Here is a 54,577-nt window from a genome sequence, read left to right on the forward strand (position 1 = left end):
ACGCCTTCACCTCCGAGGAATGTGCCAACTACCTCAAAAATTCAGGCTATCGAACTTAATGCCATCACGCTTTAGCTCGCCAGGTACCGCTCGTATTTGCCGCCGACGACCTCGTCGGCGGCGACAGCCGGATCCAGCGTGTAGAGATCCTGCGCATGGCCGATGCCGCGCAGCACGAAGCGGCCGGTGGAGACCAGATAGTTACGGCCGGCGGCGTCGAGCCCGGTGCGAAAGTCCGTCGAAGTCAGTAGTTCGCGGTCGACCGAGGCGCACATCGAGGCGATCCGGCTGACCTCGTTGACGGCGGGCCCGACCACCGTGAAATCCAGCCGGTCCTCACTGCCGATATTGCCGTAGAACACCTGGCCGACATGGAGCCCGACATAGGCCGTGGTGGTCGGCCGGCCCTCGTTCTCGCGGCGATCATTCAGCACGCGGATGTTATGCCGGAATCTGTGCTCGGCCCGCAGCGCCGCTCGCTTGGCGCCTGCCACGTTCTCGCCGGTGAACATCGCCAGCACGCCGTCGCCGATCAGCTTCAGCACCTCGCCGCCGGCGTCATGGATCGCGTCGATAGAGGCCTGCGCGTAGTCGTTGAGGAACGGAATGATCTCGTCCGGGCCGATCCGCTCGCTGATCGCGGTCGAGCCGCGCACGTCGGAGTACCACAGCACGGCCTTGATCTTCTCGGTGATGCCGCGCTGCATGCGCCCGCGCAGCACCTGTTCCGCGGTGTCGCGGCCGAGATAGACCCGGCCCAGCGTGCGGGCGATCTCGACCTGCGCGGCCGACTTGATCGCGAGCCCGAGCACCGGCACCAGGTCGCGCAGCGCCGCCATGTGGTTCTCGTCGAACCCGTCCGAATGGCGGGTGGTGTAGTAGGAGTAGAAGCAGTCCATCTCGCCGATCGTGCCGGCCTCGCCGAAGCGATGCACGAAGGCGGCGAAATGCTTGTGGCCCTTTTCGGCGAGCTCGCCGATCATCGAGAAATCGTGCGAGGTGTCGGCGAGATCGATCACTATCTCGTCATGGCCGTTTTCGAGCATGTGGTAGAAGGCCGACCGCCGCCAGGTCTGGCTGGCCTCGCCGGTGCTGGTCGAGCCGTATTCGAAGATGTCGGCCTCGTTGCTCTCGCCGTCATTCCAGCGGAAACCGCGTCCCTCGAAGATCGGATGCAGGGTATCGATGAAGACGATCGCCCGCGACAGCGGCATGCCCGCCGCCCGGCAGCGCTCGCAGAAGCCGCGCAGCAGGTCGTTTTCCGGCAGGCCCGTCAGACCCTGGCGGACCAGCCAATTCATCAGGCGCAAACGGGGCGTCAGTTCCATAAGTCGGATTATGCCGGGCAATTGGTGCGGGAGGAAGGCCTGGTGGTCGCGTGACAGATGCGGACGCCAATGCGGCATTGCAAGGCCGCCCGCCTCACCATTTCCCGCGGAACACGGCCGCCGAACGGCGCCGAATCCGCTTCCTTTTGTCCGGCCCTTCGCGCACAACGGCGCATGGACAACGACGCTGGCCCGCCAAACCCGATCCGACGCCTCATGCAATGGGCGATCACCCCGCCGCAATCCTATGGGGTCTACCTTGTCGGCCTCATCCTGGTGTTCGTCCTGTCGTTCTACGCCGGCACGCTGAAGCCGAAGCACCCGCCTGCCCCATCGGTGACCACGCCTGCCGCCCCGCGCGGCTGATCAGACGGATTTGGTTTCCGACGTCGCGATCCAGATGCCCGCGAAGACCGCGATCAGACCGACGACCAGGTTGGCCGTGATCGGCTCGCCGACCAATTGCTTCGCAAGCAGCCCGGCGGCGATCGGATTGACCGTCATGGTGTTGGCGACGCGGGTCGGTGAGGCCCGCTCGAGCGCCAGCACCCACAGGATGAAGGCCAGTGCACCGCCGGCTATGCCGAGATAGAGCCCCGCGATCCATTGCGACGTGCCGAACTCGCGCAACGTCGCCAGGCTGCCGGTGAACGACCCGACCGCCACCAGCGCCGCCGCGCCGGCGCCCATGCCGACGGCAAGGAAACCGAGCGCACTGGAGCGGCGGATGAACGGCCGCGACAACACGTTGTAGAAGGCCATGCAGAGCACCGCGGCGGCCATGATCAGTTCGCCGCGCCATGCCCCCGATGGCGCTGCTGCCAGCCCGGATGCCAACGCGGCCGCCACGCCGAGTACCGCGATCGAGACCCCGATCGTTTTGCGCATCGTCAGCGGCTCGATGCCGAGCAAGGCGCCGACCACCATGGTGGAGAGCGGCAAGGTCGCCAGCGCCAGGCTGGCGCGCGCCGCCGTCGTGTAGGACATCGCGAGATTATAAAGCACGAAGAACACGCCGAAGAACGCGACGCCGAGCGCCGCGACCGCCGGCAAATCCGCGCGCCGCGGCCACTTCGCCCCGAGCAGGACCGCGGCGGGCAGCACGCAGAGAAAGCCGATCGCCCAGCGCAGGATCGCAAGGGTGATCGGGTCGGCGTTGCCGGCCAGGTAACGCGTGATCGCCGCCGCCGTGCCGCCGAGGCAGCTCGAGACCAAGGCAATCGCAACGCCGATCCACTCGCCCATGCCGATCCCCATGCGTTTTGCATTCGCTTGTGGCATCTTGCCCGTCGAGATCATTCCGGCAACTACTTGGCAGGTATTTGGCAGGTACCCATGTCGCAGCAGCGCGATTTTGCAGCCAGCCTGCGCTGGTGGCGGCAGCGCAAGGGGCACTCGCAACTCGAGCTCGCCGGGCGCGCGGATATCTCGCAGCGCCATCTCAGCTTCCTCGAGCTCGGCCGCGCCGCACCGAGCCGCGACATGGTGATCCGGCTTGCCGCGGCGCTCGACGTGCCGTTGCGCCAGCAGAACGCGCTACTGGTCGCGGCCGGCTTCGCGCCGGTATGGCGGCAAACCGACCTTGCCGCGCCGGAGCTCGCCCAGATCCGTTACGCACTGGATTTCATATTGGCACAGCAGGAGCCCTTCCCGGCGGTCGTGGTCGACCGGCACTGGAATCTGCTGCTCGCCAATGCGGGCGCGGGGCAGCTGGTGGAATTCCTGGTCGGGCCGCTGGCCCCAGGCACGGCGGTCAACCTTGCCGATGCGCTGGTCGCGCCCGGTGTGTTGCGCCCCTATCTCACCAACTGGACCGAGGTGGCCGGCTACTTCGTCCGCAGCGTCGAGGCCGATGCCGCCGCCGACGGCACCACCGCGACGGCGGAATTGCTCAAGCGCCTGCTGGCTTATGACGGTGTCGAGGCCGCATTGGCCGCGCCGCCGGGGCCTACATCCGGGCCGGTGCTGCCGATGCTATTCCGCAAGGGCGGCGTCAGCCTGCAGCTGTTCACCACGATCGCGACGCTGGGGACGCCGCAGGACGTCACCTTGCAGGAGCTGCGCATCGAAAGCTTCTTTCCGATGGACGAGGAGACCGCGCAGATTTTTCGAAACTGGTCGATAGCGAACGCCGCCAAGGCCGCTCAATCGTAGAAGTCCGGCGACAGCTTCAGCCCGTCGCGCTGCGCCTTGTCGTGGTTGATCCAGAGCTGCGCCTTCTCTTTCGTCAGCGTGTCGGCGATCTTCTGCATCGAGGCCAGCGTCTGCTCCTTGCTGGCGTTCATGCTCGGCGCGCGGCGATTATCCCAATTATCCTTGAAGTGAACGGCATCGCCGGTCAGCACCACCGCGCCTGTCTTCGGCAGTTTCACCAGCAGAGACTGGTGGCCGGGCGTGTGGCCCGGCGTCGACAGGATGGTGACGCTGCCGTCGCCGAATACGTCGCGGTCGCCTTCGAGCTTCGTCACGGGATGCTCGGCCTTGAAGCGCGGCGCGTTGTTGGCGCCCGGCCATTCATACTCCGCCTTCTGCACATACAGCATCGCGGCCGGGAACAGCTCGACATTGCCGACGTGATCGGGATGGGTGTGCGAGACGGCGATCGCCTTGATGTCCGACGGCTTGACGCCGAGCTGGTCGAGCTGCGCGGCGAGTGTCTTCGGCCGCCGCCAGGTGACCGCCTTGGGGTCGGCCGGCGCAAGGCCGTTCGGCATCGCCGCCACCGCGTCAGGAATCCCGGTATCCCACAGGAACCAGCCCTGGGCATGCTTGATCAGGTAGCAATTGTCGACGAAGTCCATCGACCTGCCTTCATTGACGCCGGGCGACCAGCGTGAAATGTCGCCTGCAACGCCTTCGCCGCAGTTGAGGATGTAGAGCTTCTCGACGCCTGATTTCGCCGGCTCGGCGTCCGCATGCGGCAGCGCGCCCACGGCCCAGAACAACATCGCAAGACCGATTGCCTTCTTCACGTCGCCCTCCGTTGATCACGCCAGCCATTCGCGCGGCCGCAATGTGCCGTGTCGCCGCCGCCCGTGGAAGACGTGGACATGGGTCGAGCGATCAATTGAATGCGAGTGCGTGGCGGCTGCGTCGGCTAGACCATTTCCGCCGGCGCCAGCCGGCAGGTCTCGCTGCTGATCTCGACCTGCAGCGTCGCGTGGTGGATGCTGAAGCGCTCCGAGAGCTCGGCGCAGACATGATGCAGGAAGACATCGTCGTGTCCGCCGGGCCGCACCAGATGCGCGGTCAGCGCGGTCTCGCTGGTGCTCATCGCCCAGATGTGCAGGTCGTGAACTTCAGTCACCCCCTCGAGCGCAGCGAGGTAGTCCCTCACCTCTTTGAGATCGATCCCCTTCGGCACCGCGTCGAGCGCGAGGTTGACGCTGTCGCGGGCGAGCTCCCAGCCGCTCAGCAGCACCACCACGGCGATGACCAGGCTGATCGCCGGATCCAGCCACTGCCAGCCGGTCGCCATGATCAAGAGCGCGGCGATCACGACGCCGACCGAGACGCCGGCATCCGCCGCCATGTGCAGATAGGCGCCGCGGACATTGAGATCGCTGTCGCGGCCGCGCATGAACAGCAGCGCGGTGCCGCCATTGATCAGGACGCCGAGCGCCGCGACCCAGACCACGGTCCAGCTTGCGACCTCCGCCGGTTCACGCAAGCGGTTGATCGCCTCGACCGCGATGCCGCCGACCGCGATCAGGAGCAGCCCGGCATTGAACAGCGCCGCCAGGATCGAGGCGCGACGGTAGCCATAGGTGTGGGTATCGGTCGGCCGCCTGCCGGCGAGCCATGCCCCGCCCCAGGCGAGCAGCAGCGCGATGACGTCGGAGAGGTTGTGAACGGCGTCGGAGACCAGCGCCAGCGAGTTGGCGGAATAGCCGAAGATCAGTTCCGCGACGACAAAGGCGGTGTTCAGCGACGCGCCGATCGCAAAGGCGGTGCCGAAATTGTCGGGCGCGTGGCTGTGCCCGGCATGGGAATGCCCGGCGTGGGCATGTCCGTGAGAATGACCGCTGTGGTCGTGATCGTGATTGTGCGCCATGGCAACCGTCGCCCGATGTCGTCGGCGACGGTTATAGCGCGGTGGAATGTGGATACTATCACACCGCGCGGGTCGAAGGCGTAGTCCGGATGGAGCGCAGCGCAATCCGGGATCATTGCCCAATGCGACAGCGGCCCCGGATTTCGCTTGCGCTCCATCCGGGCTACCGTACGGCTATTCCACGCCGCGATTGAACTTGTTCGATTTCGGCAGGCCGTGGGCGAGCCGGCCGGCGTCGGCGCGGTTGCCGCGCCAGTCGGCCAGTTCCTTCATGGTCATGCTGTGCTCGCGGCCGGCGGAATCCTTCCATGTCAGGCCGGCCTTGGCGTCGAACACCGCAACGTCAGACAGCGACGCGCTGGTGTATTTCTGCAGGCGCACGCCGCGGCCGCGCGCCATCTCCGGCACCTGGTCGAGACCGAACAGCACCATCTTGTGGTTGGTGCCGATCACGGCGACGGTGTCACCGGTCACGGTCGTGATCGCGCGGGCCTCGTTCGGCATTTCGACGTTGAGCACCTGCTTGCCCTTGCGGGTGTTGCCGACGCAGTCCTCTTCCTTGACGACGAAGCCCTGTCCCTCGCTGCTCGCGATCAGGAATTTGCGCTCACCCTTGTTGACGAACAGCGAGATGATCGCAGCGTCCTGCTCGAGGTCGATGAACATGCGGATCGGCTCGCCATGGCCGCGGCCGCCCGGCAGTTTTGCCACGTCGAGCGAGTAGAACTTGCCGTTGGTGGCAAACAGCAGCAGCTTCGAGGTGGTCTCGGCGAAGAACGAATGCTCGAGCTTGTCGTCGGTCTTGAAGGCAAGGCCGGAGAGATCCTCGACATGGCCCTTCAGCGTCCGTACCCACCCCTTCTCGGAGATCACGACCGTGCACGGCTCGCGCTCGACCAGCGCTTCCTCGATCGCGGCGAGGTCATGCTCGGGCGCATCGGCGAAGGTGGTGCGGCGCTTGCCGAGCGGCGTCTTCGGTCCAAAAATATCGCGGACCTTGCGCACCTGATCGCTGACCTTGGCCCATTGCTCGGTCTCGGACGCGAGCAGGCCCTCGATGCCCTTCAGCTCCTTGCGAAGATCCTTGTCCTCGGTGCGGATCTCCATCTCCTCCAGCCGGCGCAAATTGCGCAGGCGCATGTTGAGGATGGCGTCAGCCTGGATCTCTGACAGCTTGAAGGTCTTTATCAAGACCGGCTTCGGCTCGTCCTCGGTGCGGATGATCTTGATCACCTTGTCGAGGTTCAGATAGGCGACGAGGTGGCCGCCCAGCACTTCCAGGCGGTGCTCGATCTGGGTCCTGCGGAAGTTGGACCGGCGGACCAGCACGTCGCGCAGATGGTCGAGCCATTCGCGCAGGCACTCGGCAAGGCCGACCACCTTCGGGATGCGGCCCTTGATCAGCACGTTGAGGTTCAGTGAGATCTTGCTTTCCAGCTCGGTCAGCCGGAACAGCGACTCCATCATCAGCGCAGGATCGACGGTGCGCGATTTCGGCTCGATCACGAGCCGGACGTCCTCGGCCGACTCGTCGCGGACGTCGGCAACCAGCGGCAGCTTCTTCTCGTTGATGAGTTCGGCGATCTTCTCCACGATCCGCGACTTCTGCACCAGCCACGGAATTTCGGTGACGACGACCACCCAGGTGCCGCGCGCGCCCTCCTCCTGGGTCCAGCGCGAACGGGTGCGGAACGAGCCGCGCCCCGTGGTGTAGGCCTCGACGATCGCTTCCTTGGAATCGACGACGATGCCGCCGGTCGGGAAGTCCGGGCCCTTGACCCATTTCAGCAGCGCCTTCGACTTGGCGTCGGGCTTCTCGATCAGATGCAGCGCGGCGTCGCAGAGTTCGGCGGCGTTGTGCGGCGGGATCGAGGTCGCCATGCCGACCGCGATGCCCTGCGCGCCGTTGGCGAGCAGGTTCGGGAAGCCGCCGGGCAGCACCACCGGCTCTTTCGACTGGCCGTCGTAGTTGAGGCGAAACTCGACGCCGTCCTCGTCGATGCCGTCGAGCAGCAGCCGCGCGACCTCGGTCATGCGCGCTTCGGTGTAGCGGTAGGCGGCCGGATTATCGCCGTCGATATTGCCAAAGTTGCCCTGGCCGTCGACCAGCGGGTAGCGCGAGGAGAAATCCTGCGCCAGGCGTACCATGGCGTCATAGATCGCCTGGTCGCCATGCGGATGGAACGAGCCCATCACGTCGCCGACGATCTTGGCCGACTTCTTGAATGCGGCGCGCGGGTCGAGCCCGAGCAGGTCCATGCCGTAGAGGATGCGCCGGTGCACCGGCTTCAGCCCGTCGCGGGCGTCCGGCAGGGCGCGATGCATGATGGTCGAGAGCGCATAGGCGAGATAGCGCTCCTCGAGCGCGTCACGCAGCGGCACCTCGTGAATTTCGGCCGGCTCTTCCGGCGGAATCTGTCGTTTTCCCATGGGGAGGCGTTAAACCTTGGCGGTGAATCGGGCAAGCCGCGAATCATGCCAACCGCCCATCGATGCACCTGATTCGCGCGATTATTGCGCCGACTGGCCGGCGGTCCGCACGGGCTTGACGGGAGTTTCCTTGAGGCAATGGCGGGCGATTTCGATCTCGGCGTCGGTCGCACCATGGGCTCTGGCCCAGCTTTCGGCGGCCGAGGCCGAGTACCTGGCGACGTAGTAGCGAACCACCGTGCAGGAGACGCGACGGAGCACGCCCCCCTGCTCGCCGGCCATTGCGTCCGGTGGCAGCGTCAGCAACGCCGCTGAAATAATAATTCCCCGCAGAAACATCGGTCGCCCATCGATGGAACCACGCCCCCGCAATGCTTCACGAGGCGATCTCGTTCCCGTCCCGCCGCGCATGACAGGGGCGCGGGAATGTCAGTGCTTCGCGCCATCGACCTGCAAGGCGAGCTCGATGACCTCAATCTCATCAAAACAGCAGGGCGCGGGATCACGTCCCCGCCAGCCGCCTCCGCCGCCGGGCCACGGCGTTGATAAATCCGTCGCGGGCGTCGGAATGGCCCTGGCCGCGGGGCTCCAGCACGTGGCGGAGGAGGAACAGGCCGGTAATCTGGAAACCGTCGAGCAGGTCCTGGTCCGACCAGCTGTTGGCGCCGCCCTCGCCTTCGCGCAGGAACGCCGGCAGCGGCAACAGCCGGTCGCGCCACTGCTCGCCGGCGGCGCGGGACACGGCGCCACCGGATTTCGGCGATACATAGATCAGGTCCGACGTCTCCCCGGTGGCCGCGCAGTTTCCCAAGTCGAGCCCGAAGCCGAGCTCGGTCAGCATGGCGAGCTCGAACCGGATCAGGTGCACGGCGGCAACGCCGGCGTCCTCGAAATCGTCGAGCGTCCCTTGCAGCATCCAGTAGATGTCCTCATGCGGATCGCGCTCCGGCAGCAGCCGGGCCAGCGCCGCCAGATGCGTGACGCCGTAGACCGCGTGCGATGAGCCGAGCAGCGTCGCCGCGCGCAGCCGCGTGCCTTCCAGCGCATACATGCCGAGATGCTCGTCGAGCCGCGCCCGCCACACCGCGGTAACGCTGTTGCCGGGCTGCAGCAGCGGCCGCATCCGCGAGCCGGCGCCGCCGCGCACCAGGCCGAGATGGCGGCCGTGCTCGCGCGTCAACAGCTCGACGATGGCGGAGGATTCGCCATGCCGCCGCACTCCCAGCACGATGCCTTCGTCGGTCCATTCCATGCGCGGAGTCTATCAGGATTCCGCGGATGAACGCAGCTTTCCTCACGCGTCATGCCTTACGCGTTGAACCAGCCCCGCGCGTCACCGGTGAAGGAATAATACAGCCCGGCCGTGGTCAGGATGCATGACACCACCTCGATCGCGCTGTCGATCTCCATGCCCCTTGCGCCGATGACCTGCACCAGGGACATCACCGACAGGACAAGCACTGCGAGCAGCGCCCAGCGCGGCCAGTTCTTGCGGTGCTGCGCGGCAAGCCGGACGAAATACATCAGCAGCAGGATCATGCAGCCGGCCGTCAGGGTCTCGCCCATGATCATCTGCTCGGTCTTCAGGACGGTCGGCGTGCGGTCCTGGAACGCCACCGACAGCGCATCCAGCGTCAGCGACAGATAGAGCAGAACCTCAAACCACAGCACATTTCTGGGCACGTTCATGCAAACGTCGACTCTTATTCCTTGGGGAATTCCAATCCCATTTCCTTGTAGCGATCGGGATCATCACCCCAGTTCTCACGCACCTTGACGAACAGGAACAGATGCACGGGGACGCCCATGATCTCGGCGATCTCGGCACGCGCCTGCGCGCCGATCGACTTGATGGTGGCGCCGCCCTTGCCGAGCACGATCTTGCGCTGGCTCTCGCGCTCGACAAAAATCGTCTGCTCGATGCGGATCGACTTGTCCTTGCGGTCGGTCCAGCTGTCGGTCTCGACCGTCGACTGGTACGGCAGTTCCTGATGCAGATGGCTGTAGATCTTCTCGCGCGTGATCTCGGCCGCCAGATGCCGCATCGGCGCATCCGACATCTGGTCCTCGGGATAGAGGAAGGGCCCTGCGGGCACCAGCTTGGCCAGCGTCTGGCGCAAATCGGCAACGCCGTCGCCGGACAGCGCCGAAATCATGAAGGTGTGCTCGAAGCGCATCCGCTCGTTGGCGGCCTGCGCCAGCGCCAGCAGCTTCTCGCGCTGCACGAGATCGACCTTGTTCAGCACCAGGATCTTCGGATGGGCGACGGTTTCGAGCTTGGCCAGGATCGCGTTGGCCTCTTCGTCGAGGCCCGACTTCGCATCGAGCAGCACGCAGACGAGATCGGCGTCGTGCGCGCCGCTCCAGGCGGTCGACACCATGGCGCGGTCAAGCCGGCGCCGCGGCGCGAAGATCCCGGGCGTGTCGACCAGGATGATCTGCGCGTTGCCCTCGATCACGATGCCGCGGATCAGCGCGCGCGTGGTCTGCACCTTGCGCGAGACGATCGTGACCTTGGAGCCCACCAACGCGTTGACCAGCGTCGACTTGCCGACATTGGGCGCACCGATCAGCGCGACGAAGCCACAGCGCGTCGCGTCCCCTTGCCCTTTGGCCTCGTCAGTCATTGGTGCCGACGCCTTCGCGCTCGATCATCGCGGATGCTGCCGCCTTTTCGGCCGCGCGCTTGTTGCCCCCGAGGCCCTCGGCGGAGGCCAGGCCCGGCAGGTCGACCGCAACGCGGAATTGTGGATCGTGATGGGGGCCGGTGCGTTCGACCTCGCGATAGACCGGCGTCGGCAGCCCCTTGCCCTGCGCCCATTCCTGCAACACGGTCTTGGGATCGCGCAGCGGCCGGCGCAGCTTGTGCATCCGTTCGGTCCAGTTGCGCTCGACGAACTGGCGCGCGGCCTCGTAGCCGCCGTCGAGAAAGATCGCCCCGATCACCGCTTCGCAGATATCGCCGAGCACGGACTTGCGCAGCCGGGCGCCCTCGACCGCCTTCACCATGCCGAGCTTGATGTCCTCGAGCAGCCCGAGCGCCTTGGCGACGTCGGCGCAACTCTCCTTGCGCACGAGGTCGGCGAGCCGCTTCGACAATTCGCCCTCGTCGGCCTTGGGGAACGACCGGAACAGCATGTCCGATACGATCAGCCCGAGCACGTGATCGCCGAGGAACTCCAGGCGCTGGTAGCTGTCGGCGCGGTTGCGGGTGGCGGGCTTCAGCGCGGACACGTGGGTGAACGCAGTGGTCAGCAGCGCGGGATCCTGGAAGGTGTACCCGATCCGCGCCTCGGTGCCCGCGATCGCGGCCTTCTCCTCAGCGGCCTTGGCCGCCTTGCTGCGCCGTTTCTTCGGCGCGGCTGTGCTGTCGGCGGCAGGCGTCTGGCTCGGCTCGCCGGTCGGCGCTTGATCGTTGATGGCTGCGGTATCGTCGTTCATCGCACGATAGAGAATAGGCGATTCCACCGCACGGCAAGCGGCCAGCGCCAGATCATCCAGGCCTGTTCGCCCTCGGCGATCGAGAAGAAGATCATCTGGGCTCGCCCGATGATGTTCTCGAACGGCACGTAGCCGACCTGCGACAGGAAGCGGCTGTCGGTGGAGTTGTCGCGGTTGTCGCCCATCATGAAGAAATGCCCGGGCGGAACGGTGTAGACGATGGTGTTGTCCATGTAGCTGTTGTCGGTGCAATCCAGCGTCTCATAGCTGACGCCGTTCGGCAGCGTCTCCTTCCAGCGCTTGACGCGGGCGGTCGCATCCGCCGAGCCGCAGGGATCCTCGCCGACGAAATCGCTCAGCCGCTCCCGCTTGATCGGCTCGTCGTTGATGTAGAGCAGCCCGCTCTTGACCTCGATGCGGTCGCCGGGCAGCCCGATGACGCGCTTGATGTAGTCGGTGGAGTCATCCCGCGGCAGGCGAAACACCACGATGTCGCCGCGGTTCGGCTCCGAGCCGAAGATGCGGCCCGAGAAAATGTTCGGCGAGAACGGGATCGAATAGTGGCTGTAGCCATAGGAATATTTCGAGACGAACAGGTAGTCGCCGACCAGGAGCGTCGCCTTCATCGACCCGGAGGGGATGTTGAACGGCTGGAACAGGAAGGTGCGGATAACGAGCGCGATCAGAAGAGCATGGATGACGACGCGGATGGTCTCGCCCAAGCCGCTTTCAGATTTGGTCCCGGTGGTCACGCTCATTGCTTTCCCAATTCCCGTGGACTGATGTCCACGCGGTGGCAGAACGTTCTCTTCGCGCGAAGCGTTCGGCCTTCGCGTGAGGAAAATGGCCTTGATTCTGATCTTGAGGGCAAATTCCGGCCTAAACCCGGAATCAGCGTCTCGCTCGATATAACCCTGCGGCGTTTTAGACGGTTGTTCGCAGGGGCGCAATCAATCGGCGCCTCAAAACTTCGCAATTCATTGAAATATCAATGATTTTTTAGTTTGCTGAAGTTTTCCGGCAGATTCCGGCGCCCCGCGTTCATCTGGCGGGGGCAACCGCCGAAATTATGACGAAGGCCTGGGCCAACGGCCAATCGTCGGTGATCGAAAGATCGATCTGCGCCTGCATGCCCTCGGGCGTCAGTTCCTGGAGCCGGGCCAGCGCCCCGCCGGTCAGCCGCATCGACGGCCGGCCGCCCGGCAGGTTCACGACACCCATGTCCTTCCACCACACCCCGCGCCGGATACCGGTGCCGAGCGCCTTGGAGCAGGCTTCCTTGGCGGCGAAGCGCTTGGCGTAGGTTGCGACCACCATCTTCTCGCTGTTGGCGCGGCGCATCGCCTTGGCGCGCTCGGCGTCGGTGAAGATGCGATCGAGGAATCGCTCGCCATGGCGCTCGATCACCTTGGCCACCCGGGTGATGTCGATCAGGTCCGAGCCGATGCCGATGATCATGCGCTGACGCCACCCTGCGCCCTGGCGCGGCCGCGGTCCATCGCCGCACGCATCTCACGCACCGTCGCGGCGATGCCGACGAACAGCGCCTCGCCCATCATGAAATAGCCGATGTTCAACTCCCGGATTTCGGGCAGCGCGGAAATCGTCTCAGCGGTGTCATAGTCGAGCCCGTGGCCGGCATGGACCTCGAGCCCGGCCGCCTGCGCGAGCCTGGCGCCGGCGACGATGCGCTTCCATTCGGCCTCCGCCTTGTCCTTGTGACCGTCGACCACGGCGTCGCACCAGCCACCGGTGTGGATCTCGATCACCGGCGCCTTCAGCTTCGCGGCCATCTCGATCTGCCTGGGATCGGCGGCAATGAACAGCGAGACCCGGATGCCGGCGTCATTGAGCCGCGCGATGAACGGCGCCAGCGCGTTGTGCTGGCCGACGACGTCGAGGCCGCCTTCGGTGGTAAGCTCCTGGCGTCGTTCCGGCACCAGGCAAACCGCGTGCGGCTTGGTGGCGAGCGAGATCCGCAGCATGTCGTCGGTCGCCGCCATCTCGAAGTTCAGCGGCTTGGAGATCTCGGCCTTGAGCCGCGCCATGTCCTCGTCGCGGATGTGGCGGCGATCCTCGCGCAAATGCGCGGTGATGCCGTCGGCGCCGGCCGCGATCGCGGCAAGCGCCAGCCGCACGGGATCGGGCCGGCCTCCGCCTCGCGCGTTGCGCAGGGTGGCGACGTGATCAACATTGATACCGAGACGCAGCGGCGGAGACGACATCAAATCACTCTCTGACAAACCAGTTGAACCATCCCCTCATCCTGAGGAGCGGCGCCTGCGCCGCGTCTCGAAGGATGAGGCCCCGTCTCGGGCCGCATGGTTCCCGAGCGATGCGGAGCATCGTCCGGAGACGGCGCTGACGCGCCTCCTCACCATGAGGGCCGATGACAGGCGGAACCCTAACCATTGACGCGCTCGACCCGGGCGACGACGGCCTTGGCGCGCAACTGGGCGATGATAGCGCTGAGATGCTTGAGGTCATAGACCTCAAGATCGATGGTCAGCTCCGTGAAGTCAGGCGATTGGCGCGACATGTGGATGTTGTCGATGTTGCCGTCGTGCTCGGCGATCACGGTCGCGATCTGGGCGAGGCTGCCGGGCTCGTTGACATTGTGGACCAGGATGCGCGCCGGAAAGCGCTGCGGCATGGTTTCGTCGATATCCCAGCGCACGTCGAGCCAGCGCTCCGGCTCCTCCTCGAAATCCTTCAGCGCCGGCGACTGGATCGGATAGATCGTGATCCCCTCGCCCGCCGTGACGATGCCGACGATCCGGTCGCCCGGCACCGCGCCGCCGTTCGGCGCGAACTTCACCGGCAAGTCGGAATTGATGCCGCGCACCGGGATCACCGAGGTGGCGCGCGCCGGATGCGGCGGGTTCTGCGTCTTCAGCTTGGCGGCGAGGCCCTTCTTGGCGCCGTAGCGCACCAGCCGCTCTTCCTTGTAGTCGGGATACATCGCGCGCGCGACGTCGGAAGCCTTGATCTCGCCGCGCCCGACCGAGGCCATCACGTCCTCGATCGAGGTGCGCGCGAGCCGCGGCAACGCACCCTTCAGCTTGTCGTCGGCATATTCGATCTTGGCGCGGGCAAACAGGCGGTCGACGATGCGGCGGCCGAGGCCGGCATACTGGTCGCGCACCGCGTCGCGGGTGGCGCGGCGGATCGCGGCCCGCGCCTTGCCGGTGCGGGCGAGCGCTTCCCAGGCCGACGGCGGCGCCGACTGCGCTTTCGAGGTCAGGACCTCGACCTCGTCGCCGTTCTGCAGCTCGGAAGACAGCGGCGCGAACTTGCCGTTGATCTTGCAGCCGACCGCGCTGTTGCCGACGCCGGTATGAACGGCATAGGCGAAATCGATCACGTTGGCGTTGCGCGGCAGCGCGATCAGCTTGCCCTTCGGCGTGAAGCAGAACACCTGGTCGTGGAACAGCTCGAGCTTGGTGTGTTCGAGGAATTCTTCCGGATTGGCGCTTTCCGAGAGGATGCCGATGGTGTGGCGCAGCCAGGCGAAGGCGTTGGACTCGTGCTTCATCCGCTCGTGCGGCGAACCCGCGCCCTCCTTGTAGAAGGCATGCGCGGCGATACCGAACTCCGCGATCTGGTTCATGTCCTCGGTGCGGATCTGCAGCTCGACGCGCTGCTTGCCCGGCCCGATCACCGTGGTGTGGATCGAGCGGTAGTCGTTCTGCTTCGGGGTCGAGATGTAGTCCTTGAAACGGCCCGGTACCACCGGCCAGGTGGTGTGGACGATGCCGAGCGCGCGGTAGCAGGCCCCGACATCGTCGAGGATGATGCGGAAGCCGTAGATATCGGATAGCTGCTCGAAGCCGACCGACTTGCGCTCCATCTTGGTCCAGATCGAAAACGGCTGCTTGCGGCGGCCGAACACCCGCGCGGTAATGCCGTTCTTCTGCAGGTTCTTGGAGAGCTGGGTTTCGATCTCGCCGATCAAATTGCGGTTGCGCTCGGCCAGTGAATCGAGCCGCTGCTTGACCACCGCATAGGCCTCGGGATCGAGCACGAAGAACGACAGGTCCTCGAGTTCCTCGCGCATCTCGTGCATACCCATGCGACCGGCCAGCGGCGCATAGATATCCAGCGTCTCTTCGGCGATGCGGCGGCGCGAGGCCGGTGGCACGAATTCCAGCGTGCGCATGTTGTGCAAGCGGTCGGCGAGCTTGATCAGCAGCACGCGGACATCGTCGGCGATCGCAAGCAGCAGCTTGCGCAAATTCTCGGCCTGCTTGGCCTCGCGCGACACCAGTTCCAGCCGCTTCAGCTTGGTCAGGCCCTCGACCAGCGCGCCGATCTCGTGGCCGAACACATTGTCGATCTCGGCCCGCGTCGCCTCGGTGTCCTCGATCGTGTCGTGCAGCAGCGCCGCCACGATCGTGGCGTCGTCGAGCTTGAGGTTGGTGAGGATCGCGGCGACCTCGAGCGGATGCGAGAAATAGGGATCGCCGGAGGCGCGGGTCTGCGTGCCGTGCGCCTTCATGGCGTAGACATAGGCGCGGTTGAGCAGGTCTTCGTTGGTATCGGGGTTATAGGAGCGGACGCGCTCGACGAGGTCATATTGTCGCATCATTCGCGTCCGCGGCTTGGCCGGCCTTTCCGCCGTGGACGACGTCGGCGCCACCGCGACCGTTTCGGTTGCAGCCTGCATCTGGATGGAACTGCGGCGTCGATACGCCATGAACTCGCTGCCTCTCGCGCGGGACCGGAATGTCCCACCTTTCTACAATCTAGTGCGCTTTCGAATGAAGCAGCACCCCGCGCGGGCCCTGGAACCATTCAATTTCGCGCGTCCGCATAGGACGCACCGTAACAGCAAAATTGTCAACAAAAGCAAAGGCCCGGAGCAATGTCCGGGCCTTCGGTAAATCGGTTCGAAACGACGGCGAGCTTACTCGTCTTCCTCGGGCTGCTCCTCCGGGGGCGCCAGACCCTCGAGGCCCTTCAGCAGCTCTTCCTCGGTCATCCGCTCGACCGCGACCTCGGTGTCGTCGGCGTCGACGCTGGCACCGGCGGAACCGATCAGCGGCACGGTGTCGGGCTCGGGCTCGTCGACCTCGACGAACTTCTGCAGGGAGTGCACGAGCTCCTCTTTCAGGTCTTCCGGCGAGATCGTCGAATCGGCGATCTCCCGCAGCGAGACGACCGGATTCTTGTCGTTGTCGCGATCAACCGTGAGTTGCGACCCCGACGAGATCATCCGGGCGCGATGCGCGGCCAACAGGACGAGGTCGAAACGATTGTCGACCTTGTCAATGCAATCTTCGACGGTGACGCGAGCCATCTCGAGGCGCTCCGTGGTAAAAGGGACCGAACATGTAGGTTATGAGGGTTAGTTATAGGCCTAGCCCCCGTTTCGCAAGGTAAAATTTGTGATTTGCCTTCCGAACAGGCTCTGATAACCCGGTCTGACGGGGGCCAGAAGGGCCGGAGCGTCTGACGACATGGCCAGGTTGCTGTCCCAGGCGAGTAAATCTCTTCATTGCAATGTCAAGGGTCTAGGCTTTTTGCCCTCGCCTCACCATAATTGCGGTGGTGACTGTCGTGGGGAAAGATTCACAGAACTTTAGGCAGCAACGCCGGAAATTGCGCGCGGTTGATCACCGCCGCGCTAAGAACACTAACAACCACGCGAGAACACTTTGATGTCGTCACCTGTTTCCAACAAGATCGCGCTCTTCATCGACGGAGCGAATCTTTACGCCACCGCTAAGACGCTGGGCTTCGACATCGACTACAAGCGCCTCCTCAAGGAGTTCCAGAGTCGCGGCACTCTGCTCCGTGCGTTCTACTACACGGCGATCATCGAGGATCAGGAGTATTCGTCGATCCGCCCGTTGATCGACTGGCTCGATTACAACGGCTACACCGTCGTCACCAAGGCGACCAAGGAATTCATCGACGCCAGCGGCCGTCGCAAGGTGAAGGGCAACATGGACATCGAGCTCGCCGTCGATGCCATGGAACTCGCCGAGCACATCGACCAGATGATTCTGTTTTCCGGCGATGGCGACTTCCGCTCGCTGGTCGAGGCCGTGCAGCGCCGCGGCGTTCGCGTCACGGTCATTTCCACCATCGCCAGCCAGCCGCCGATGATCGCCGACGAGCTACGCCGCCAGGCCGACGTCTTCACCGACCTCGTCGAGCTGCAATCCAAGCTCGGCCGCGATCCGTCGGAACGTCCGGCCCCGCGCGAACCGCGCCACCACTCCCCGCAATTCCTGCAGCGCGCGACCACCATGGCCCCACGGGGAGCCGATGACGATTTCGACGAGTAACCTCGTCACCGCTGCCACGCGCCCCGACAGCAACTGTCCGCTCTGTCCACGGCTGGCCGAGTTCCGCGCGCAGGCGCGCGCACGCGAGCCGGGCTGGTTCAACTCACCGGTGGAATCGTTCGGCGATCCGAATGCGCGGCTGTTGATCGTCGGGCTCGCGCCGGGTCTGCAGGGCGCCAACCGCACCGGCCGTCCCTTCACCGGCGACTACGCCGGTGATCTGCTCTATGCGACCCTGCTCGAATATGGCTTCGCCAGCGGCGTCTATCAGGCGCGGCCGGACGACGGGCTGAAGCTGGTCGACGCCCTGTCTCTTATACACATCGTTCGTCGGCAGCGTCAGATGTGTATAAGAGACAGCGAATCGACTCTCAAGGCGCTGGATGTTCGCTTGGCGGCCGCGCCTTTTGTGCACGGTGCCGTGCATAGTGCAGGCAAATTCAAGCTCTACGACAGCTACCACTGCTCGCGCTACAACACGAACACCGGCGTGTTGACGACCGATATGTTCCGCAAGGTGTTCGCGACCGTGCGCAAGGAGCTCGGCTAGCAAACGCGACAGCCTTGGGCGGAGGCATGCACAATTTCGGAATATTAGAAATATATCCCTGAATTGCCCGACGTGTCAAGTTGCCTGGTCGAACGCCGGCCGCCGCCGGCTACGTTGCATGGGGTTGTTCTCGATATTTTGGCAGCGTGACCTGCGGCGGCCCCATCACATCACGTTGCGCTAGTCCCTCCGCGGATTGGCCTTCAGCCAAGCCAGCACGTCGCCGGCGTTCCGGTCGGGCGGGAACACCGGGTAGAACACGTGCGTGATGCGCGCGTCGTCGATCACAAGGGCGAGCCGCTTGATCAGGGTCAGGCCCGCCACCGACATGGTCGGCAACTTCAACGTGTGCGTCAGTTCCAGCGCTTCGTCGGACAGCACCGGAAACGGCAGATGCAGGCGCGACGCCATCTCGGTCTGGTACGCATTGCTTTGCGTCGACAGCCCGAACACCTGGGCAGCACCGGCCGCCTTCAGCTCGGCAAACAGGTCGCGGAAGGCGCAGGTCTGCGGCGTGCAGCCGCGGGCGCCAGGGATCATGTCCCAATCGTCGACCAGCCCGATCTTGCCTGGCTCGCCGGTTCGCGGATAGGCGAACACCACGGTGCGGCCCTTGAGCGCCGACAGCGTCACCGCGGTGTCGTCGGTGGCACGCAGCCGGACCGGCGGGATCGTCATGCCGACGAGGTGCGCCGCGGCGCCGTCATCCGTGGGCGCCGGGATCTTGCTCCAGTCGACATCGGTAAGGCTCGGTTGAGTCATGGCCCAAATCTCCATCCACCGTCATCGCGAGGAGCCCGCGACAAAATTGCGGAGCAATTTTGCGCTGAAGCGACGAAGCGATGACGACAAATCAACCGCCCTACCCGCGCGCCCGCATCAGGCGGCCCTTCTCGCGGCTCCAGTCGCGCTTCTTCTCGGTCTCGCGCTTGTCGTGCAGCTTCTTGCCCTTGGCGACCGCAAGCAGCAGTTTGGCACGGCCGCGCTCGTTGAAATACAGCTTCAGCGGAATGAGCGTCATGCCCTCGCGGTCGACCGCTCCGAGCAGCTTGTTGATCTGCTTGCGATGCAGCAGCAGCTTCCGCGGCCGCTTCGGCTCGTGGTTGAAGCGGTTGGCCTGCAGATATTCAGGAATATTGGCGTTGATCAGCCACAGCTCACCGTTCTTGGAATCCGCATAGGATTCCGCGATCGTGCTCTTGCCGCTGCGGATTGATTTCACCTCGGTGCCGGTCAGCGAAATGCCGGCCTCGATCGTGTCCTCGATCGCGTAGTTGAAGCGGGCCTTTCGGTTCTCGGCAACGACCTTGATGGGACGTTCGTTCTTCTCGGCCACTTTAGCTCTTCTTGAGGAGGTCGCGGATTTCCGTCAGCAGCACGGCCTCGGCGGACGGCTTCGACGGCTCGGCAGGCTTGACCTCTTCCTTGCGCTTGAACTGGTTCATGGCGCGAATGACCATGAACAGCACGAAGGCGACGATCAGGAAGTTGAGCGTCAGCGTCAGGAAGTTGCCCCAGGCCAGCACCGCACCCTGCTTCTTGGCGTCGGCGAGGTTGGTTGCGTTGACGGCCTTGGAAAGCCCGGTGAAATAGTTGGAGAAGTCGAGACCGCCCGTGATCGCGCCGATGATCGGCATGATGATGTCGCCGACCAGCGAGGTGACGATCGCGCCGAAGGCCGCACCGATGATGACGCCGACGGCGAGGTCGACGACATTGCCCTTCATGGCGAACTCGCGGAATTCCTTCAGCATGCCCATCCCCTTCTGTTCGACATTGCGCACGGCACTGGTCGCGGCGGCAGCGGTCCGGCTCAGTTGATCAGGCCGGCATGCACCATGGCGCTGCGGACCGCCTGGCGGGTCGCTTCGGTGACCGGCACCATCGGCAGGCGCAGCTTCTCGTCCAGCTTGCCGAGCAGCGACATCGCGTACTTCACCGGCGCCGGATTGCTCTCGATGAACAGGTTGGTGTGCAGCGGCATCAGCTTGTCATGGATCTTCAGTGCCGTGGTGACGTCGCCCTTCTGCCAGGCGGTCTGGAACTCCGAGCACAGCCGCGGCGCGACGTTCGAGGTCACCGAGATGCAGCCGTGGCCGCCATGGGCCATGTAGCCGATGATGGTGGCGTCCTCGCCGGAGAGCTGGTTGAAATCCTCGCCCATCGCGGCGCGCTGCTGCGAGACCCGCACCATGCTCGCGGTGGCGTCCTTGACGCCGGCGATGTTCTTCAGCTCGAACAGCCGCTTCATGGTGTCGACCGACATGTCGATCACCGAGCGCGGCGGGATGTTGTAGATGATGATCGGAATGCCGATCGCATCGTTGATCGCCTTGAAGTGCTGATACATGCCTTCCTGGGTCGGCTTGTTGTAGTACGGCGTCACGACCAGCACCGCGGTGGCGCCGGCCTTCTCGGCGTGCTCGGCGAGCTCGATCGCCTCCTTGGTCGAATTCGAGCCGGCACCGGCGATCACGGGCACCCGGCCCCTGGCCTCCTCGATGCACCATTCGACCACCCGCTTGTGCTCGTCGTGGCTCAGCGTCGGGCTCTCGCCTGTGGTGCCGACCGGCACCAGGCCGTGGGTGCCCTCGGCGATCTGCCAGTTCACGAGGCTGCGGAACGCCGCTTCGTCCACCGAGCCGTTTTTGAAGGGCGTCACCAAGGCAGTGAATGATCCCCGGAATTTTGTCTTGGCTGCCATGGACTTCCTCCAAACGCTTCAGGCTAAAGGCTAGGTCGACGGACCCTTGTTGGTGGCGTGCTTCACGTCCGTGCGACCGGCACCCGGTTGTTGCGAAACGCCATGAAAGGCAATTCATATCGGGTCTGGCCGACAGGCGAAAGGGCCGTACCGTACCTATTCCCAACGGTAATCTGCGGCGCGCGAAATCGTTTCCAGCCGCGATTTTGCCGTTGTGCTGGCGCAAACAGCCGCACCGGCAGGCTTCTTAGTATTTTGTGTACGTTTTCAATCAAATAAGAACCCATGGCCCAAACGACCAGATGATTCGGGGCCGCAGAGGACTTCTGTGATCCGTTCCGTTCGCGCAGGCACATTGCGGTCGACGGCGCTGGCGACGAGCCTGGCGCTCGTTGTCGGCCTTGCCGCCATCACGGCCGATGCCTGGGCTGCCGAGGATGCTCCAACTGCAAAGCCGGCTGCCCAAGACACGGCCTCCAAGAGCGCCGCCTCCAAGACCACGCCGAAGTCCACGGCTCCGAAGGCGGCGGCTTCAAAGCCAACGGCAACCAAACCCGGCGCCAAGACTGATGCGGCCAAGACCGACTCAGCCAAGACCAGCGCTGCCAAGACTGAAACTCACAAGACCGAGGCTCACAAGACAACGTCGTCCAAGTCCGGCGCGGTCAAGACAGACGGTGCCAAGGCCGCTCCTGCCAAGACCGAAGCTCACAAGCCAACGGCTCCGAAGACCCCGGAATCCAAGGGCACCACGTCCAAGACCAACACATCCAAGACCACCGCGGCCAAGCCCGCCGCTCCGGTTGCAACGGGAACTGTATCGAACAGGTCGGTGCCCGCGCCCGCACTGGTTCCGGCAACCCGCCAGCATGCCGCACCGATCGCGCGCAAGCCGGTGCTGCCTGCGGCCGTAGCCGCGACATCCTCGACGTCGCAGTCGGACAAGGAAGCGCTTGCAAGCGTCGTCGAGCTGCTGCGCAAGCGCAAGCCGGCGGACGCCACCGAGGCCGAGGCCTCGATCTCCGATCCGGTCGCGCGCAAGCTTGCCGAATGGCTGATCCTGCGCAGCGAGGACAACGGCGCCTCGGTCGAGCGCTACCGCGCTTTCCTCGATGCCAATCCGAGCTGGCCGTCGCAGACCTTCCTGCGTCGCCGCATCGAGGCCTCGTTGTGGGACGACCGCCGCGACGACTCCGCGGTCTGGACCTGGTTCCAGAATGAATCGCCGGTCTCGGCCAAGGGCCGGCTCGCGCTCGCCAAGGTGATGATCGGACGCGGCGACCGCGGCAATGCCGAGCGCCTGGTCCGCGAGGCCTGGCGCAACGACGGAATGAGCGAGGACACCGAAAACACCGCGCTCGACCTGTTCGGCTCGCTGCTGACTGCCGGCGACCACAAGGCACGCATGGACACCATGCTGTACGGCACCGACAACGAGGCCGCCGGCATGCGCGAAGCCAAGCGCCTTGGCTCCGGCTACGTGGCGCTCGCGAAGGCACGCATCGCCGCCACCCGCAAGGGTTCGAACCTGCGCGCGCTGCTGGAAGCCGTGCCGAGCGAGCTCTCCGGCGACACCGGCTATTTGTTCGCCAGGATCCAGTTGCTCCGCCGCGAGGAGAAATTCGCCGAGGCCGCGCGGCTGATGCTGAGCGCACCGAAGGAAGCCTCCCGCCTCTACAATGTCGACGAATGGTGGATCGAGCGCCGGCTGCTGGCGCGCAAGATGATCGACACCAACGAGTTTCGCACCGCCTATCTGATCGCGCGCGACGCGGCGCTGCCGGCCCGCGACATCTACAAGACCGAGCAGGAATTCACCTCGGGCTGGATCGCGCTACGCTTCCTCAACGATCCCGCCCTCGCCGCCCAGCATTTCGCGCGGATCGGCGTCGGCAGCGCCAACCCGACCGCGCTGGCGCGTGCCGGCTATTGGCAGGGCCGCGCCGCGGAGGCCGCCGGCCGCGGCCAGGAGGCGCGCGCCGCTTACGGACGCGCGGCCGAGCAGTCCACCAGCTATTACGGCCAGCTCGCGCGTGCCAAGCTCGGCCTGCCGCAGATCGAGCTGAACAGCGCGCCGCGCGGCCGCGGCGCCGAGCGGCTGGAGATCGTGCGCGCGGTGGCGCTGCTCTACGAAATCGACGCGCGCGAGCTCGCGATCTCGATCTTCGGCGACATGGGCGACAATGGCGATCCGGAGGCCCTCGCCGGCCTCGGCGAGCTCACCGCGCGCCACGGCGATGCCCGCGGCATGCTGCTGATGGGCAAGGCCGCGCTCAACCGCGGACTGCCGTTCGACCACTACGCCTATCCGGTCAACGGCATTCCGTCGTTCCGCCAGGTCGGGCCGGAGGTCGAGCAGAGCGTCGTCTACGCGATCGCGCGCCAGGAGAGCGCGTTCAATCCGGCGGTGGTGTCGCCGGCCCAGGCCTACGGCCTGATGCAGGTGACGCCGGACGCCGGACGTTACGTCTGCAAGCGCGCCGGCATCGGCTTCGACCTCAACCGGATGAAGACCGATCCGGTCTACAACGCGATGCTCGGCGCCGCCGAGCTCGGCGGCCTGCTCGAGGACTACCGCGGGTCCTATATCCTGACCTTCGCCGCCTACAATGCCGGCCGCGGCAGCGTGCGGAAGTGGATCGAGCGCTATGGCGATCCGCGCGATCCCAAGGTCGACGCGGTCGACTGGGTCGAGCTGATTCCGTTCTCGGAGACGCGGAACTACGTCCAGCGGATCATGGAAAACCTGCAGGTCTACCGCGCCCGGTTCGGCGGCGGCACCAAATTGCAGATCGAGGCCGATTTGCGCCGCGGCGCCAGCGTGGAATGAGCCGGCGCAACCGGTTTTCAACAGGCTTGGCGCCGGGCGCTCCAGTCCCGGCCCAATGTCAGGCTAATATATTGTTATATCTTGCATTTTTAGCATCCAGGCGCTCCGACGCCTGCCGATTGGCGCGGTATATGAAGGCTTGGGGACGGCCGGCGGCCGAGCTGCCCTCAAATCACCTTGGCGCAATCTGAATCTGCCGCTTGCGGCTCAGCGCCCTCTCGGGCATATCGGCGCCATTGGAGACGTGGCCGAGTGGCTGAAGGCGGCGGTTTGCTAAACCGTTATAGGCTTGTAAAGGCCTATCGAGGGTTCGAATCCCTCCGTCTCCGCCATACTCATTGTTGTCCAGCCCGGAGACATGGGTAACAGGTCGTACCTAAGACATGGGTGACAACCTCGTGCCGAGCGGGTTGTCGAGGGGTTGCAGGGTTTTCTGCTCCAGGTCGAAGTATTCCAGATCATAGTGCATGAAGCTGACGAGCCAAATGCCGGCCCCTGGCCTGGACCGGTCGTCACCTCCGCGTGAATGAAACATCATTCCCGGCGCCGCGAAGCGAGCGCGCAACAAACCGCGCCCACGATCCCTGCATTGTTTTCTTTCACCTGAACATTTCCGGGGTAAGGCCATGCAGCAAGACAGTGGCATCCAATTCCAGGATCTCGACCAGGTTCTGCGTAACGCCCAGCTTCGCCGATCCGCCGACGTTGGCTTCTGGCTGCGACAGCGCTTCCCATCCAAAGCAGGCAGGCTCGTCGTCGCAACTTCGCTGGCTTGCATGGTTGTTGCGCTGGCGATCGTTGCTGCCCCGCGGCCGGTCTCAAGCGCTGCGCTCGGCAGCGAGTGGCAATGCAGCAAGGCGGCGTTTGTTTTGACGACCTGTCGTCAAGCCGACCCTGCGCGCTCATAACAATCGGCCGCATCGGGGGGCGTACGGCAACAACGTCAATTGACATCGGTGAAACCATTGTCCGGCGACTCCGTAGCTGGAGCGCCGGCCTATTTCTTCCATTTTGGCACTACGGGCCGGCTGGGGCCGTTCGGTCTTTCCCAGTCACGAACGGCCTCACTTTTAAGTCCATCTCTGACCTGCGTCAGCTTTCCCTCGGCTTGATTATTTGGCATCAAATGAACATGCAGCGTGCTCGAAGAATCCGCCGGCCGGTCGGGATCGGGCTGAGGGCGAAGAAATAAATGGATGGCCCAAGTCACGTTCTCAGGTTAGCGATCTGTTTCGCGCTGGTTCTCGTTCTGCCTGCTGCGCAGACGCCGCCGACGCAGCATTCGCGTGACGAGTGGCGTGTGGTTGACAAGGAATGTCGCGACGTCTTGCCTCCGCAGGCAAAGATACGGGCATGTCTCAACCTGCTGAGCGATCGACGCCTCCCGACCGCCTATCTTGCGTCGATCACCGGCGAAATATCGAGCACGTTCCAAAGCTTGCGGGATTACGGCAACGCCATCAAGTACAAGAAGATCGAAATTGAACGCACCTCGGCGAGGCAACCTTCTTCGTCGGGTGAAGCACTTCCTGCCAGTCTCGGTGCGATGTCTCTGCGTTACACGGAGCTCGGGACACTCCAGACACTCAATCGCCAAACCAACTTCGGCAGTCAGTCGGATGAAGCCCGCCGAGGCGCCACTGAGGAACAAAATAGCTACAACCTTGCGCTTCAGTACAACCCGATGAACTACAGGGCATATAGATACCGGGCTGAAATTCGCAGCCAATTCTGCGACAGCGCGTCCGCCGCTCAGGACATGGAAGCAGCGGTTAGGTTTGCCGAACAGGCAGGAGATCAGGACGCCGCGCGAGACTTCAAGCGTGTCACGCTAGGTGCTTGCGTTCCGGCTTGGCGGCGAGACTAGTCAGTGAGATCTACCAGACGTCGTCACCCGGTGGCATACCCCGCGCCGGACCGCCCCCGACCGTATTCCTACGGACCTGCGACTGGCAGGCAACTTGCGATGTATCCGTCAATAGTTCGGCGCCGCTGTTCTCGATGTGCCGAACTCAGACATTCGGAGCACGCAAATGAACATGCATCATCGTTTTGAGACAGCTCGCGGACGTGGCGGACGAGAGTCGACGGTCAGCAAGATGCTGTCCGATCTCATCCTGGCCTGCCAGCAGATCGAAGCCGATATCGCGACCGAAGAAGCGCGCGCGGGAATTTACGACCGATCGGACGCGAGGTATCCGATTTTGGCAAGGTCGCTCAATGAGCGGCACGCCAATCTCAAGGGAACGATTGCCACACTCGAAAAGCGCGTCGCCGAGAGATCTCAGCACAAATTGGTCACCGACGCCGCATAGCTCGATCTTTGACCAACTTCCTGTACGCTGGCAGAGCGACCGATGCGATGAAGCATCAGTGCGGGCGCTGACCGACATCAGCCGCTGCCGCGGGCGGATGGATCGAGGTTCCGGTTCTCGCCCGGCGGGATCGGGCCAAAGCCCGGATATCGGTACGAGCTCGGAGGAGCCATCTGCTCGCTTGGGCGGATGATGAAATGCTGCCGCACGCGCCTGTGATGCGCAGTTGCGGCGTCGGCAGCCAGGCTCGACAGGAGCACAAGCGGCAACGTCAGGACCAGGGAAATACGTAAGCATACGCGCAAGGCAACACGCATCGTGATCACTCCGTCTCACCGAACAGGTGATCGCCGAGCGTAGCGCCCTATTCTGCCCTGGCCTCTCACATGCGATCAAAACAGCGAGATCGCCAATCCATGACTTGCGGGTTATCGCGAATCGCAGGCCGTCTTGACCGGCCGCGGCAAGGCCTGCGCGCAGGCGACGCCGAGCAGCGCGAGGCCGCCGCCGATGACGTGGAATGGCCTGACCGGCTCGCCCAGCATCACGATCGCGGCCGCGGCCGTCAGCATCGGCAGCAGGTTCATGAAGATCGCGCAGCGGTTCGGGCCGAGCTGCGCGACGCCGCGGATCCAGAGAAACGGCAGCACGACCGAGGCCAGCGCGCCGGCATAGACGATCAGCGGCCAGGTTTCGGCGTTGACCTGCCGCAGCGGCGCCGGCGTCGCGAGGAAGGCGGGAAACATCACGGCCAGCGCGCACAGCGCCTGCATGTAGGTGGATTGCCATCCAGTGATCGGCAGATTCCAGCGTTTCAGCAGCACGCCGTACAGCGCATAGACGATCGCGGCCAGCAGCATCAGCGCGTCGCCCGCATGCACGCCGTTCTGCAACAGCGACGACAAGTCGCCGCCGCTGACGAGATAGACGAGGCCCGCAAATGACAGCGGCGCGCCGCATATCATGCCAAGCGTCGGCGGTTCGCCGAGCAGCGCGGCACTGAGGGCGACCGTCAAGAGCGGCGTCAGCGCGGTGAACACCGCCATGTTGGTCGCGGTGGTGGTCTCGGCCGCCAGATACGACAGGCTCTGGAACAGGCACATCGCAAGGAAGCCGAGGATCGCGAGCGGACCAAGATGCGGCCAGATCGCATGGCGATTACGCAAGGCGCCGCGCGCCACGAACGGAGACATCAAGAGCACCGCGACCAGCAGGCGATAGAAGGTGATCGCCTGCGGACCGATCGTGTGCGCCGAGAGGCGAGAGACGATGACGTTGCCTGCCCACAGCACGATGGCAACGAAGGGATAGAGAAGTGCAGCTTTTGACTTGAACATGACCCGGCAGCGCGTTGGTGAAGATCACACCAGCAACTACCTGTCGCGCCCAAGTCCGTCTCACGCTAGACTGACCTCACCTAGCGAGATTGGGACATGCGAGATGAAGACGTGTTGGACGAGCTGATCACACGGCACCTCGACTATCACGCCACGGCGCGGCCGATGGCGGCAATGGAGATCGACTATCCGAGCGGCGCGTCGACCGGCCTGCACGCGCATCCGCGCGGCCAGTTGCTCTACGCGATCGAAGGCGTGATGGTCGTGCGCTGCACCGAAGGCACCTGGGTGGTGCCGCCCAATCGCGCGGTGTGGCTGGTGGCCGATCTCGCGCACGAGGTCCGGATGTGCGGCGCGGTCAAGATCCGCACCGTGTTCGTGGACGCCGACGCGGCTCCCAATCTGCCGCAGGCCAGCTGCGTGTTCGCGGTCTCGCCGCTGCTGCGCGAATTGTTCGTCGCCGCGATGTGCGTCCCGCTGGACTATGCGCCCGCGACCTCCGACGAGCGCCTGATGCGCGTGCTGCTCGACCAGCTGCGCGAAGTCGATGTGCTGCCGCTGCATCTGCCGATGCCGCGCGACGAAAGGCTCGCACGGGTCTGCGCCGCGCTGGTGGCCCGCCCGGACGATGGCTCCACAGCCGAGCAATGGGCACGCCGGCTGAAGCTGACGTCGAAGACCATCCATCGTCTGTTCGCCAGGGAGACCGGCATGACGTTCGGCGAATGGCGTCAGCAGGCACGTTTGCTGTTCGCGCTCGAACGCCTCGCGCGCGGCGCGCGCGTGGTCGATGTCGCGCTCGATGCCGGCTATGCCAGCCAGAGCGCCTTCACCGCGATGTTCCGCAAGCATTTTGGCGTGCCGCCCAACGCGTTCTATCGGTAAGCCGCCCACTGCAGCTGTGCTCCCTCTCCCCGTTCTTACGGGGAGAGGGTTGGGGTGAGGGGCTCCATCCGCGTATCCTATGATAGCTGCGTTTGCGGAGGCTCCCCCTCACCCGGATCACATTGCGCTTCGCTCCATGCGATCCGACCTCTCCCCGCACACGGGGCGAGGTGAAGCAGAGTCCGTTGCTCGACCTGACATAGTCTCGTCGCGCTTTAGTGCTCCGCCGCCGACTGAGCCTCCGGTCCCAGCATCCATTCCCTGAACGCCGCGATCTTCGGAAGCGACTGCCTGTTGTCGGGACAGACGAGATAGTACGCGAACTCCTCCAGATGCGCGGTCTCGAGCAGCTGGACCAGTTCACCGCCCGCGATCTCATTTGCCACCATCGCGGCCGGCAGCAGGCCCGCGCCCTGCCCTGTCAGCACGGCCTTGAGCAGCAGGCCGCTGTCATCGAACGAGGGTCCGCGCGGCGTGCGAACCTCCGCGATGCCGTTGGCCTGAAACCACAGGCTCCATCCCTTGCGATCGGCGTCATGCACCTGCGGCCAGCTTGCGAGCGCGCCGGGAGATGCCGGTCGCCCGAGGCGCGCCACCAGTGACGGCGATGCGACCGCCACCATCTCCACGGTGACGACGCGGTCGCTGCGCAGCCCCGGATAGCGGCCAAGGCCGTGGCGCACCGCGACGTCGACGCCGCTGCGCGAGAAATCGACCACTGTGTTGCTGGTGACGATCTGCAGATCGATCTCGGGATGCGCGCCCTGAAACGAGGCCATGCGGGGCACCAGCCAGGCCGACGCAAAGAACGGCGTGACGCTCACCGTCAGCGTACCGACATCGACGGATGCCGCGACGCGACGCGAGGCATCCGCGATCTGGCGAAACGCGTTGCGGATCGACGGCAGATAGTCGCGGCCGGCGTCGGTGAGATAGATGCCGCGCGGGACCCGCTCGAACAGCTTCACGCCGAGATCGGCTTCGAGCGTCTTGAGCATCTGGCTGACCGCACCCGGCGTCACGCATAGCTCCTCGGCCGCGAGCTTCACCGAGAGATGGCGAGCGGCGGATTCGAACGCCTTGAGCGCGTTCAGGGGTGGAAGCCTGCTTTCCATGGTTTAGATTTTCTAATCTTAATCGTCCAGCAAATCTGGTTTGCCAACTCGGCCTTCCGGGCGCTCTATCAGCTTAATCCAGTGCTGAAAGCCGCGTCAATGCAGAGAAAGTCGAACCATGGAACTTAGATTTTCTAACCTTCTTTACCGCTCCCGACGGCCCCACTTTCTTGATGGAGCCAGGCCATGACCGAGGTCGCAAACAAGCTCGGCCTCCGCGAGATCGCTGCGGGCGGCCAGACCAGCCCGCTCGTCGAGCGCATCAACGCGTCGCAAGCCGGCAGCCTGCCCGGCCTCCTGGACTTTCAATGGCTCGAAGCCGGACGCGGCCACATCCGCGGCCGCTTCGAGATTGCCGCAAAACACTTCTCGCCGCACGGGCTGCTGCACGGCGCAAGCATCGTCGCATTGGCCGATACCGCATGCGGGTTCGGCTGCCTCGCGTCGTTGCCGGATGGCGCCATCGGCTTCGCCACCGGAGAGTTGAAGACCAACTTCATCGGCGCCGCGCGCGAAGGCGGTTTGAGCTGCGAGGCGCGCCTCGTTCACGCCGGGCGCACCACCCAGGTGTGGGACGCCGAGATCCGCAGCGAGGCGACAGGCAAGACCATCGCGCTGTTTCGCTGCACGCAGATGCTGCTCTACCCGCCGGGCAAGCCCGGTGGTTACGCGGCACAGGGAGAACGATCATGAGGAATGCCGTCATGCACGCCGGTTATCAACGAACCAAGCCGTTCTACGGCTGGTACGTCGTCGCAGCAGCCTTCGTCGTCACATTGATCGGCTTCGGCAGCGCCTACACGTTCTCGTCCTTCGTCGAGTCCCTGCAGCGGGAGTTCGGCGCCTCGCGCGGCTCGGTGTCGCTGGTGTTCTCCTTCGCGGGCTTCCTGTATTTCGGCTTGGGGATGATCTCCGGTCCGCTTGCCGATCGCTGGGGCGCGCGCAGGCTCGCTGGCCTCGGAATGGCGCTGGTCGGTCTCGGCATGGTGCTGGCGGGACAGGCCCAGACCATCCTCCAGGTCTATGCCGCCTACAGCATCGGGATCGGCGCCGGAGTCGGCTGCGCCTACGTTCCGACCTTGGGCGCCGTGCAGCGCTGGTTCGTCAGGCGGCGCGGTTTTGCGTCGGGCCTCGCCGTCAGCGGGATCGGGGTCGGCACACTGGTGATGCCGCCGCTCGCGACCTGGCTGATCACGAGCCTCGGCTGGCGCGATGCCTATGTCGTGCTGGGCGTTGTCGCCGCCGTCGCCGGGATCGGTGCATCGCTGCTGATCGCGGACGATCCGCGCCGCTACGGCACCGGACCGGACGGCGATCGGCTCGAGACGGTTTCGGGCGCGCCGCTCCGCCAGGGCGTCTCGATCCGCGGCGCGGTGCGGACCGCCCGCTTCGCCGGGCTCTATGCCGCCTGCCTGATCAGCGCGTTCGGCGTGTTCGTGCCCTTCGTGCACCTCGTGCCCTTTTCGGTCGATCATCAGGTCGCGCCGACGCTTGCCGTGCTGCTGCTCGGGATGATTGGGGTCGGCAGCACGGCCGGCCGGTTCTTCCTCGGCGGCATCGCCGACCGCGTCGGCCGCGATGCATTCCTGGTCGCGATGTATCTCGGCATGGCCGTCTCGCTGGCGATCTGGGCAATCGCCGGCACCTTCTGGTCGCTCACGGTCTTCGCGCTGCTGTTCGGCCTGTTCTATGGCGGCTGGGTCGCGATCCTGCCCGCTGTGGTCACCGACCATTTCGGCGGCCGCAATGTCGGCGGCATCATCGGCATCCTCTACACCAGCGTCGCTGTTGGCACGCTGCTGGGCCCGAGTGCCGCCGGCTTCGCCTACGACATCAGCCACAGCTACTTCATTCCGGTGGCGATCAGTGCAGCCACCAACCTCGCCGCCGCCCTGATCGCAATGGCGACCATGCGAACGGCCTCGCCGATCGTTTCGGTTGCGCAGGCCTGAAGCCCCAATGACGGTCGGCGATCCCTGTGCTAGCGTTCAGGGATCACCTGCCCGATCGCTTCAAGACCTCCGTGATCACTCCGTTCGCCATGACCAATACCTGGACTTATCGGCGAGCGGACAGTGACGGCATCGTCGAGCTGGCGTCGTGGCGCGGCGCCGGCTCGCTTTGCCTCAAGCCGCATTTCCACGACGAGAACCAGATCGTGCTGGTGCTGTCGGGGTCGCGCGCCTTTCGCATCGGCGGCGCGACCGTCACCGTGCCTGCCGGCCATGCCGCGCTCATTCCGGCGGGAATGCTGCATGCGCCGATGACGATGTCGGACGGGGAAACGGTCTGCCTGAACGCCTACGTTCCTGCCGGCCGCGTCTGCTCATCGGTGTGGATCATCCGCTTCGGGCAGCGTTGGCGGAACCTCGACGAGATCTCGCCTGAGCACGTCGGCGAGATCGCCGACGACATCCTGTCGCGCGCGACGTCCCACCCCGCCGGGTGCACCGGCAGGTCGAAGCTCGGCATCGCGCTGACCGACAGCGTCGCGCCGATCGGAGCGATTGCCGCCGGCTTCGGGCGAAGCCGCGAAGGGTTCAGCCGCATGGTCAGCCGCGAGCTCGGAATCCCGCCGCATACCTTCCGCCTGCTGGCCCGCCTCAATCTTGCCCGGCAATTGCTGCGCGCCGGCGAGCCGATCGCAGCAGTCGCGGCCGATGCGGGCTTTTCCGACCAGAGCCACCTCACCCGGCTGTTCCGCCGCACCTTCGGCACGACGCCGGGCGTCTACTGGCGCGGCTGAACCGACGTCACAGACGTTCCAGACCGATTGGCGCGCCGCCCGCTAGCCTGCTCACCCTCAAGAGGGTGAAGGATGGATACCCAGACAAGTCTTCTGTTGCTGGCGGCCGGGGTCGCCGGAGGCATCATCAATGCACTGGCGGGTGGCGCGACGCTTATCACCTTTCCGGCGATGCTCGCGGCGGGCCTGCCGGCCGTCATCGCGAATGCGTCGAATGCGGTGGCGATCTCGCCGGGGCATTTGATCGCCGCGCTCGCCGATCGCGGCAAGCTGCCGCCGCCGACGCGGCGCACGATCAGTTTCGTCGTGATCGCCGCGCTCAGCGGCACAATCGGTGCTGGCATCCTGTTGCTGCTTCCAGAACGGCTGTTCGTCCTGCCGGTGCCGGCTCTGATCGCATTTGCAACGCTGTTGTTTGCCTTCGCGCCGCAGATCCAGGGATGGACCCTCGGGCGCGAGAGGGCCGCAGCGCTGCCCTCGACCGGCGCGAGCGGTGCTATCCTGGGATTGTCGTGCGTCTATGGAGGGTTCTTCGGTGCCGGATTAGGCGTCATCCTGACCGCGGTGCTGTCGATCACGGAGCCCAACGACATCAGGGCGATTAAGGCATTGAAGAACCTGCTCGCGACCTGCGTGTCGCTCGCTGCCACATTGATCTTTGTCTTGCAGGGAGCGGTGCGGTGGCCGGAGACCTTGGCGATGCTGCTCGGCGCCATGGTCGGCGGCTATGCCGGAGGTTTCCTGATCCGGATCCTTCCCGGCCACATCGTCCGGCAGTTCGTCATCGTGGCCGGAGCGCTGATGACGGTGATCTACGCGGCGCGATACTGGTTCTAGGTGGAGCGAGGGAGCCGAGGCTCCCATCGATATCGGTTGCCTTAGTGCGTCGTCATCCAGGCGCGGGCTTCACGCTGGGCAGCCGCGATCTCGACATCGGACATCTGCTCGGCGACTTCGCGGCGGTGCGCGATCGCGTCAGTACGTCCCTTGAGCGCCGCCAGGTTGAACCATTTGTGCGCCGCGATGAGGTTGACCACACCGGAGCGGCCGCTCGCCCAATACATGCCACGTTCGAACAGCACGTCCTGGATTGCCGTTGCGGCAACCGGGACAGCGCTTTCCTGATCGATGACCCCCTGAAACATTCTCATTCCCCTTTTTGTTGTTGGCCGCCCTCCCCCGAGCGCGGCCCCCGTCCACTGTTAAAACTACCCTGTCATTCCCGGGCTGATCTCTTGATCATGCCCCGCGATGATCCTTGGGATCACCGCGTGCCGGTTGCCGGCTTGTTGGGATGATCATGGCCCATCAAATTTGAAGAGCGGTTTAAGTATCGCGATGAACGGGATGTAAATCGGCGCCGCCAGGGGCGCTTCCAGGAATCGCAGAAGTGCCTGTGCCGCAGGCACTTCCTTGCATTCGTGAACGCCGGTTTACCCTGGTGCTTGGGACAACGATAACCATGGCGGACATTGGCCGCGGGCGCCGGCGGGTCCCGCCAGGCAATCAGTTTCGAAATTGACGGACGGGCGGCGCGACCAATTGACGAGCCGCGGAACGGCGTGCGGTCGGGTGCACAGACAAAAACAACGCGAGGCCGTCAGGCCCAACGTCGATCCGGAACGGGGATGGGGAAAGTGGCTGCCGGGCGCGGACTGCGCGGGCCGCCGGAACGAGGGGGTCGGCGAACACGTCAGGACCAGATTTCAGCTCGGCATTCTCGCCGGTGAAATTGCGGAACCAAGCGGGCTCCGCACCGAACGAAGAAATCTCTGTTTCTTCTGCCGGACCGGTTTTGGGAAGGTTGCCCTCTCCGAAATTCGATCCAGCCGTTTGACCTGATGTCTCGCCGACACCCTCTTTCGTCAGCCAGAGCCTTGGGGGTGGGATGTGCCTCTCAGCAGTCCGTCCGCTGGCTCTCGCGACGTGCCGGCGTCAAGCCGCCGGCAATCCTCTCGAGGCGAGAGGCTTACTTCTTCTTGGCGACCTTGCGGGTCTTCTTCGCAGTCTTCTTCACTGCGCTCTTCGCCTTCTTCGCCTTCTTCGCCTTCTTTGCCTTCTTAGCCATGTTGCCCTCCAGTATGTGAGATGGCTCTTACTTCGCTGCGTGCACTCGGGAATCGATATGCACTACTTCCCGAATACACCAACAGACCGAAAAAAACAGTGTCCCGCTTAAGGAAGTGTTGACGCAGCGCTGGCAGTGCGCACCGTGCGCGCCGCCGTTCAAATCGACGCGTCATTCGCGCGACGATGCAAGAAACGCAACGGCCGCCGACATCGGCATTTGTCAACGTTGCAGGAAACGCCTTCTGTTGTAGGCTTTTCTTGAATTCGCATTCGAGCGATCGACGCGCGACCGTCATTGCGTTGAGTCGCGAGCGCCGACGAAAAGCGGCGCGTCGCCGACGCCGAGTCGTAATTTTTGGCAACGAAAAAATTTTCGTGGGTAAGACGGGTTTTGCCTCGTTTGAGGTCATCCGAACCGGATTTGCGAACGAATCGCGGCTTCGGCGATTCGGCGCCGATGGCGCCGGCGCGCCGTGTACGGAGGGTGTGAGGCAGGATCACGCCGCGTTCACGCGCGCGCGACGACGCCGGAGGTGACGGCAAGGAAGCATGCAAGGGAGCATGATCCGGTTGGATCATGCGCCAAGGACAACATCATTGTCCTGTTGTTCAGATGCCGAGCTTCGACTTCAAGAGGTCGTTGACCGCCTGCGGGTTCGCCTTGCCGCCCGACGACTTCATCACCTGGCCGACGAACCAGCCGACCAGTTGCGGCTTCGCCTTCGCCTGCTCGACCTTGTCGGGATTGGCCGCGATGATGTCGTCGACCACCTTCTCGATCTCGCCGAGGTCGGTGACCTGCTTCATGCCGCGCGCCTCGACGAGCGCGCGCGGATCGCCGCCTTCCTGCCAGACGATCTCGAACAAGTCCTTGGCGATCTTGCCGGAAATCGTTCCCTCGCCGATCAGGTCGACGATCGCGGCGAGTTGCTCCGCCGAAACCGGCGAGGCTGCGATCTCGACGCCTTCCTTGTTGAGACGACCGAACAGTTCGTTGATCACCCAGTTGGCGGCGAGCTTGCCGTCGCGCGCCTTGTCGGCAAGACCCGACAGCACCGTCTCGTAGAACTCCGCGCTCTCGCGCTCGGCGACCAGCACGCTCGCATCATAGGGCGACAGGCCGAAGCCCGTAATAAAACGGGACTTCTTCTCGTCCGGCAGTTCCGGCAGCTGCGCCTTGAGATCGTCGACGAAGGCCTGGCTGAACTCGAGCGGCAACAGATCGGGATCGGGGAAGTAACGGTAGTCGTGCGCCTCTTCCTTGGAGCGCATCGAGCGGGTCTCGCCCTTGTTCGGGTCGAACAGCCGGGTTTCCTGGTCGATCGAGCCGCCGTCCTCGATGATCTCGATCTGACGCCGAGCCTCGTACTCGATCGCCTGGCCGATGAAGTTGACCGAGTTCATGTTCTTGATTTCGCAGCGGGTGCCGAACGCAGTCTCGCCGTAACGGCGCACCGAGACGTTGACGTCGGCGCGCAAATTGCCCTTCTCCATGTCGCCGTCGCAGGTGCCGAGGTAGCGCAAGATCGAGCGCAGCTTGGTGACGTAAGCCTTGGCCTGCTCGGCGTCGCGGATGTCGGGCTTGGAGACGATCTCCATCAGCGCGACGCCGCAACGGTTGAGGTCGACATAGGACATCGTCGGCGACTGATCGTGCAGCAACTTGCCGGCGTCCTGCTCCAGGTGCAACCGCTCGATCCCGATCGTGACGCTGCGGCCGCCGTCGAGCTCGAGCGACACCTCGCCCTCGCCCACGATCGGCGACTTGTACTGGCTGATCTGATAGCCCTGCGGCGAGTCCGGATAGAAATAGTTCTTGCGGTCGAACACCGAGCGCAGGTTGATCTTCGCATTGAGCCCGAGACCGGTACGCACCGCCTGGCGGACGCACTCCTCATTGATCACGGGCAACATGCCCGGCATCGCTGCATCGACCAGCGAGACATGCGAATTGGGCTCGCCGCCGAACGCGGTCGATGCGCCGGAGAACAGCTTTGCGTTCGAGGTGACCTGGGCATGGATCTCCATGCCGATCACGACCTCCCAATCGCCGGTGGCGCTCTTGATCAGCTTGTGCGGGGCGGCAGATGCGGTCATGGATCTCGGTTTCCGGATAAAGGATATCTGGGATGGATTGGGCTTCGCGCAACCAATCGCGCCAGTCAAGCCGCCTTGCACCTATGGACCCCCTCATGGTGAGGAGCGCGGAACGCGCGTCTCGAACCATGAGGCCCCGCCGGCGGCCTACATCCTTCGAGACGCTTGCTTCGCAAGCTCCTCCAGCGACAAAGGCGAAGCCTTTGCGCGGGGATGAGGATAGACGGTGTCGATGGGCGGCCGAAATCTAGAGCCCGCGCCGGAACTGCTGGTAGGCCTTGCTCGAGCGGAGCGCGTCGGCGCCGCCCGCGATCAGCTGGTCGACCTGCTCGGGCGGCAGCGACAGCCGCGTCGGGATGGCGTTCAGAATGCCGGCGCGGTCCGGTCCGAGCCGGTCGAAGCCGAGCCGCTCGACATAGATCGCGACGTCGCCGCATTTCCAGCCGGCGCCGACGCCGAGCCGGCTGCGCTCCGCCGCCGACAGCCCGCAGCGCCAGCGCTTCAGCTTGCCGGACCAGTCCTCGGCGAGCGCCGTGAAGGCGGCGTAGCTGGAGCGCACGCTGGCATCGATCGCGGTGTCGGCGGCCGCGGACACCAGTTCGACGCCGCTCGGTCCTTCGAGCGTCTGCACGAAGTCGCCGGAGATGCCGCGGCCGGCGTCGACCACCAGGAACAGGATGCGCTTCAGCTTGGCCGCCTGCCGTTCGTTCAGCGGCTCGTAGGGACGCTGCGCGGCGAGCAGGCCGATGCTCAGCCCCGACAGGCCGTAATTGTCGACGAGGCCGCCATCGAGCAGCTTGACGTAGCGCATCGAGCCATCGCGATAATGTGCCTGGGCCTCGGCATAGGCGCGCAGCAACGGCTGTGCGTTCGGATCGTTGCGCACCCGCTCGAGCCAGGCCGGCAGCGGCGCGGCGCAACCGCCGGGATAGGTTTGCAGCACGATCGGGGCGAACGCCAGCGGCACCGCGGCGGATGCCGCCACCGCTTCGGCGACACGGTACGATCTGATGTCGCTGCACAAGGCATCGAACGATGTCTTGCCGAACACGAACGGCGTGCGGTTGTAGATATCAGACGCGTTGATCCAGACCCGCGGCCGGCGATCGTCGGCCAGTGCGTCGAACCGCGCGCCGTCGAACAAATTCTGATCGAGCCAGTCGGTGAACTGGCTGTCGTTGACGCCGCCGCCGAGCGCGCGCCCGATATTGCCGAGCGAGATCCGGGTCTTCAGTCCCTCCTCGGCGTTGCGCAGCAGGAAGCGCTGGCGGAAATCGTCGAGCGCCGCGCGGCGCTTCAATCCGAAATAGGCGGCGGTGACCGATCCGCCGGAGACGCCGGAGACGAAGTCGACGCGGTCGAGCAGCGTCTTCGTGCCCGCCGCGCTCGAACGCGTGTGGTCAAGTTCCTCCAGCACGCCGAAGGAAAACGCCGCCGCGCGGGTGCCGCCGCCGGAGAACGATAGCGCGAGCAGCAGATCATCTTCGTAGGCCGGAATGTCGCGGGCGCTGCTGTTGTCGGCGAGCGCGGCGCCGAGCGGTACGTTGCCGGGCAGATTGTAGACGGAGGCGCAGCCGGCAAGGCCCGCCGCCACCACGGCCACCAGCATTGCTGACAGCCATCCCCCTATGCCCGACCCACGCACGAATACTCTCTTTTTCCGCTGGCCCCCGCCCGGTTCCATTAGCCTATCACGGCCAATCTGGGCGGCGGCATGGCGGCCGAAACAGGGTTAATGCTCGCGGTGCCTCCGCACCGGCGTCCTTTAGCCGCGCGGCGCCAGCAGTGTGACTACGATCCGCTCCCACTCGGCTTCGAGCGTGTCCGTTGCGACCGGTTGGCCGGCCTGGCGATACCAGTAGCCGGCATTGCCGAGATCGCCTTCGACGCGATGCAGATAAGCATGCACCCAGGCCGAATTGGCGTCGCCCTCATCCTGCACGATGCGATGCGCCTGGTCCCAATCGCCCTTCTTCGCCCACCACAACGCGGCGAGCGGCGGTGATAGCGCCGCATCAGGCGCGGTGTCAGCGAGACTGGCGCGGAAATCCGCCATCGCTCACCACCATTTGGGCGCCGTGAAGCGGCCCGCCGCCTGCTCGATCACCTCGCCGAGCGAGAACAACGTCTCCTCATCGAACGGACGGCCGATCAGTTGCAGACCGAGCGGCAGGCCTTGCGAGTCCTTGCCGGCGGGCACGGCGATGCCCGGCAGGCCCGCCATGTTCACGGTCACCGTGAAGATGTCGTTGAGATACATCTCGACCGGATCGGCGCCGCCCTTCTCGCCGATGCCGAACGCAGCCGACGGCGTCGCCGGCGTCAGGATCGCGTTGACGCCCTTGGCGAAGCAGTCCTCGAAGTCCTTCTTGATCAGCGTCCGCACCTTTTGCGCGCGCAGATAATAGGCATCGTAGTAACCTGCCGACAGCACATAGGTGCCGATCAGCACGCGGCGACGCACCTCGTCGCCAAAACCATCGGCGCGGGTGTTCTCGTACATCTCGATGATGTTCCTGCCCGGTTCGCGCAGCCCGTAGCGCACGCCGTCATAACGCGCGAGGTTCGACGAGGCCTCGGCCGGCGCCACGATGTAATAGGCCGGCAGCGCATATTTGGTGTGCGGCAGCGACACCTCGACGAGTTCGGCGCCGGCGGCCTTCAGCCACTGCGCGCCCTCGCTCCAGAGCTTTTCGATCTCGGCCGGCATGCCGTCGAGCCGATATTCCTTGGGGATGCCGATCTTCATGCCCTTCACGGACTTGCCGATCGCGGCCTCGTAATCCGGCACGGCGATGTCGACCGACGTGGTGTCCTTGGGATCGTGCCCCGCCATCGAGCGCATCAGGATCGCGGCGTCGCGCGTCGAGCGCGCGATCGGACCGGCCTGGTCGAGCGAGGACGCAAAGGCGACGATGCCCCAGCGCGAGCAGCGGCCATAGGTCGGCTTGATGCCGACGGTTGCGGTGAACGCGGCGGGCTGGCGGATCGAGCCGCCGGTGTCGGTCGCGGTCGCGCCCATGCAGAGAGCCGCCGCCACCGCCGAAGCCGAGCCGCCGGACGAGCCGCCCGGCACCAGCGTGGTGTTGGAGCCCTCACGCCGCCACGGGTTGGTGACCGGGCCGAAGCACGAGGTCTCGTTGGACGAGCCCATCGCGAACTCGTCATTGTTGAGTTTGCCGAGCAGCACCGCGCCGTCGCGCCAGAGCTGCGAAGTCACCGTCGACTCGTAGGGCGGAATGAAATTGCCGAGGATCTTCGAGCACGCCGTGGTCCTGATGTCGCGGGTCGCGAACAGGTCCTTGATGCCGAGCGGGATGCCGGCGAGCGGTCCGCCCTCACCTTTTGCAATTTTCGCGTCGGCGGCCCTGGCCATCTCGCGGGCGCGGTCGGGCGTTTCGAGCACATAGGCATTGAGCACGCGCGCGGCTTCGATGGCGGCGAGATGCGCATCGGTCAGTTCGCGAGCGGTGAAAGACTTGCTCGCCAGGCCCTCGCGGGCCTCGGCGATCGTCAGCGATGTCAAATCAGTCATTTATTGATCGGGCTGCAGAAGAACGGAGACAGGGTCTTGTCGTTGGCGGGGTCGTCTTGGCGGGCTTTGGCATTTTCCTTGGCGCGGGCGGCGTCGAGCGCCTCAAGATGGTCGAGCACGGCGTCCATCGCCGCGTTGGGATCGGCGACCTTCCCCTTGCGTTCCATGGCATCGAGGAAGTCCATATAGGCCTTGTAGGCCTTCTCATCGTCGCACAGCAGACACATTGGGTTTTGTCGCTTTTGTTTGACGCGTTTTCTTCACGCGAACCGGTATCCACTTCGCTCGAAAACGCCTTGCTTGCGTTACTCGACCACCTTCGGCACCAGGAAGAAGTCGTTCACGGTGTCGGGCGCGTTGCGGACGATGACGTCGGCGATCTCGCCGTCATTGACCACGTCGGCGCGCTTCCTCATCTCCATCGGCGTCACCGAGGTCATCGGCTCGACGCCGTCGATATTCACTTCCGACAGCTGCTCGACAAAGGCCAACATCGCGTTCAGCTCGCCCTGGAGATGGGGAACTTCGGCGTCGCTGACCGCGATCCGCGCCAGATGCGCGATGCGGCGGACGGTCGTGGCGTCTACGGACATTATATAGGGCCTCGGGGCTGAAAGGTCAGCCTGCCGTATAGCAGAGGCCGGTTTTGCGCCGCAACCGCGCGAATTTGCCCGCCCGACGGGGCCTTGGAGCCCATCCGGCGACTCGGCAAGACATCCTGCCACGCATTCCGGCTGCGAAACGCACGATGAAACCACTTCGCGGCCGCCGCGAAGTCGTCCCGAAACATTTACGGCGCCTACTCCACCCAAACAAAAAGTTCGGAGCGCGTCATGTCAATGCTCAACGGCAGCCCCCGCCCGGAGGGCTGGGACCCCGCCCTCTGGTCAATCGGCACGGCGCTGGGGGTCGCGATCCTCTACGTGGCCTGCCTGGTCTGAACGAGGCCGCGCGTCAGGCCTGAGACAGAGCCGCCATCCGCGCCAGCGCGGCGCCGGCCAGCGCGCGGGTCAACTCGGCCGCCGGCATTTCCTTGCCCATCCGCACCGCCTGCCCGGCCCACAGATTGGTGAAATCGACCTTGCCTTGCTTTTCGGCAGCCGCCTTCAACGGTCCGAGGGCGGTCGCTGCGTGCGGGAACGCCGGCGCGTCCGGCGAGATCGGCCCGACCTCGCGCATCACACGGTTGGCGACGCCGCGCGCCGGGCGCCCGGTCATCACATTGGTGATGACGGTGGATTCGTCGCTCGCCTGCGCCAGCGCGACGCGGGCCTGCGCCGTCACCTTGGACTCCGGGCAGCGCAGATAGGCCGAACCGACCTGCACGCCGGAGGCGCCGAGCGCGAACGCCGCTGCGATCCCGCGCCCGTCGGCGATGCCGCCGGCGGCGACCACCGGCACCTTCACCGCATCCACCACCTGGGGCAGCAGCGAGAACGTCCCGGGCTGCTCGGCGATGTTGTCGGTCAGGAACATACCGCGATGGCCGCCGGCATCGGCGCCCTGCGCGTTGATAACGTCGGCACCGTTCTCCTCGAGCCAGATCGCCTCCTTCACCGTCGTTGCCGACGACATCACGGTGGCGCCGGTGGCCTTCACCCGCTGCAACAGTTTTGCCTCAGGCAGGCCGAAATGGAAGCTGACGACCTCCGGCTTCAACTCCTCGACCACGGCGCAGAACGCCGCATCGAACGGCGCGCGGTTCGCCGCATTGATCGGCGCATTCGGATCGAGGCCGTGCTCGCGATAATACGGCGCCAGCCGTTGCCGCCAGTTCGCCTCGCGCGCCGGATCGGCGTCGACCGCCTTGTGGCAGAAGAAGTTGAGGTTGACCGGCGCTGATACGCGTTGACGGATGATGTTGACCTGCTCGCGCGCCTTCTCGGCCGACAGCATCGCACATGGCAGCGAGCCGAGCCCGCCGCCCTGCGCCACCGCGATCACCAGCTCCGCATCCATCACGCCGGCCATCGGCGCCAGCACGATCGGGAATTCGGTCTTGAAACGATCGATCAATCGACGGTCCGGCCACATGGTGTGTCTCACGCTTGTTCAGGTCAAAGAGGAAAGAGAGTTGCGCCGGCCCTGCAGCGACTGCTCGGCCTCGGCGACGATGCGGCCGACGATCTCGGCCGCCGGAACGATATCATGGATCAGGCCGACGGACTCGCCGGCAAACACCGCGGCGACATCGAAATTGGCCGCGGCCTTCGCGGCGGCATACTCCACCGCGACCTCGTCAGCGCGCTGCATCAGTTCGATCTCGCGCCCGCTCCAGCGCCGCAAATGATCGTTGGCAAGCGACCGCGCGGTGAACGGCGCCGGCCACATCAGCTTGCGCGACCAGTCGAACACCACACCGCGCACCGTCTCGCCGCTCTTTGCCGCACAGATCAGCTGCTTGGCCTGCTCGGCCGCGTCGGCCTCAACGCTGGCGTAGAAGCGCGTTCCCATCAGCACGCCGGATGCGCCGAGCATCATCATCGCCGCGAGGCCCCGGCCGTCCGCGATGCCGCCGGCCGCGACCACAGGCACGCGCCCCGCCGCGAAATCGATGATCGCCGGCACGATGTCGAGCGTGGTGCGCGATGCGCCGTGACCGCCCGCCTCCGTGCCCTGCGCGATCAGGATGTCGGCGCCGCAATCGAGCGCTTGCTGTGCCATGTCCTCGCTCTGCACCTGGCAGATCAGCAGCGCGCCTGCGGCCTTGATCTTCGGCGCGAATGGCGCGGGATCGCCGAATGACAGCATCACCGCGCGCGGCCGCGCATCCAGCGCGATGTCGATCAGCTCGGGCTGCCTGGCGAGGCTCCAGGTGATGAAGCCGATGCCGAACGGCTTTGCAAACCCCTTCACCTTCGCGGTCTCGGTCTGCAGCCGCGTCTTGTCGCCGTAGCCGCCGCCCAGAATGCCGAAGCCGCCGGCATCGCTGACCGCCTTGACCAGCGCGCTGCCGGCAATCGTGTCCATCGGCGCAAGCAGGATCGGATGCTCGATGCCCAGACGAGCCGTCAATTCGGTGCTGATCGGCATGCGCTTGCTCCCTGTTCCGGACTTGCTGTTCTGGACTTGCAGCCTAAGCGGGCCTAACATTCTCGGATAATGAATACTAGAGAACGCTACCATCTCTAAATCAGAACGGTGATCCCAGATGGAATTGACCGACCTGCTCACCTTTTCCACGGTCGCGCGGCTCGGCGGCATCACCCGGGCCGCCGACGAACTGAACACCGTGCAGTCGAACGTCACCCAGCGCATCAAGGCACTGGAGGCCGAGATCGGCACGGCGCTGTTCGAGCGCCACAGCCGCGGCATGTCGCTGACCGGCGCCGGCCGCCGCCTGTTGCCCTATGCGCAGCGCATGGCGGCGCTGTCGCGCGAAGCCGTGCTTGCCGCGCGCGACGATGGCGAGCCGAAGGGTCCGTTGTCGATCGGCTCGATGGAAACCACCGCCGCAGTGCGGCTGCCGGCGCTGCTCGCCGAGTTTCATCGCCGTTATCCGGCGGTGCGCCTGACCTTGCGCACCGCGCCGACCGCCGACCTCGTGGCTGCCGTGCTCGACGGCTCGCTCGATGGCGCCTTTGTCGCCGGTCCGATCGAGCATGCCGAACTGTCGGCGACATCGGCCTTCACCGAGGAACTGGTGCTGGTCACCGCGCAGCGCTGGAAATCGCTGGCCGCCTTGCGCGCCGGCACGCCGGAGTCGGGCCCGACCGCGCTGGTGTTCCGCACCGGCTGCACCTACCGGCAGCGTCTCGAACAGGTGTTCACCGAGTTCGGCTGGCCGTCGGCCGTCCGCTTCGAGTTCGGCACGCTCGACGGCATGGTCGGCTGCGTCGCCGCCGACATGGGCGTCACCCTGCTGCCGCGCGCCGTCGTCGAGCGCGATCACGTCCAGCGCGACATCAACATCCACAAGCTCAACCCGCAGCATGCGCATGTCGAGACGCTGTTCATCCAGCGCCGCACGGCGCATCAGTACAGCGCCTTGCAGGGGCTGGCCGCGTGCCTTCCCGGCGACGACCGGGTGATCGCCGCCTGACCAGCGTTTTCGCATGGACGGCTGCCCGCAGCCGGGCTTTGCCTCGGCGCGCGGCTGCGTGCTAATCGCAAGGGCATGCCCGCCCCCATCCTTCCCCTGATCGAAGCCGCGCCGCACTGGCCCGAGCGCGGCGCGCTTGTCGGCCTCGACCTCGGCACCAAGACCATCGGGGTTGCCGCCTCCGATCCGGACCGGCGGCTGGCGACTGGCGTCGAGACCGTCCAGCGCAAGCAGTTCAAGGTCGACGCGGCACGGCTGCTCGCGATCGCCGCCGAACGCAACGCCGTCGGCTTCGTGCTCGGCCTGCCGATCAACATGGACGGCAGCGAAGGCCCGCGCGCGCAGTCGACCCGGGCGTTTGCGCGCAACCTCGCCGGCCTCACCGCGCTTGCGATCGGGCTGTGGGACGAGCGGCTCTCGACCGCGGCGGTCGAGCGCGAGCTGATCGGGATGGACGTCAGCCGCGCCCGGCGCGCCGAGGTGATCGACGAGCACGCCGCGATCTTCATCCTGCAGGGTGCGCTGGACCGGCTCGCGAAGTTGCGCGGGGAGCGGTGACCATGGCCGTGGTGATCGCGGCACTGCTGCCGGTGTTCCTCTTGATCGTGCTCGGCTTCGTCCTCAAGCGCACGCTGATGCCGCTCGATACGCAATGGCACGGGCTGGAGCGGCTGACCTATTACGTGCTGTTCCCGGTGCTTCTGGTGCAGACCCTGGTGAAGGCCGACCTGACCAAGGTGCCGGTCGCGGGCGTCGGCGGCGCGCTGCTGCTCGCGGCGCTGGTGATGTCGCTGTTCTGCCTCGCGCTGCGCGGCCCGCTGGCGCGCGCCGGGGTCGACGGCCCCGCCTTCACCTCGATCTTCCAGGGCGCGACCCGTTGGCAGACCTATGTCGCGCTGTCGGTGTCGCGCAATCTGTATGGCAGCACGGGCCTTGCCCTGGCTTCGGTCGCGATGGTCGCGATCATCCCGCTGGTCAATGTGTTCAGCGTCGCCGTGCTGGCGAAATATGCCTCATCCGAAAAGCGGTCGACCGGCGTCATCGTGATGACGGTCGTGAAGAACCCGCTGATCTGGGCCTGCGTCATCGGGCTCGTCATCAATGTCGCGCACATCCCGCTGCCGCAGATCTGGCATGACGTCGCCGACGCGCTCGGCGGCTCGTCGCTGGCGATCGGCCTGCTCGTCACCGGGGCCGGGCTGCATCTGGAAGGCATCTTCCGGCCCAGCCTCGCCGCGAGCATCGCGCTGGTGCTGAAACTCGTGCTGATGCCCGTCCTGACCGTCGCGCTCGCGGTGTGGTTCGGCGTTACCGGCTCCAATCTCGCCATCGTCGCGGCCTGCGCCGCGGTGCCGACCTCGCCGTCAGCCTATGTGCTGGCGCGCCAGATGGGCGGCGACGCGCCGCTGCTCGCCCAGATCATCACGCTGCAGACGATTTTGGCCGCGATCACGATGCCGATCGTGATCGCCGCGGTGGGGCCCTAGAGGGCGTATCCGAGCGGCCTTGGCTGGAGCCGGGCGGCATAGCGCCGCGCCTAGCTGCTACCAGACTTCGCGATAGTTCGCGAACTTGCGCAGGGTCTTGTCATAGCGGGCCGGTACGATCCAGGGCAACAGGAGCCTGAAGATCGCGTTCGGAAGCGGAGAACGAAGCCGCACATAGAGGTCGAGCGGATCGAGGTCATGCCGCATCCGGAATTTCGGTTCGTAGCTGAGACCCGTGCTTCGAAGCCACCTGTAACCGTTGGTGATCGCCCAATTCATCATGTCGCGAATGGTGTAGTAATAAAGATGAAGGTCGAGTGCGACGGCATAGTCGAGGCCGACATACTCCCAGAACAGACTGTCGCCTTCGACCATGCAAAGGCTGAAGGCGATCACCTTCCCGCCACGGCGCCAGATGAAGAAGCGGACCTTGTCCTTCATGTCGCTGCCGAGCCGGCGGAGATAGTCGGCTGTCAGTTTCTCGAAACGGAATTTCGAACGGTCGAAGACCTGCAGGTAGAGCGGATAGATCTCGTCGACGGCATCCCTTGCGTCGTCGGTGACGGTAAGAGCTATGGTTTCACCGTCGGTTGCCTTGAATTTCTTGCGGAGCTGCCAGCGCGCCGACCGCGGCAGCGCATTTTGCATGTAGGCATCGAAGTCGTCGTGCTCGATATTGAGCGCCGTCATCGGCATGCTCGGCGCGCGGGCGAAGCCGCGCCGGACGAAGCAATCCAGCACCGGCCTATAGCGCGCGGGGAATTCCTTCAGGACGATGAGCTGCGCCCGGCACGATCTTGCGAGAGTGACGATTTCGCTGCAAAGAAGCTCCGCGATCTTGCCGGACGGCACCGTGCTTGATCCCGCAAGATGCCCTTCCCCGGCGAAGCATCCGACCATCAGGGTGCGCATTCTGAGAAACCCGGGAACGAAGCGTCGGATGCGCGCCAGCAACGGCTGCCATTCCGCTCCGAGTCCTTCGAGAACGTCCTGGTCGAGAAGAAAAAACGGCTGGACGGCGTGGAGACAGCCCGCCCGGTCGATGATCGCGAAGTACCGGTACTCGACACGCTCGCGGAGCGTATCCTCCAGGATCTCGTAGTAACGGTGATCCTTGCGCAGGTCGGCGAAACTGGCAGCCCAGGCGGGACAACCGGCGATTTCGTCGCGCGTCACTATCTTCACGCAAAATGGCGCCGTAGCAGCCGCCGCGTCCGCTACACTTTTTGTATCAGCCAGACTGACTGTGTCTGACGCCAACGCAATGCTCCGGGTGATGAAAAGTCTTTCAATACAGTATCAATGTACCCGATTTGGCCGGGGCTCCTGTACCATCCGCGCAACAAATCAATTCTTTCGAAGCCGCGGCGCGCCCTCTCCCGCGATCGACCGGCCCGCCGGTCGCGGCGACGTAGCGCCACAACGCGCCCTTGCGCTTCAGCAAGCAGCGAAGGCCCGCAACGATTGGGCGCGGCTCGTATGGCTTCTCCTGATCGTTGCTATTTTCCGGACGAACCGACGAACGCCGTATCGAGCACATCACCGATCGGCTGCCAGCTACGGCCATCGAACTGAAGCAACCGCAATTGCTCGACCGGTCGGAACTGAGCGGTGTTGATCTTGATGCCCGGGAGCAAGGCGGACGCCTGATAATCCCTGAGCGCCGCAGCCTGCTTCATGACGTTCTCACGCGACAGGTCGTTGCCGCATTGCCTGAGCACCTCGACCATCGTTTCGGCGGCGGCATAGCCGTAGACTGCCGCCGCGTCATCCTTGCCGCCGGCTTTGGTATACTTGTCCAGGAAGCTGTGCCAGCCGCCCTGCTCCGTTCTCCAGGCCGGATCGCTCGCATCCTTCAGGAACGCGGCGGTGATGACGCCGGTCGCATTCTCCGTGCCTGCCGGCTTGAGCACCGTCTCGATCGATGACGCCATCTGGTTCACGACAAACACCGGCCGCCAGCCGTGGTCGGCCGCGGCCCGGATCACCTTGGCGGCATTTTCCGGCACTCCGGCAAACACGAAGACCTCGGCGCCCGATTGCTTCAGGATCGAGACGTGGCCGTCCAGATGCTGATCGTCGACATCATAGGCGATGTCGACCCTGATGTTGTGGGCGACGTCACCCAGCCCTTGCACCAGTCCCTTGAACAATTCGCGCCCGAACTGGTCATTCTCCCAAAGCGCCACGATCTTCTTTCCAGGATAGAACGCCTGGATATAGTTGGCGTAGATGCGCCCTTCCTCGCGATACGAAGGCTGCCAGCCCATGGTCCACGGATAGAGCGACGGCTCGCTGAGATCGTGATCGCCGGAAGCAACAAAAAGCTGGGGGATCTTCCGTTCGTTGAGATATTTCCGCACCGCCAGATTCCCCGGCGTTCCGAACGAGCCGAACATCAACAGCACATTGTCGGTCTCGACCAGAATGCGCGTGAGATCCATGGCGTTGGAGGGATCCGACAGATCGTCATAGGACATGAAGCGGATCTTGCGGCCATTGATGCCGCCGCGTTCGTTGATCATCTCGAAATAGGCGGCTTCCGCCTTGCCGATCTGCCCGAAAATCTCCAGCGCGCCACTATACGGCATGACATTGCCGATGCGGATTTCCGTGTCGGTAACGCCCTGGTCACGCACCTGCTGCGTGATGGCGCCGAGAGACGCCAGCGCGACGACGCCGGCCAGGAGTGCTCGGATCAAGATAGCCATGAGAAGAGCTCGCACGACGGCAGCCGCCGCTGCCTGGTTTCAGTCCGGCCCGCGCTCATTCATTGATCTAGATCATAGCACTCGGACGGGATGCTGGCATCCCCTTCGTCAACCTTCCGATGGGCGGCGATGCGCCACTGCTTGTTCCGGATCATCGCGCTGCAGACGGCTCCGGCGGCCATCACGATGCCGATCGTGATCGTCGCGATGGGCTTTAGGCGCGCCTTCATAGACAATCACTTCGGCTTTGCGCTCGAAGGCGACGTCGGCCTCGGTAGATGCCTGCGTTGGGCCAAACTCACCTAGCATGCTAGAGAGGAGAACGCAGAAGTCAGTCAGGGCACCATGGATGAACGGTCGAAGCCATTTGAGGCCATCGTCGGCGAAAAGCTGAGTGCCATCACTTTCGTGTTGGATTATTGGCAGTTGCAATTCGACGGACCAAGCATCAATGCTCTTACACGCTTGGAAGTCAGCGCCGACGGAGTGGTCCTACGCGATCGGCATGACCAGTTCAGAAATCTCATCTGTGGTCAAATAGGGAAAGTCGTCGCGGGCGTCGCGCTCACACGGCCGAAATCTTTTACGATCACCTTTGAAGATCGATCCGAGATAAGAATCTCACTGAAACCGGAGGACTATCGAGGACCCGAAGCGATGGTCCTCTTTGGCCATAACTCACCGACCGTGGTGGTCCGGGCAGACGATTAGAGCTCGTTGCAAGAACTGCGGATGCCCGACGCGGTACCTCGGCCGCCGTTACCCCATCCCCGTCATTGCGAGCGAAGCGAAGCAATCCATCATTCCGCGTCTGCGGAACGAGATGGATTGCTTCGTCGCTCCGCTCCTCGCAATGACGGTGAAGAGCAGCGCGCTACGATCCCGCCAGCCACCAGGTCTGGATCGTCGCCGCGAAATTGTTCAGCCCGTGCAGCAGGATGGTCAGCCAGGTCGAGCCGGTGCGGAAGCGCAGATAGCCGAACAGGAGACCGATGGTCAGCACCTGGCAGAGGAAGAACCAGTCGTACTGCAGGTGCATCACGGTCCAGACGATCGACGACAGCAGGATCGCGCCGTAAGGGCCGAGCCTGGATTCCGACCAGCCGCGGTAGAGCCAGCCGCGTGCGAACAGCTCCTCCCAGAGCGGCGCGGCCACGGCGAACGCGATCACCAGGAGCCACAGCGCGCTGTGCTCCTGCGCCGATTTCAGCACGTCGCCCATGAAGCCCGGCGCCACCTCGCGGCCGGCCGCCCGGGACACCATGTCCCAAGCCCCCACCAGCACGACGAGCGCGACGACGCCGATGATCACGTTCTTCCACGACGTCCCGCGCAGCCCGAGATAATCGGCGAACGGGATCCGGGTCCGGCGGATCGCGAACCACAGCACCAGGAGCACCATCGGCAGGCCGGCAAGGACCGAGAGCGAGATCGTCAGACCGTCGGCGACCACGTGGGTGATGCCGGCCGTCGACACCTCCCCGCCCTGCGCGACGATGCGCCAGACGATGACCGTGACCTGGCCGACGAACATCGCGGCGAAGATCAACAGGCCCCACAGTGCGGTGCCCCAGAATTTCCAGACCCGCGGGGGGAGCGGCGGCGGTTCGATCGCGGCAGTCGCGTCTTGCGGCGTGAGAGAATCCATCAGCGAACCTCGGCTCTATCAATTCGTCATGGCCGGGCTTGTCCCGGCCATCCACGTCTTTCCTTGCCCTGTCGAAGCAAAGACGTGGATGCCCGGCACAAGGCCGGGCATGACGGTGGTCAATGTGGTCATGGCAGCGCCCGCGCCAGCAGCGCGCGCTGATCGGCATCGGATAAGTCCACCGCGCCGTACATGCCGGCGTGGCGTTCGGCAAGCCGTGTCGCTGCGAACAGCTCGGCGTTTTTCGGCGAGACCTGGTTGAGCGCCGCGGCTGCCGCCAGGAGCGCCAGCTGCTCGACCGCAAGCCGCGCGACGCGCTCGCTGTCCGGCCGGCGGAACGACTGCCCGATCGAGGCAACAGCCTCGGCAGCGCCCGGCAGGCCCCTGGTCTCGTCGGCAAGCGCGCGCAGCACCGCGAGCGCGGCATCAGCCTCGCGGCCGAGCGCGCGCAGCACATCGAGGCACATCACGTTGCCGGACCCCTCCCAGATCGCGTTAACCGGCGACTCCCGGTAATGGCGCGCCAAAATGCCTTCCTCGACATAGCCATTGCCGCCGAGGCACTCCATCGCCTCATAGAGGAAGCCGGGCGCGCTCTTGCAGGTCCAGTATTTGATCGCCGGCGTCAGCAGCCGCATATAGGCGGCCTCGCCCGCATCGGCCGGCGCGCGATCGAAAGCACGGCAGAGCCGCATCACCAGCGCGATGGACGCCTCGACATGCAGCGCCATGTCCGACAGCACCGCCTGCATCAGCGGCTGGTCGGCGAGATGCTTCTGGAACACGCTGCGATGCCGCGCGTGATTGAGCGCATGCGCCAGTCCCGAGCGCATCAGCCCGGCGGAGGCGATCGCGCAATCCTGCCGCGTCAGCTGCACCATCTGGATGATGGTGCGGATGCCCTTGCCCTCCTCGCCGATCAACTCAGCATAAGCGCCGTGGAATTCGACCTCCGACGAGGCGTTGGAGCGGTTGCCGAGCTTGTCCTTCAGGCGCTGGAAGTGGATCGCGTTGACCATGCCGTCGGGCGCAAAGCGCGGCATGAAGAAACAGCTCAGCCCATCCATGGTCTGCGCCAGCACCAGGAAGGCGTCGCACATCGGCGCCGACATGAACCATTTGTGCCCGGTGACACGCCAGGCCTCGCCGTCGCGCTCGGCGCGCGTCATGTTGGCGCGCACATCCGTGCCGCCCTGCTTTTCGGTCATGCCCATGCCGAGGGTCATGCCGCGCTTGGTCCACCACGGCGCAAAGCTCGGGTCGTAGGCGCGCGTTCCGATGACCGGCATCGTCTTCGCCAAAATATCCGGCTGCGAGGCCAGCGCCGCGACCGAGGCGCGCGTCATCGTGATCGGGCAGAGATGGCCGGTCTCGACCTGGGAAGCGATGTAGAACCTTGCCGCGCGCACCACCTCGGCCGCCCCGCCGGCCGGCCTGCCGTCGGCGCTCCAGGTCGAGTTGTGCACGCCGGCATGCGCGGAGTGCGCCATCAGCTCGTGATAGGCCGGATGAAACTCGACCTCGTCGCGGCGATTGCCCCTGGCATCGAACAAGCGCAGTTTCGGCGTGTTCTCGTTGGCAACGCGGCCGCGCTCCGCCATGGCAGCGGATCCCCAATGCTTGCCGAAATCGGACAGCTCAGCCGTTGCCGCCGCCCCGCCATTGGCGGCAACCGCCGCGGCGAGCGGCGCATCCACCGTGAACAGGTCGATGTCCTCGAACGGCGGCGACTGGTTGAAGACGTCGTGGGTGGCAAACGGAGCCTGCGTCATGGTCTCCTCGGGAACTGGTCTATACGCATGCGGCCTGGACAACCGGCCTTCTCCGGCCGGGATCACGGGCCAGCCGCGGCGCAATGGAATCGGAGGATCATAAGCCTGCGAGCCGGCGCGGGGCAGCGAAAAGTACAGGTCTGCTAGATGCTTCCATGCTTTAGATGCTTGCGCGCCTGGGCGCATGGCGGCCGAGCCAGCGGTCGACCCAGTCATTGACGCGGGTCCGGTTCGCCTCCTTCCTGGAAGCCTGGACAGGAAAGATGTCGCCGCGGCTCAGGTGCCGATTATCGGGATAGGCCGCCAACTGCAGGTTGGACTCGTGCGCGGCGCCGTCCACCGGCGAGATGTAGGCAAACCGGATCTCGATCTTGTGCTTGATGTCGGCGCCCTGCCATTTCGGATGATGGCGCGCCAGCAGCTCGGCAAGCTCGCAAGGCAACAGATCGGAGGTCGAGCTTCGCGCCCCCTCGGTCTTCTCCATGTAGCATTGCTCCTTGACGCTGCTGACGCGCGCGTCGATCGGCCGGAAGTTCACCCGCTTGTCGAGCTCGCTATAGACATAGAAGCTCGCGACGGCGATAGCGATCATAGCGTAGAGGCCAAGGCGCATGGGTGTGCTTCCGTCCTGTCGAACCGCGTCGGTCAGATCGAACGCGTCTTGTCTGCCTTGGTCTTGGAGGCAAGGACGGGAAACACGTCCCCGGCGCGCAGCGGCTTGCCATTGGGGAAGTAGGACATCTGCAGGCTCGACTGGTGGGTGGCCCCGTCGACCGGCGAGACATAGACGACCTTCACCTCGATCTTGTGCTTCAGGTCATAGCCCTGCCACTTCGGATGCTCCTTGCGCAGCAGCTCGGCGATTTCGCAGCGGGTCAGGTCGGAGGTCGACGTCGTCTTGGTGATGACCCCGCGCTCGACCTTTTCCAGATAGCATTGCTCGCTGACGCCGCTGATGCGGGCATCGACGCGCTGATAATTCGCGCTCTTGTCGTGTCGATCGTAAATCAAGACGCCGGCGACGCCGACGACAACAATTGCAATGGCTGCGAACCGCATGCTGCATGCTCCCGTGTTGCCCGCACTTCATACGACCACAATTAAGGAGTGTTGAAAGCGCGCTCGGCTACTTTTGCGATGGCAAGCGTCGTCTTGCGAAAATGCTTCGGATTTGAGGAAAATGCGCTAGAGCTTCGGTTCTGATTGAATCAGAATCGAAACTCCAGTCTCTTGTTCTGACGCGTTTTCTTCACCGCTAGCGCGCCCGGACGATCGGGAAGTCGTAGGCCGGCCCGCCTACCCCCGGCAGCGAAAAGTGCCACCATTCCTTGGCATAGTTCGCGAACCCCTGCCGGGCCATCGCCGCGACCAGCATGGCGCGCCAGCGTCTTTGCGCCGGCGTGATCGATCTGGCCGCGGTGTGGGCCTTCACGTCGGAACAGTCGTAGCCGGTGCCCATGTCGACGCTGCCCTCGGGGGCGCGAGCGGCGGCCGGCGCGGTGCAGTCGGCATAGTCCCTGGCCGGATCGAACTTGCGCGAATTGTCGGCGCCAAGATCGACCAGCGTGAGATCGACCGCGGCCCCTGTCGAATGCCCCGAATGGGTGGCGATGTAGCCGAGGCGGAACAGGTCCGCCTTCGAGAAGGCCGGATTGTAGCGCCGCTCGGCGACCGTCTCCGTGCCGTTCTTCGCCCACGCCACCATGTCGGCGACGGCACGGGCCGGCCGGTAGCAATCGAACATTTTTAGCGACAGTCTTTGCCGAGCCAGTTCCTGCTGCACGGCCCTGAGCCTGAGCCCCACCTCCCGCTTCACCACGCATTCCGCCGCGCCATAGCCCGCGATCGGCCGGCCCATGAAATTGTTCGCGCTGGCGTAGCGGATGTCCTGGATGATGGTCGGATCGATGTCGCGGAGGAACGCGAAGTCGCCGGGCAAGTTCTGAGCGAAGGCAGGCGAGACCGCCCCCGGGATCAACGCGATGGCCATCCATGCGATCACGACAATTTTCACGAGATCTCGCTCCGGCGTCGCGGCCGGGTATAGCCCGTCAGGAGGACGGCGTCGCTGCCGCTCCGCCTATGCCCGGCCATCCACGTCTTGTTCCGGAAAACCCCGCAATAGCAAGGAGCGGATGTCCCGCGGCGAGCCCCGGCAGGACTGCCGAGAAGGCGGCGACATCTTACTCGGGGAAAACTCCCGCGAGCCCTCTTCGCGCTTGCCCCACCGGCCATCCGCGCCTATAGCTCTCGCTTTAATGACCCCATCATTGAAATCGACTTTTGTCCTCGGTCACCGGCATCTGCTGGGCATCGAGGGCCTTTCCGCTGACGACATCACGGGCCTGCTCGACCTCTCCGAGGAGTATGTCGAGCTCAACCGCCAAGTCGACAAGAAGCGCGCCAGCCTGCGCGGCCGTACCCAGGTCAATCTGTTCTTCGAGGCCTCGACCCGGACCCAGTCCTCGTTCGAGATCGCCGGAAAACGCCTGGGCGCCGACGTCATGAACATGTCGGTGTCATCGATGTCGACCCGCAAGGGCGAGACCCTGATGGACACCGCGGTGACGCTGAACGCGATGCATCCGGACATCCTGGTGGTACGCCACCACGCCTCCGGCGCGGTCGAGCTTCTGGCGCGCAAGGTTGACGGTTCCGTGATCAACGCCGGCGACGGCAGCCACGAGCACCCGACCCAGGCGCTGCTCGACGCACTGACGATCCGCCGCAACAAGGGCCGGCTCGAGGGGCTGACGATCGCGATCTGCGGCGACGTGCTGCATTCGCGCGTGGCGCGCTCCAACATCTTCCTGCTCAACACCATGGGCGCCCGCGTCCGCGTGGTGGCCCCCTCCACCCTGCTGCCGCCCGGCATCGAGCGGATGGGCGTCGAGGTCGCGCGCGACATGCGCGAGGGGCTGAGCGGCGCCGACATCGTGATGATGCTGCGGCTGCAGCGCGAGCGTATGAACGGCTCCTTCGTGCCGTCGTCGGGCGAGTATTTCCACTATTTCGGCCTCGACCAGAAGAAGCTCGGCTACGCCAAGCCGGACGCGCTGGTGATGCATCCCGGCCCGATGAACCGCGGTGTCGAGATCGACACCTTCGTCGCCGACGGCGCACAGTCGCTGATCCGTGAACAAGTCGAAATGGGTGTGGCAGTGCGTATGGCGGTGCTCGAAGCGCT

At 64.9% G+C, this 54,577-nt stretch carries 57 protein-coding genes and 1 tRNA gene (1 of these 58 cut by a window edge); 20 read left to right on the plus strand and 38 right to left on the minus strand.

Annotation, left to right across the window (positions count from 1 at the left end):
* Window positions 1-71 precede the first annotated feature (71 nt).
* Entirely contained in the window at window positions 72-1,328 is a 1,257-nt protein-coding gene (locus tag IF803_RS26390; RefSeq protein ID WP_092078051.1) for an adenylate/guanylate cyclase domain-containing protein, read from the minus strand.
* 174 nt (window positions 1,329-1,502) lie between these two features.
* Here IF803_RS26390 and IF803_RS26395 point away from each other — a divergent pair, with 174 nt between their 5' ends.
* Entirely contained in the window at window positions 1,503-1,694 is a 192-nt protein-coding gene (locus IF803_RS26395) for a hypothetical protein (protein WP_461194043.1), read from the plus strand.
* On the opposite strand, the gene IF803_RS26400 is transcribed toward IF803_RS26395, so the two are convergent.
* Window positions 1,695-2,573 carry a DMT family transporter gene (locus IF803_RS26400; RefSeq protein ID WP_461194106.1) on the minus strand — a complete coding sequence of 293 codons (879 nt, stop codon included), beginning with the start codon at window positions 2,571-2,573 and terminating at the stop codon, window positions 1,695-1,697. It abuts the gene before it with no gap.
* A gap of 90 nt (window positions 2,574-2,663) precedes the next feature.
* Here IF803_RS26400 and IF803_RS26405 point away from each other — a divergent pair, with 90 nt between their 5' ends.
* Window positions 2,664-3,482, plus strand: a complete 819-nt coding sequence (locus IF803_RS26405; protein ID WP_461194045.1) for a helix-turn-helix domain-containing protein — start codon at window positions 2,664-2,666, stop codon at window positions 3,480-3,482.
* Here IF803_RS26405 and IF803_RS26410 read toward each other — a convergent pair.
* The 13 genes from IF803_RS26410 to rpoZ form a co-directional block, all read right to left on the minus strand.
* On the minus strand, window positions 3,473-4,276 hold the full coding sequence (locus IF803_RS26410) for an N-acyl homoserine lactonase family protein (protein WP_461194108.1): 804 nt from the start codon (window positions 4,274-4,276) through the stop codon (window positions 3,473-3,475). The two genes, IF803_RS26405 and IF803_RS26410, sit on opposite strands and share 10 nt — an antisense overlap.
* A gap of 149 nt (window positions 4,277-4,425) precedes the next feature.
* Window positions 4,426-5,382, minus strand: coding sequence for a cation diffusion facilitator family transporter (locus IF803_RS26415; protein WP_461194046.1), 957 nt, complete (start codon window positions 5,380-5,382; stop codon window positions 4,426-4,428).
* A 174-nt stretch (window positions 5,383-5,556) separates the two neighbouring features.
* On the minus strand, window positions 5,557-7,812 hold the full coding sequence (gene parC, locus IF803_RS26420; protein WP_461194048.1) for a DNA topoisomerase IV subunit A: 2,256 nt from the start codon (window positions 7,810-7,812) through the stop codon (window positions 5,557-5,559).
* A gap of 81 nt (window positions 7,813-7,893) precedes the next feature.
* A complete protein-coding gene (locus tag IF803_RS26425) occupies window positions 7,894-8,151 on the minus strand; it encodes a hypothetical protein (protein WP_035631644.1) in 258 nt (85 codons plus the stop codon).
* A 163-nt stretch (window positions 8,152-8,314) separates the two neighbouring features.
* Window positions 8,315-9,064: a DNA repair protein RecO gene (recO, locus tag IF803_RS26430; RefSeq protein WP_461194051.1), complete on the minus strand. Its 750-nt coding sequence runs from the start codon at window positions 9,062-9,064 to the stop codon at window positions 8,315-8,317.
* 56 nt (window positions 9,065-9,120) lie between these two features.
* Window positions 9,121-9,501, minus strand: coding sequence for a hypothetical protein (locus tag IF803_RS26435; protein ID WP_212061773.1), 381 nt, complete (start codon window positions 9,499-9,501; stop codon window positions 9,121-9,123).
* Window positions 9,502-9,515: 14 nt separating this feature from the next.
* Complete coding sequence (era, locus tag IF803_RS26440) at window positions 9,516-10,439, minus strand: GTPase Era (RefSeq protein ID WP_016844010.1); 924 nt, start codon at window positions 10,437-10,439, stop codon at window positions 9,516-9,518.
* A complete protein-coding gene (gene rnc, locus IF803_RS26445) occupies window positions 10,432-11,253 on the minus strand; it encodes a ribonuclease III (RefSeq protein WP_028340976.1) in 822 nt (273 codons plus the stop codon). Before rnc ends, era begins: the two co-directional genes overlap by 8 nt.
* Complete coding sequence (gene lepB / locus IF803_RS26450) at window positions 11,250-12,011, minus strand: signal peptidase I (protein ID WP_028333840.1); 762 nt, start codon at window positions 12,009-12,011, stop codon at window positions 11,250-11,252. Before lepB ends, rnc begins: the two co-directional genes overlap by 4 nt.
* Before the next feature lie 283 nt (window positions 12,012-12,294).
* Window positions 12,295-12,711 carry a holo-ACP synthase gene (gene acpS / locus IF803_RS26455; RefSeq protein ID WP_028340978.1) on the minus strand — a complete coding sequence of 139 codons (417 nt, stop codon included), beginning with the start codon at window positions 12,709-12,711 and terminating at the stop codon, window positions 12,295-12,297.
* Window positions 12,708-13,478, minus strand: coding sequence for a pyridoxine 5'-phosphate synthase (locus tag IF803_RS26460; protein WP_038385373.1), 771 nt, complete (start codon window positions 13,476-13,478; stop codon window positions 12,708-12,710). Before IF803_RS26460 ends, acpS begins: the two co-directional genes overlap by 4 nt.
* A gap of 179 nt (window positions 13,479-13,657) precedes the next feature.
* Window positions 13,658-15,949 (minus strand): RelA/SpoT family protein, encoded by a 2,292-nt coding sequence (locus IF803_RS26465; RefSeq protein ID WP_028340980.1) that lies wholly within the window; start codon window positions 15,947-15,949, stop codon window positions 13,658-13,660.
* A 210-nt stretch (window positions 15,950-16,159) separates the two neighbouring features.
* Complete coding sequence (rpoZ, locus tag IF803_RS26470) at window positions 16,160-16,552, minus strand: DNA-directed RNA polymerase subunit omega (protein WP_016844003.1); 393 nt, start codon at window positions 16,550-16,552, stop codon at window positions 16,160-16,162.
* 361 nt (window positions 16,553-16,913) lie between these two features.
* On the opposite strand from rpoZ, the gene IF803_RS26475 reads away from it, so the two are divergent.
* Entirely contained in the window at window positions 16,914-17,546 is a 633-nt protein-coding gene (locus IF803_RS26475; protein WP_016844002.1) for a LabA-like NYN domain-containing protein, read from the plus strand.
* Complete coding sequence (locus IF803_RS26480; protein WP_461194053.1) at window positions 17,527-18,096, plus strand: uracil-DNA glycosylase family protein; 570 nt, start codon at window positions 17,527-17,529, stop codon at window positions 18,094-18,096. The genes IF803_RS26475 and IF803_RS26480 overlap by 20 nt, the downstream gene beginning before the upstream one ends.
* A 180-nt stretch (window positions 18,097-18,276) precedes the next feature.
* On the opposite strand, the gene IF803_RS26485 is transcribed toward IF803_RS26480, so the two are convergent.
* The 4 genes from IF803_RS26485 to dapA form a co-directional block, all read right to left on the minus strand.
* Window positions 18,277-18,858, minus strand: coding sequence for a peroxiredoxin (locus tag IF803_RS26485; RefSeq protein ID WP_461194055.1), 582 nt, complete (start codon window positions 18,856-18,858; stop codon window positions 18,277-18,279).
* A gap of 100 nt (window positions 18,859-18,958) precedes the next feature.
* Entirely contained in the window at window positions 18,959-19,432 is a 474-nt protein-coding gene (gene smpB / locus IF803_RS26490) for an SsrA-binding protein SmpB (protein WP_461194056.1), read from the minus strand.
* 1 nt (window position 19,433) lies between these two features.
* Window positions 19,434-19,850: a large conductance mechanosensitive channel protein MscL gene (gene mscL / locus IF803_RS26495; RefSeq protein WP_461194110.1), complete on the minus strand. Its 417-nt coding sequence runs from the start codon at window positions 19,848-19,850 to the stop codon at window positions 19,434-19,436.
* Between the two features lie 59 nt (window positions 19,851-19,909).
* On the minus strand, window positions 19,910-20,800 hold the full coding sequence (dapA, locus tag IF803_RS26500) for a 4-hydroxy-tetrahydrodipicolinate synthase (protein WP_212061762.1): 891 nt from the start codon (window positions 20,798-20,800) through the stop codon (window positions 19,910-19,912).
* Between the two features lie 328 nt (window positions 20,801-21,128).
* On the opposite strand from dapA, the gene IF803_RS26505 reads away from it, so the two are divergent.
* The 5 genes from IF803_RS26505 to IF803_RS26525 all read left to right on the plus strand — a co-directional run bounded on the left by IF803_RS26505 (window position 21,129) and on the right by IF803_RS26525 (window position 25,945).
* Window positions 21,129-23,630, plus strand: a complete 2,502-nt coding sequence (locus IF803_RS26505; protein WP_461194057.1) for a transglycosylase SLT domain-containing protein — start codon at window positions 21,129-21,131, stop codon at window positions 23,628-23,630.
* 238 nt (window positions 23,631-23,868) lie between these two features.
* Window positions 23,869-23,962 (plus strand) — tRNA-Ser (locus tag IF803_RS26510).
* Window positions 23,963-24,256: 294 nt separating this feature from the next.
* Window positions 24,257-24,538: a hypothetical protein gene (locus IF803_RS26515; RefSeq protein ID WP_304495638.1), complete on the plus strand. Its 282-nt coding sequence runs from the start codon at window positions 24,257-24,259 to the stop codon at window positions 24,536-24,538.
* Between the two features lie 284 nt (window positions 24,539-24,822).
* Window positions 24,823-25,497, plus strand: a complete 675-nt coding sequence (locus tag IF803_RS26520) for a hypothetical protein (protein ID WP_461194059.1) — start codon at window positions 24,823-24,825, stop codon at window positions 25,495-25,497.
* Window positions 25,498-25,663: 166 nt separating this feature from the next.
* Complete coding sequence (locus tag IF803_RS26525) at window positions 25,664-25,945, plus strand: hypothetical protein (protein ID WP_304495640.1); 282 nt, start codon at window positions 25,664-25,666, stop codon at window positions 25,943-25,945.
* Window positions 25,946-26,373: 428 nt separating this feature from the next.
* Here the strand turns inward: IF803_RS26525 and IF803_RS26530 are convergent, their stop codons facing one another.
* The gene (locus IF803_RS26530; protein WP_461194061.1) at window positions 26,374-27,282 is read right to left on the minus strand and encodes a DMT family transporter; all 909 of its coding nucleotides are present in this window, start codon (window positions 27,280-27,282) and stop codon (window positions 26,374-26,376) included.
* A 96-nt stretch (window positions 27,283-27,378) separates the two neighbouring features.
* On the opposite strand from IF803_RS26530, the gene IF803_RS26535 reads away from it, so the two are divergent.
* Window positions 27,379-28,167: an AraC family transcriptional regulator gene (locus tag IF803_RS26535; protein WP_461194062.1), complete on the plus strand. Its 789-nt coding sequence runs from the start codon at window positions 27,379-27,381 to the stop codon at window positions 28,165-28,167.
* A 215-nt stretch (window positions 28,168-28,382) separates the two neighbouring features.
* Here IF803_RS26535 and gcvA read toward each other — a convergent pair whose 3' ends face one another.
* Complete coding sequence (gene gcvA / locus IF803_RS26540) at window positions 28,383-29,282, minus strand: transcriptional regulator GcvA (RefSeq protein WP_461194063.1); 900 nt, start codon at window positions 29,280-29,282, stop codon at window positions 28,383-28,385.
* A gap of 186 nt (window positions 29,283-29,468) precedes the next feature.
* On the opposite strand from gcvA, the gene IF803_RS26545 reads away from it, so the two are divergent.
* From IF803_RS26545 to IF803_RS26560, 4 genes are all read left to right on the plus strand, one after another.
* Window positions 29,469-29,975, plus strand: a complete 507-nt coding sequence (locus IF803_RS26545; RefSeq protein WP_461194065.1) for a PaaI family thioesterase — start codon at window positions 29,469-29,471, stop codon at window positions 29,973-29,975.
* Complete coding sequence (locus tag IF803_RS26550; RefSeq protein ID WP_461194067.1) at window positions 29,972-31,234, plus strand: MFS transporter; 1,263 nt, start codon at window positions 29,972-29,974, stop codon at window positions 31,232-31,234. Before IF803_RS26545 ends, IF803_RS26550 begins: the two co-directional genes overlap by 4 nt.
* Before the next feature lie 26 nt (window positions 31,235-31,260).
* Entirely contained in the window at window positions 31,261-32,028 is a 768-nt protein-coding gene (locus IF803_RS26555) for a helix-turn-helix domain-containing protein (protein WP_461194068.1), read from the plus strand.
* Window positions 32,029-32,100: 72 nt separating this feature from the next.
* Entirely contained in the window at window positions 32,101-32,865 is a 765-nt protein-coding gene (locus IF803_RS26560; RefSeq protein WP_461194069.1) for a sulfite exporter TauE/SafE family protein, read from the plus strand.
* Window positions 32,866-32,906: 41 nt separating this feature from the next.
* Here IF803_RS26560 and IF803_RS26565 read toward each other — a convergent pair whose 3' ends face one another.
* The 10 genes from IF803_RS26565 to IF803_RS26610 all read right to left on the minus strand — a co-directional run bounded on the left by IF803_RS26565 (window position 32,907) and on the right by IF803_RS26610 (window position 42,823).
* Window positions 32,907-33,173 carry a hypothetical protein gene (locus tag IF803_RS26565; protein WP_018271956.1) on the minus strand — a complete coding sequence of 89 codons (267 nt, stop codon included), beginning with the start codon at window positions 33,171-33,173 and terminating at the stop codon, window positions 32,907-32,909.
* A 1,081-nt stretch (window positions 33,174-34,254) separates the two neighbouring features.
* Window positions 34,255-34,677, minus strand: a complete 423-nt coding sequence (locus IF803_RS26570) for a hypothetical protein (RefSeq protein WP_461194070.1) — start codon at window positions 34,675-34,677, stop codon at window positions 34,255-34,257.
* A 30-nt stretch (window positions 34,678-34,707) separates the two neighbouring features.
* Window positions 34,708-36,195 carry an Asp-tRNA(Asn)/Glu-tRNA(Gln) amidotransferase subunit GatB gene (gene gatB, locus IF803_RS26575; protein ID WP_461194072.1) on the minus strand — a complete coding sequence of 496 codons (1,488 nt, stop codon included), beginning with the start codon at window positions 36,193-36,195 and terminating at the stop codon, window positions 34,708-34,710.
* Window positions 36,196-36,442: 247 nt separating this feature from the next.
* Entirely contained in the window at window positions 36,443-37,804 is a 1,362-nt protein-coding gene (locus tag IF803_RS26580) for a patatin-like phospholipase family protein (protein ID WP_168858152.1), read from the minus strand.
* Between the two features lie 156 nt (window positions 37,805-37,960).
* Window positions 37,961-38,251: a hypothetical protein gene (locus IF803_RS26585; RefSeq protein ID WP_461194073.1), complete on the minus strand. Its 291-nt coding sequence runs from the start codon at window positions 38,249-38,251 to the stop codon at window positions 37,961-37,963.
* Between the two features lie 3 nt (window positions 38,252-38,254).
* On the minus strand, window positions 38,255-39,730 hold the full coding sequence (gene gatA, locus IF803_RS26590) for an Asp-tRNA(Asn)/Glu-tRNA(Gln) amidotransferase subunit GatA (RefSeq protein ID WP_304495649.1): 1,476 nt from the start codon (window positions 39,728-39,730) through the stop codon (window positions 38,255-38,257).
* Window positions 39,727-39,957, minus strand: a complete 231-nt coding sequence (locus IF803_RS26595) for a hypothetical protein (protein WP_279706456.1) — start codon at window positions 39,955-39,957, stop codon at window positions 39,727-39,729. Before IF803_RS26595 ends, gatA begins: the two co-directional genes overlap by 4 nt.
* A 78-nt stretch (window positions 39,958-40,035) precedes the next feature.
* A complete protein-coding gene (gene gatC, locus IF803_RS26600) occupies window positions 40,036-40,323 on the minus strand; it encodes an Asp-tRNA(Asn)/Glu-tRNA(Gln) amidotransferase subunit GatC (protein ID WP_016843980.1) in 288 nt (95 codons plus the stop codon).
* 361 nt (window positions 40,324-40,684) lie between these two features.
* Window positions 40,685-41,764, minus strand: coding sequence for an NAD(P)H-dependent flavin oxidoreductase (locus IF803_RS26605; protein WP_461194074.1), 1,080 nt, complete (start codon window positions 41,762-41,764; stop codon window positions 40,685-40,687).
* 18 nt (window positions 41,765-41,782) lie between these two features.
* Window positions 41,783-42,823, minus strand: a complete 1,041-nt coding sequence (locus IF803_RS26610; protein WP_461194112.1) for an NAD(P)H-dependent flavin oxidoreductase — start codon at window positions 42,821-42,823, stop codon at window positions 41,783-41,785.
* A 58-nt stretch (window positions 42,824-42,881) separates the two neighbouring features.
* Here IF803_RS26610 and IF803_RS26615 point away from each other — a divergent pair, with 58 nt between their 5' ends.
* The 3 genes from IF803_RS26615 to IF803_RS26625 all read left to right on the plus strand — a co-directional run bounded on the left by IF803_RS26615 (window position 42,882) and on the right by IF803_RS26625 (window position 45,259).
* Window positions 42,882-43,772, plus strand: a complete 891-nt coding sequence (locus IF803_RS26615; protein ID WP_461194075.1) for a LysR substrate-binding domain-containing protein — start codon at window positions 42,882-42,884, stop codon at window positions 43,770-43,772.
* A gap of 75 nt (window positions 43,773-43,847) precedes the next feature.
* Window positions 43,848-44,330 carry a Holliday junction resolvase RuvX gene (gene ruvX / locus IF803_RS26620; RefSeq protein WP_225644810.1) on the plus strand — a complete coding sequence of 161 codons (483 nt, stop codon included), beginning with the start codon at window positions 43,848-43,850 and terminating at the stop codon, window positions 44,328-44,330.
* Between the two features lie 2 nt (window positions 44,331-44,332).
* Window positions 44,333-45,259: an AEC family transporter gene (locus IF803_RS26625; protein WP_461194076.1), complete on the plus strand. Its 927-nt coding sequence runs from the start codon at window positions 44,333-44,335 to the stop codon at window positions 45,257-45,259.
* Between the two features lie 57 nt (window positions 45,260-45,316).
* On the opposite strand, the gene IF803_RS26630 is transcribed toward IF803_RS26625, so the two are convergent.
* The gene (locus IF803_RS26630; RefSeq protein WP_461194077.1) at window positions 45,317-46,444 is read right to left on the minus strand and encodes a GNAT family N-acetyltransferase; all 1,128 of its coding nucleotides are present in this window, start codon (window positions 46,442-46,444) and stop codon (window positions 45,317-45,319) included.
* 314 nt (window positions 46,445-46,758) lie between these two features.
* The gene (locus IF803_RS26635; RefSeq protein WP_461194078.1) at window positions 46,759-47,970 is read right to left on the minus strand and encodes an ABC transporter substrate-binding protein; all 1,212 of its coding nucleotides are present in this window, start codon (window positions 47,968-47,970) and stop codon (window positions 46,759-46,761) included.
* 129 nt (window positions 47,971-48,099) lie between these two features.
* Here IF803_RS26635 and IF803_RS26640 point away from each other — a divergent pair, with 129 nt between their 5' ends.
* Together IF803_RS26640 and IF803_RS26645 are read left to right on the plus strand one after the other, a co-directional pair.
* Window positions 48,100-48,276 (plus strand): hypothetical protein, encoded by a 177-nt coding sequence (locus IF803_RS26640; RefSeq protein WP_461194079.1) that lies wholly within the window; start codon window positions 48,100-48,102, stop codon window positions 48,274-48,276.
* A 39-nt stretch (window positions 48,277-48,315) separates the two neighbouring features.
* A complete protein-coding gene (locus IF803_RS26645) occupies window positions 48,316-48,681 on the plus strand; it encodes a hypothetical protein (RefSeq protein ID WP_051447885.1) in 366 nt (121 codons plus the stop codon).
* Between the two features lie 163 nt (window positions 48,682-48,844).
* On the opposite strand, the gene IF803_RS26650 is transcribed toward IF803_RS26645, so the two are convergent.
* From IF803_RS26650 to IF803_RS26670, 5 genes are all read right to left on the minus strand, one after another.
* Window positions 48,845-49,618, minus strand: coding sequence for a CPBP family intramembrane glutamic endopeptidase (locus IF803_RS26650; protein WP_028341009.1), 774 nt, complete (start codon window positions 49,616-49,618; stop codon window positions 48,845-48,847).
* Window positions 49,619-49,746: 128 nt separating this feature from the next.
* On the minus strand, window positions 49,747-51,390 hold the full coding sequence (locus IF803_RS26655; protein ID WP_461194081.1) for an acyl-CoA dehydrogenase family protein: 1,644 nt from the start codon (window positions 51,388-51,390) through the stop codon (window positions 49,747-49,749).
* A 160-nt stretch (window positions 51,391-51,550) separates the two neighbouring features.
* Window positions 51,551-52,003 (minus strand): hypothetical protein, encoded by a 453-nt coding sequence (locus IF803_RS26660; protein WP_461194083.1) that lies wholly within the window; start codon window positions 52,001-52,003, stop codon window positions 51,551-51,553.
* A gap of 32 nt (window positions 52,004-52,035) precedes the next feature.
* Window positions 52,036-52,449 (minus strand): hypothetical protein, encoded by a 414-nt coding sequence (locus tag IF803_RS26665; protein WP_461194085.1) that lies wholly within the window; start codon window positions 52,447-52,449, stop codon window positions 52,036-52,038.
* Between the two features lie 196 nt (window positions 52,450-52,645).
* Window positions 52,646-53,380 carry a M15 family metallopeptidase gene (locus IF803_RS26670; protein WP_461194114.1) on the minus strand — a complete coding sequence of 245 codons (735 nt, stop codon included), beginning with the start codon at window positions 53,378-53,380 and terminating at the stop codon, window positions 52,646-52,648.
* A gap of 268 nt (window positions 53,381-53,648) precedes the next feature.
* Between IF803_RS26670 and IF803_RS26675 the strand changes: the two genes are divergently transcribed.
* Window positions 53,649-54,577, plus strand: the 5' portion of a protein-coding gene (locus tag IF803_RS26675) for an aspartate carbamoyltransferase catalytic subunit (RefSeq protein WP_461194087.1). The gene runs 25 nt beyond the window's last position; 929 of the gene's 954 nt are visible here — the first part of the coding sequence; the start codon lies at window positions 53,649-53,651; the stop codon falls past the right edge of the window.

This window comes from Bradyrhizobium sp. UFLA06-06 (assembly GCF_054820065.1).

What these genes read in the sequence shown, in the direction of transcription:
- IF803_RS26390 (WP_092078051.1), bottom strand. Translation starts at nt 1,328, where the DNA reads ATGGAACTGACGCCCCGTTTGCGCCTGATGAATTGGCTGGTCCGCCAG.
- IF803_RS26395 (WP_461194043.1), top strand. Translation starts at nt 1,503, where the DNA reads ATGGACAACGACGCTGGCCCGCCAAACCCGATCCGACGCCTCATGCAA.
- IF803_RS26400 (WP_461194106.1), bottom strand. Translation starts at nt 2,573, where the DNA reads ATGGGCGAGTGGATCGGCGTTGCGATTGCCTTGGTCTCGAGCTGCCTC.
- IF803_RS26405 (WP_461194045.1), top strand. Translation starts at nt 2,664, where the DNA reads ATGTCGCAGCAGCGCGATTTTGCAGCCAGCCTGCGCTGGTGGCGGCAG.
- IF803_RS26410 (WP_461194108.1), bottom strand. Translation starts at nt 4,276, where the DNA reads ATGTTGTTCTGGGCCGTGGGCGCGCTGCCGCATGCGGACGCCGAGCCG.
- IF803_RS26415 (WP_461194046.1), bottom strand. Translation starts at nt 5,382, where the DNA reads ATGGCGCACAATCACGATCACGACCACAGCGGTCATTCTCACGGACAT.
- parC (WP_461194048.1), bottom strand. Translation starts at nt 7,812, where the DNA reads ATGGGAAAACGACAGATTCCGCCGGAAGAGCCGGCCGAAATTCACGAG.
- IF803_RS26425 (WP_035631644.1), bottom strand. Translation starts at nt 8,151, where the DNA reads ATGTTTCTGCGGGGAATTATTATTTCAGCGGCGTTGCTGACGCTGCCA.
- recO (WP_461194051.1), bottom strand. Translation starts at nt 9,064, where the DNA reads ATGGAATGGACCGACGAAGGCATCGTGCTGGGAGTGCGGCGGCATGGC.
- IF803_RS26435 (WP_212061773.1), bottom strand. Translation starts at nt 9,501, where the DNA reads ATGAACGTGCCCAGAAATGTGCTGTGGTTTGAGGTTCTGCTCTATCTG.
- era (WP_016844010.1), bottom strand. Translation starts at nt 10,439, where the DNA reads ATGACTGACGAGGCCAAAGGGCAAGGGGACGCGACGCGCTGTGGCTTC.
- rnc (WP_028340976.1), bottom strand. Translation starts at nt 11,253, where the DNA reads ATGAACGACGATACCGCAGCCATCAACGATCAAGCGCCGACCGGCGAG.
- lepB (WP_028333840.1), bottom strand. Translation starts at nt 12,011, where the DNA reads ATGAGCGTGACCACCGGGACCAAATCTGAAAGCGGCTTGGGCGAGACC.
- acpS (WP_028340978.1), bottom strand. Translation starts at nt 12,711, where the DNA reads ATGATCATCGGCATCGGCTCGGACCTGATCGACATCACCCGGGTGGCC.
- IF803_RS26460 (WP_038385373.1), bottom strand. Translation starts at nt 13,478, where the DNA reads ATGTCGTCTCCGCCGCTGCGTCTCGGTATCAATGTTGATCACGTCGCC.
- IF803_RS26465 (WP_028340980.1), bottom strand. Translation starts at nt 15,949, where the DNA reads ATGGCGTATCGACGCCGCAGTTCCATCCAGATGCAGGCTGCAACCGAA.
- rpoZ (WP_016844003.1), bottom strand. Translation starts at nt 16,552, where the DNA reads ATGGCTCGCGTCACCGTCGAAGATTGCATTGACAAGGTCGACAATCGT.
- IF803_RS26475 (WP_016844002.1), top strand. Translation starts at nt 16,914, where the DNA reads ATGTCGTCACCTGTTTCCAACAAGATCGCGCTCTTCATCGACGGAGCG.
- IF803_RS26480 (WP_461194053.1), top strand. Translation starts at nt 17,527, where the DNA reads ATGACGATTTCGACGAGTAACCTCGTCACCGCTGCCACGCGCCCCGAC.
- IF803_RS26485 (WP_461194055.1), bottom strand. Translation starts at nt 18,858, where the DNA reads ATGACTCAACCGAGCCTTACCGATGTCGACTGGAGCAAGATCCCGGCG.
- mscL (WP_461194110.1), bottom strand. Translation starts at nt 19,850, where the DNA reads ATGCTGAAGGAATTCCGCGAGTTCGCCATGAAGGGCAATGTCGTCGAC.
- dapA (WP_212061762.1), bottom strand. Translation starts at nt 20,800, where the DNA reads ATGGCAGCCAAGACAAAATTCCGGGGATCATTCACTGCCTTGGTGACG.
- IF803_RS26515 (WP_304495638.1), top strand. Translation starts at nt 24,257, where the DNA reads ATGCAGCAAGACAGTGGCATCCAATTCCAGGATCTCGACCAGGTTCTG.
- IF803_RS26520 (WP_461194059.1), top strand. Translation starts at nt 24,823, where the DNA reads ATGGATGGCCCAAGTCACGTTCTCAGGTTAGCGATCTGTTTCGCGCTG.
- IF803_RS26525 (WP_304495640.1), top strand. Translation starts at nt 25,664, where the DNA reads ATGAACATGCATCATCGTTTTGAGACAGCTCGCGGACGTGGCGGACGA.
- IF803_RS26530 (WP_461194061.1), bottom strand. Translation starts at nt 27,282, where the DNA reads ATGTTCAAGTCAAAAGCTGCACTTCTCTATCCCTTCGTTGCCATCGTG.
- IF803_RS26535 (WP_461194062.1), top strand. Translation starts at nt 27,379, where the DNA reads ATGCGAGATGAAGACGTGTTGGACGAGCTGATCACACGGCACCTCGAC.
- gcvA (WP_461194063.1), bottom strand. Translation starts at nt 29,282, where the DNA reads ATGGAAAGCAGGCTTCCACCCCTGAACGCGCTCAAGGCGTTCGAATCC.
- IF803_RS26545 (WP_461194065.1), top strand. Translation starts at nt 29,469, where the DNA reads ATGACCGAGGTCGCAAACAAGCTCGGCCTCCGCGAGATCGCTGCGGGC.
- IF803_RS26550 (WP_461194067.1), top strand. Translation starts at nt 29,972, where the DNA reads ATGAGGAATGCCGTCATGCACGCCGGTTATCAACGAACCAAGCCGTTC.
- IF803_RS26560 (WP_461194069.1), top strand. Translation starts at nt 32,101, where the DNA reads ATGGATACCCAGACAAGTCTTCTGTTGCTGGCGGCCGGGGTCGCCGGA.
- IF803_RS26565 (WP_018271956.1), bottom strand. Translation starts at nt 33,173, where the DNA reads ATGTTTCAGGGGGTCATCGATCAGGAAAGCGCTGTCCCGGTTGCCGCA.
- IF803_RS26570 (WP_461194070.1), bottom strand. Translation starts at nt 34,677, where the DNA reads ATGATCCAACCGGATCATGCTCCCTTGCATGCTTCCTTGCCGTCACCT.
- gatB (WP_461194072.1), bottom strand. Translation starts at nt 36,195, where the DNA reads ATGACCGCATCTGCCGCCCCGCACAAGCTGATCAAGAGCGCCACCGGC.
- IF803_RS26580 (WP_168858152.1), bottom strand. Translation starts at nt 37,804, where the DNA reads ATGCTGGTGGCCGTGGTGGCGGCGGGCCTTGCCGGCTGCGCCTCCGTC.
- IF803_RS26585 (WP_461194073.1), bottom strand. Translation starts at nt 38,251, where the DNA reads ATGGCGGATTTCCGCGCCAGTCTCGCTGACACCGCGCCTGATGCGGCG.
- gatA (WP_304495649.1), bottom strand. Translation starts at nt 39,730, where the DNA reads ATGACTGATTTGACATCGCTGACGATCGCCGAGGCCCGCGAGGGCCTG.
- IF803_RS26595 (WP_279706456.1), bottom strand. Translation starts at nt 39,957, where the DNA reads ATGTGTCTGCTGTGCGACGATGAGAAGGCCTACAAGGCCTATATGGAC.
- gatC (WP_016843980.1), bottom strand. Translation starts at nt 40,323, where the DNA reads ATGTCCGTAGACGCCACGACCGTCCGCCGCATCGCGCATCTGGCGCGG.
- IF803_RS26605 (WP_461194074.1), bottom strand. Translation starts at nt 41,764, where the DNA reads ATGTGGCCGGACCGTCGATTGATCGATCGTTTCAAGACCGAATTCCCG.
- IF803_RS26610 (WP_461194112.1), bottom strand. Translation starts at nt 42,823, where the DNA reads ATGTTAGGCCCGCTTAGGCTGCAAGTCCAGAACAGCAAGTCCGGAACA.
- IF803_RS26615 (WP_461194075.1), top strand. Translation starts at nt 42,882, where the DNA reads ATGGAATTGACCGACCTGCTCACCTTTTCCACGGTCGCGCGGCTCGGC.
- ruvX (WP_225644810.1), top strand. Translation starts at nt 43,848, where the DNA reads ATGCCCGCCCCCATCCTTCCCCTGATCGAAGCCGCGCCGCACTGGCCC.
- IF803_RS26625 (WP_461194076.1), top strand. Translation starts at nt 44,333, where the DNA reads ATGGCCGTGGTGATCGCGGCACTGCTGCCGGTGTTCCTCTTGATCGTG.
- IF803_RS26635 (WP_461194078.1), bottom strand. Translation starts at nt 47,970, where the DNA reads ATGGCTATCTTGATCCGAGCACTCCTGGCCGGCGTCGTCGCGCTGGCG.
- IF803_RS26640 (WP_461194079.1), top strand. Translation starts at nt 48,100, where the DNA reads ATGCGCCACTGCTTGTTCCGGATCATCGCGCTGCAGACGGCTCCGGCG.
- IF803_RS26645 (WP_051447885.1), top strand. Translation starts at nt 48,316, where the DNA reads ATGGATGAACGGTCGAAGCCATTTGAGGCCATCGTCGGCGAAAAGCTG.
- IF803_RS26650 (WP_028341009.1), bottom strand. Translation starts at nt 49,618, where the DNA reads ATGGATTCTCTCACGCCGCAAGACGCGACTGCCGCGATCGAACCGCCG.
- IF803_RS26655 (WP_461194081.1), bottom strand. Translation starts at nt 51,390, where the DNA reads ATGACGCAGGCTCCGTTTGCCACCCACGACGTCTTCAACCAGTCGCCG.
- IF803_RS26660 (WP_461194083.1), bottom strand. Translation starts at nt 52,003, where the DNA reads ATGCGCCTTGGCCTCTACGCTATGATCGCTATCGCCGTCGCGAGCTTC.
- IF803_RS26665 (WP_461194085.1), bottom strand. Translation starts at nt 52,449, where the DNA reads ATGCGGTTCGCAGCCATTGCAATTGTTGTCGTCGGCGTCGCCGGCGTC.
- IF803_RS26670 (WP_461194114.1), bottom strand. Translation starts at nt 53,380, where the DNA reads ATGGCCATCGCGTTGATCCCGGGGGCGGTCTCGCCTGCCTTCGCTCAG.